Raw genomic sequence first — 57,505 nt, forward strand, 5'->3', positions numbered from 1 at the left:
GGAGAAGGAGATCGCCTCGGCGCTCAACGCCCTGACCAAGCAGGTCGTGCGCAAGCGCATCCTCACCGAGCAGGTTCGCATCGACGGTCGTGGGCTCAAGGACATCCGCCCGCTCTCCGCCGAGGTGAACGTCATCCCGCGCGTGCACGGCTCGGCCCTGTTCGAGCGCGGAGAGACCCAGATCCTCGGTGTCACCACGCTCAACATGCTCAAGCTCGAGCAGCAGATCGACTCGCTGTCGCCGGTGACGAGCAAGCGCTACATCCACCACTACAACTTCCCGCCCTACTCGACCGGTGAGACCGGCCGTGTCGGCAGCCCGAAGCGCCGCGAGATCGGCCACGGTGCGCTGGCCGAACGCGCCCTCGTCCCGGTCCTGCCCTCGCGCGAGGACTTCCCCTACGCGATCCGTGAGGTCTCCGAGGCACTCGGCTCCAACGGGTCGACCTCGATGGGCTCGGTGTGCGCCTCGACGCTGGCCATGCTCTCGGCCGGTGTGCCGCTGCGCGCCCCGGTCGCCGGCATCGCGATGGGCCTCGTCTCCGACGTCATCGAGACCGAGCAGGGCGAGCAGACCGCGTACGCGGCGCTGACCGACATCCTCGGCGCGGAGGACGCGTTCGGTGACATGGACTTCAAGGTCGCCGGAACCCGTGACTTCGTCACCGCGATCCAGCTCGACACCAAGCTCGACGGCATCCCCGCCTCGGTGCTCGCCGCCGCGCTCAAGCAGGCCCGCGAGGCCCGCATGGTCATCCTCGACGTCATCGAGGACGCCATCGACGCCCCGGCGGAGATGGCGCCGACGGCACCGCGCATCATCTCGGTGAATATCCCCGTCGACAAGATCGGTGAGGTCATCGGGCCCAAGGGCAAGATGATCAACCAGATCCAGGAGGACACGGGCGCCGACATCAGCATCGAGGACGACGGCACCGTCCTCATCGGCGCCACCGACGGTCAGGCCGCCGAGGCCGCACGCTCGATGATCAACGCGATCGCCAACCCGCAGGTCCCCGAGGTCGGCGAGCGCTACCTCGGCACGGTCGTGAAGACGATGAGCTTCGGCGCCTTCATCTCCCTGACCCCGGGCAAGGACGGTCTGCTCCACATCTCCGAGCTGCGCAAGCTCAACGACGGCAAGCGCGTCGAGGACGTCGAGGACGTCGTCGGTGTGGGCCAGAAGGTCCAGGTCGAGATCACGAAGATCGACGATCGCGGCAAGCTGTCGCTGGCTCCCGTCACCGAGGGTGACGACGAAGGGTCGGAGAACTGATCTCCGCACATTCGCACATCGGGGAGGGCAGCCGCATCGCGCGGTCTGTCCTCCCCGGTGGTTTGACGGTCACCAGCGAGCACATGCCGGGCCTGGCCTCCGAGACGATCGGGATCTGGGTCGCGGCCGGTTCCCGTGACGAGTCCGCGGAGACCGCCGGGTCCACCCACTTCCTCGAGCACATGCTCTTCAAAGGCACGACGTCGAGGGACGCGAAGTCCATCGCCGCCGCCTTCGACCGCACCGGCGGGGACTCCAACGCCATCACGGCCAAGGAGCTCACCTGCTACTACTCGCGGTGCCTCGTCACCGATCTGCCCTCGATCACGGCTCTGCTCATCGACATGGTCTCGAACTCGCTCCTCGACGAGGCCGAGTTCGAGCGCGAGCGCGGCGTCATCATCGAGGAGCTCGCGATGTCCGCCGACGACCCGGGTGACGTCCTCTTCGACGACTTCGACGCGCTCGTCTTCGGCGACCATCCGCTCGCCCGGCCGGTCGGAGCGACGAAGGACCAGATCCTTCTCCTCGAGCATCGGACGCTGCTCGATCACTACTCGTCGACGTACGTCCCGCCCCGTCTGGTGGTCGCCGCCGCCGGCGGCGCCGCCCACGACGAGGTCGTGCGCATGGTCGAGGAGGCGATGGCTGGAGCCTGGAACGATCGCGCCGGGGACGCCGCCCTCGCCGAGGCGGTCCCCGGCCCGTCCCTCGGAGCGCCGGACGCCCGGCTGATCCGCGAGGTGCCCACCTTCCACTCGGGGCGCTCGCACACCATCAGGGACACCGAGCAGCTCGGGATCCTGCTCGGCACCGAGGGCCTCGAGGAGGGGCATCCGGACCGGTTCGTCTACTCGGTCCTGCTCACCCTCCTCGGTGGCGGGATGTCCTCACGACTCTTCCAGAGCGTACGCGAGGAGCGCGGGCTCGCCTACGCCGTCAACTGCGTGGCCAGCCAGTTCACCGACTTCGGGACCTTCGGCGTCTACGCCGGCTGCGCCCCGGAGAACGGCCAGGCCGTCGTCGATCTGGTCCTCGAGCAGTGGGAGCGGCTCGCGCAGACACCGCCGAGCCGGAACGAGCTCGACGAGATCGTGTCCCAGCTGTCCGGGTCGATGGTGCTCGGGCTCGAGTCCTCGGCGACCCGGATGAACCGGCTCGCGCGCTCGGAGATCTTCGGGATCCCCCTCGAGGCCCCTGCCGATCTCATCGAGCGCATCAGATCCGTCAGCGCCGAGCAGGTGAGCACCATGGCCGGCGAGCTGCTCGCCGGGCCGAAGGCGATCGCGCTCGTCGGCCCGCCCACGAGCGTCGACCTGCCCTGACGGCTGCGGCCGCGCCTACAGCCGTCCCGAGGCGAGCACGCGGTGGAGGAACTGCTGCGTCCTCTCCTCCCTCGGATCGGTGAAGATCTGCTCGGGGATCCCGCGCTCGAGGATCTGCCCCTGGTGGAGGAAGCAGACCTGGGAGGCGACCTCCTTGGCGAACCCCATCTCATGGGTGGCGAGCAGCATCGTCATGCCCTCGGCCGCGAGCGCGCGGACGATCTCGAGCACATCCCCGACGAGCTCGGGGTCGAGCGCGGCGGTGATCTCGTCGAGGAGGAGCGCCTGCGGCTTCATCGCCATCGCGCGGACGATCGCGACACGCTGCTGCTGACCTCCCGAGAGGCTGTCCGGATGGGCCGTCGCCTTCGCCTCCATGCCCACCCGCCTGAGCAGGTCGATGGCCTCCGCCTCGGCGGCATCCTTGGCCACCCCGCCGACGAGCATGGGCGCCAGCGTGATGTTCTCGAGCACGCTCATGTGCGGGAACAGGTTGTAGGACTGGAAGACCATGCCGACGTTGCGGCGCAGCCGGTTGACGTCGACCCCGGCCCCGGTGATCGGATCGCCGTCGAGGACGATCTCCCCGGAGTCGATCGGCTCGAGGGCGTTGATGCACTTGAGCAGGGTCGACTTCCCGGAACCCGAGGCGCCGATGAGGCACACGACCTCGTGGGCCTCGACGTCGATGCTGATCCCGCGGAGGACGGGGGTGGACCCGTAGGACTTGTGGACGTCGTCGATCTCGAGGAACGGCATCAGAGGGCACCTGCTTTCATCTTGGCCGCGTCCCTGGCCATGAGCCTGTCGACGAACCGGGCCTGGGGGATGGTGGCGATGATGAAGACCACCGCGACGACGAGGACGGGGGAGAGGTTGAACACCGAGGAGGAGATGAGGCGCGCCTGCATGAACGAGTCGACGACGCCCATGATGCTGATGAGAGCCGTGTCCTTCTGCAGCCCGATGAAGTCGTTGAGCAGCGGCGGGACCATCCTCCGCGTCGCCTGCGGGACGATGACCTTCCGCAGCGTCTGGCCGTAGGACAGGCCGAGCGAGCGGGCGGCCGACCACTGCGAGGGGTGGATCGACTCGAGACCGGCGCGGTACACCTCGGCGACATAGCCGGTGTAGGTCAGGGCCAGGGCGATGATCGCGAGCATCGTCGGGCTCAGCTCGCTGACGATCGGGACCTTGGCGATGGTCAGCCCGAATCCGACGAGGTAGAGGACGATGATCGAGGGCACGGCGCGGAAGACATCGACGTAGATCGTCGCCAGCCACCGCAGCGGCCGGCCCGGGCGACCGGGCAGCATCCGCATGATCGCCACTCCGAGGCCGGCGACGAGGACGATGATCTCGGCCCCGACGGCGACCTGGACGTTGATCCAGAAGCCCTCGGCGACCTTCGACCAGGACTGGGCGATGAAGTCGGCGCGGAGGAAGGTCTTCGTCACCGCGGCGTCATTGGTCGTGACGAAGGTGAGCAGGGCTCCGACGATGAGGAACCCGGCCGAGAAGCCCAGCGAGGTGAGCGCGTCGTCGCGCCCGCTCGCGGCGCTCGCGCGCGCCCCGCGCAGGTCCGAGGCCGCCAGGGCCCGGGCGCGTCGGGCTCCCTGGCCCACCGACCTGGCCCACGGCAGCAGCGGATACGCCATCGTCAGGCCGATGAGCCCGATGATGATCGGCATCATCGCGGTCTTCTCGCGGTTGATGAGGTAGACCTGGTGGAGCCCCGTCCAGAACACTGCGGCGGTGAGCGCCCAGACGACGATCGCGAGGATGCTCAGGCCGACGATGCGCCGCGGCGGCGTCGGGGTGCCGGCTTTCGCCATGCGAGTCGAGAGTGACATCGGCGGACTCAGAACTCGGGGATGGTGTTGGGGTCGGTGCCGAACGCCTCGGCGAGCCAGGCCGCGGACAGGGCGTCGAAGGTGCCGTCGTCGTGCATCGCGCTGATCGCCTTGTCGAGCTCACCGCTGTTGGCCGCGCCCTGCGGGTAGATGGCCCCGTACTCCTCACCGGAGTCGTACTGCCCGACGACCTCCAGCGCGCCGCCGGACTGCTGGGCGAACCCGAGCACGATCGCCGTGTCCTGGAGAGCGGCGTCGATCTGACCCGATTGGACGGCGGTGATCATGCCCTCGGTGTCCTGGAACGTCCGCGCCTCCTGCTTCGGGGCGACCGTCTCGGGTACGAAGTCGACGGCGGTCGTCCCGACCTGGACGCCGAGCTGCCTGTCGGCGATGTTCTCGGGCGTCACCCCGCTGTCGGCCTGGGTGAGCACGCCGATCTTCGAGGAGTAGTAGGGCTCGGAGAAGTCGACGACCTTGTCGCGCTCCTCGGTGATCGAGACCTGCGCCAGCGCGATGTCGAAGTCCTTGACCTGCCCGGCGACGAGCCCGTCGAAGCTGACGTTCTTGACCGTGACGGACTCGAGCCCGGCCCGATGGGCGATGGTCGCGGCCATGCAGTACTCGTAGCCGCCGGTGATCTCCTCCGGGGAGATGCCCTTCCACCAGGCGGGGGAGGGCAGGTTGGTGGCGACCGTCAGCGTGCCGTCGGCGACGGGGTCGAGCGTGATCGAACCGGCCTCCCCGGTGACCTCGCATTCGCCGAAGGCCGATCCCGCGTCGCCCGAGGCGTCGGCGGACCCTGACGAACAGGCTGACAGGAACAGTGCGGAGACCGCGACGACGGCGATCATGGTGGTCGATGTGCGCATTTCCAACTCCAGATTTTTTTGAACGGCTGTTGAGTTAAGACTAAGTGATACATGTGATCCGGATCACTCGTCAACCGAAATGGGTAGAATCGTTATGCAATCGGCTGGCGTCGAGGCGGCGTCCCACGGCGGAAGGGCGAAGGGCATGAGCAGGAAGCAGGCGGCACTCCGCCGCGAGGAGATCCTCGCGGCCACGGTCGAGGAGATCGAGGCGAGCGGTCTGCGGACCCTGCGGGTCGCCGATGTCGCCGCGCGGTTGGGGCTGAGCCCGAGCCTCGTCATCTACCACTTCGCGACGAAGGAGGCGCTCGTCGCGGAGGCGTTCGCGCACGCGGGGGAGAGCGACCTCTCGCGCGCCCGGCGGATCGCGGCGAGCTCCCGGCCGGCGCGGGAGAAGCTCGACGAGGTGATCGCCTGGTACATGCCCGCCGGATCGACGCGCAGCTGGAAGATCTGGATCGACGGGTGGTCGGCGGGGCTGTTCGACACCGAGCTGAGGTCGACCTTCGCCGCCCTCGACCGGGAGTGGAAGGCGATCCTCGCCAGCCTCATCGAGGCGGGGAGGGACGCCGGCGAGTTCGCCGCGGGCACGGATTCCGCGCAGGCGATCGCGACCCGGACGCTCGCCTATCTCGACGGACTGGCGATCCAGGCGACGTTCCACCCCGAGGAGGTCTCCCGCGCGCTCATGGGGGAGTGGGCGCAGTCCTTCCTCGAGCGCGAACTGCTGCCGAGCCGCACTTGACTCACGGTGCAGTTCGGCCTCAGACTGGGTTTCAGACTTCTACTGAACAGCGATTCAGTTAACTTTCGGAGGCCCCATGTTCATGGACATCACCTGGCAGGACCCGATCACCGGCGCCCGCGGCTTCGTCGTCATCGACACGCTGGTGCGCGGAACGGCATCGGGAGGACTGCGCATGCGCGCCGGCTGCACGCTCGAGGAGGTGCGGGGGCTGGCCCAGGGCATGACCCGCAAGGAGGCGATCCACTATCGCCCCGGCCGCCGCTACATCCCTGTGGGCGGAGCCAAGGGCGGGATCGACTTCGATCCCCGCGCCGATGGCGCCGCCGAGGTGCTCGAGAGGTTCCTCGTCGCCGTCAACCCGATCATGCGCTCCTACTGGGCCCTCGGCGAGGACCTCGGAGTCCGCCAGGACACGATCGACGAGATCCTCGCCCGCCGCGGCCTCGGCAGCGGACTGACCGCCGTGGAGAAGCTCGTCGACGACCCGGCCGGCATGGACGCCAGGTCCCAGCGGGCCTTCACCACCGTCGTCGACGGGGTCGCCCAGGACGAGCTCGTCGGCGGACTCGGCGTGGCCACCTCGGTGTTCGCCGCCCTCGAGGCCGACGGCCGGGACCCGGCCGGAGCGACCGCGGCGATCCAGGGATTCGGTTCGATGGGTGGGGCCACCGCCCGCTTCCTCGCCGAGGCGGGGGTGCGGATCGTGGGCATCGCCGACGCCGACGGGTTCGTGTCGAACCCCGAGGGCCTCGACATCGAGGCGCTGTTGGCCACGCGCGACCCCTTCGGCGGGATCGATCGGTCCGCCCTGCGCCCCGAGGACCGGGTCGGGGACCGCGACGAGTGGCTCGACGCCGACGTCGACGTGCTCGTCCCGGCGGCCGTCAGCTACGCGATCACCCCGGCCGACTGCGGTCGGATCCGGGCCACCCACATCGTCGAGGCCGCGAACATGCCCGTGCTTCCCGAGGCCGAGGCCGCACTCGCCGCCCGCGGGGTCACCGTCATCCCCGACTTCCTCGCCAATTCGGCGACGAACGCCTGGTGGTGGTGGGTGACCTTCGGCGACGTCGACGGGACCTGGGAGGACAGCCGGGCGGTCATCGAGGAGACGCTCGGGGGGCTCACGCGTGACGTCCTCGCCGAGGCGCGGGCGTCCCGGATCACCCCTAGGGCCGCTGCCCAGGCGACGGTCGACGCCAACCTCGATCGGCTCCGGCTGATCACCGCCGACCCGACCGACGGCCCGGCTCCGGCCGCCGACAGCGCGGCCGGGACTCTCGACACCGTCGCCTCGGGTGCAAAGCGGTAGCACGGTGGACCAGTTCTTCGACCCCGGCAGCGTCGCCGTCCTCGGAGCCTCCAACGACCCGGCGAAGTGGGGCTTCTGGCTCGCCGCCGGTGCGCTCAAGGGGGCAGCGCGGCGCGAGGTCTTCCTCATCAACTCCCGCGCCGCCTCGATCCAGGGCGAGCCCACGTACGCCGGCCTCGGGGATCTGCCCACGACCCCGGAGCTGCTCGTCATCTCGATCCCCGGTCCGGCCGTCGCGGCCGTCGTCGACGAGGCGCTCGAGGCCGGGGTCCGCGCCTTCCTCATCATCAGCGCCCGGGTCCCGCATGCGGCCGACCTCGCCGCGCGCATCACCGCCGCCGGCGGCCGCCTCATCGGACCGTCGTCCCTGGGGCTCGTCGACTCGGGCACCGACCTGCTGCTCGCCTGGGGGCACTTCACGCCGGGGTCCCTGGCCGTCGTCACCCAGAGCGGGCAGCTGGGCACGGAGATCGCCACCCTCTCGGCGCGCAGCGGACTGGGGATCTCCCGGTTCGCCTCGATCGGCGGGCAGTCCGACGTGCGCGCCTCGGAGATCCTCGAGACCCTCGTCGACGACCCGGACACCTCCCAGGTCGTCCTCTACCTCGAGTCCTTCACCGGCGGTCCCGCCCTGGTCTCGGCGATGCAGAGGCTGCGCGCCGCGGGCAAGCCGACGATGATCCTCACGACCGGGATGTCGAGCGCGGGCCAGCGGCTCGCGAAGTCCCACACCGGGGCGCTCACCTCGGCGATCGACACGGTCGACGCCGCCTGCCGCGCGGCCGGGGCCCTGCGCCTGTCGACCCCGAGCGAAGTCGTCGAACTCGCCGGGTTCTTCGCCACCTCATGGCTGCCGCGGGGGCGGAGGATCGCGATCGTCTCCGACTCCGGGGGGCAGGGAGCCATCGCCGCGGACATGGCCGACCGCCACGGGCTTGACGTCGAGGTCCTCGAGGAGGCCACCCGCGCGCGGGTCGAGCACCATCTGCCCGAGGCCGGGCACATCGACAACCCGATCGACCTCGACGGGGCGGGGGAGTCCGACCTCGGGGTCTACGCCCGCGTCGTGCGGGAGCTGCTCGCCGATGACGCGATCGACGCCGTCGTGCTCAGCGGCTACTTCGGCTGCTACGGCGAGGACGTCCCCGGGCTCACCGAGGCCGAACTCGCCGAGGTCGACGAACTCGGCCGCCTCGTCGCCGAGGCGCGCAAGCCCCTCGTCGTCCACTCGATGAGCGCGGACTCGCGCGCGGTGGCCGCGCTGTGGGAGCACTCGATCCCCAGCTACCCCTCGATCGACGCCTCGATGCGGGTGCTCTCGCGGTCCGGGTTCTACGCCGCGCACTCCGGGCGCATCACCACCAGCCCCGACGAGACGGGACCGATCACCCCGTGGGGCACGGGCTACGCCGCGGCCCGCGAGACGATCATGGCCGCCGGGGTCCCCGTGCCCCGCGCCGTCACCGTCACCCGCAGCGAGGACCTCGCCGAGGTGCTCGACTCCTCGGATCTGACCCCGCCGTTCGTGCTCAAGGCGGGATGGCCGGCGCACAAGACCGAGGTCGGCGGCATCGCCCTGTCCCTGCCCGACCGCGGTGCGCTGGAAGCCGCGCACGCGGACATGGTCGCCCGCCTCGGCGAGGGGGAGTACATCGTCGAGGAGATGGACCGGCGCGACCACGTCGTCGAGATCCTCGTCGGCGGCCGGCGGGACGAGAACTTCGGCCCCATCGTCATGGTCGGCGCGGGCGGGACGGAGACCGAGCTCTACGGCGACACCTGGCTCGAGCTCGCCCCGGTCTCGCAGGCCGAGGCCCTCGAGATGCTCGCGCGGCTCAAGTGCTTCTCTCTGCTGACGGGATGGCGCGGGAGGCCGGCGGCCGATGTCGAGGCGCTCGCCGACGTCGTCGTCGCCGTGTCCCGGCTCATCGCCGCCGGCAACGACATCGACGAGATCGAGATCAACCCGGTCCGCGTCTCCCCGGCCGGGGCGATCGCCGTCGACGCCCTCGTCATCACGGGGGACAGGGTCGGGGACGCAGAGGGAGACGGCGCCGAGGGCGATCGCACCGGCGACGGCGCTGCCACCGGCGGCACTGGCGACACCGACGACACTGCCAAGGCAGTCAGCAGCGACAACGACGACACCCCCGGCGACGGAATCGCCGGGGACACCGAGGACGACGAGGAGTGAACGTGGAACAGAAGGAACTCACCGGGGGTGCGCACCTGGCGCGCGCCCTGCAGGCCGAAGGGATCACGCGCGTGTTCGGGATCCCGGGCACCCACAACCTCGAGATCTTCGCGCAGCTGACCGCGCACGGGATCGAGATCGTCTCGCCGCGCCATGAACAGGGCGCCGGCTACATGGCCGACGGCGCCGCCCGCGTCACCGGCGAGGTGCAGGTCGTCGTCACGACGACGGGCCCCGCCGTCTTCAACGCCCTCACCGCCCTGCTCCAGTCGTACACCGATTCGGTCCCGGTCCTGCTCGTCAGCCCCGGCATGCCCCTGCGCCACCCCGGTCGCGGCAACGGACTGCTCCACGAGGTCCGCAACCAGGCCGCCGCGATCGAAGCCGTGCTCGGCGACAGCCACCGGGTGACGACTCCCGGCGAGGTCGCGCTCGCCGTCGGGCAGGCGCTGTCGACGATGCGCTCGGGCCGGACCCGGCCCGCCCACATCGAGATCCCGCTCGACCTCATCGAGGCGACCGGACCCGGCACCCTCCATCCCGCGCTGACCCGGCCCGCGCCCGTGCCGGATGCGAACGCGATCAGCTCCGCCGCCGAGGCGCTCGCCCCCGCCCGTCGTCCGCTGCTCGTCGTCGGCGCCGGCGCCCACGGCTGCGGCGAGGCCATCGAGGAGCTGTCCTCCGTGCTCGGCGCCGGGATCATCGTGTCGTCGAACGCCAAGGGCGTCATCGACGAGAGCCACCCGAACAGCCTCGGCGCGATCGGATTCCTGCCCGAGCTTCCCGACCTCCTCGCCGCGGCCGACGCGATCGTCGCCGTCGCCACCGAGCTCGCCCCCAGCGACTTCTGGCCCGAACCTCTCGTCCTGCCCGAGACTATCGTGCGCATCGACATCGATGAGGTCCAGATGCTCACGAACGCCCACGTCAGCCACCCGATCCTCGCGAACGCGGCCGATGCGACCGCGGCCCTGGCCGACCGGCTGCGCGCCGTCCTCGACGAGTCCGACGAGCGTCCGTCCCCCGACTGGGTGCGCGGATGGCAGGAGACGATCGGGGCGGCCACGGCGCGCGAGGGCGGACCCTGGGCCGAGCTGAGCGCAGCGCTGAACACGTTCACCGCCCGTGACGAGTCGCCGGTCGTCATCGCCGCGGACTCGACGATGTGCTGCTACTACGGCGTCCAGACCGGGTGGGCCGCGCGCCGAGGCGACCGCTTCCTCTACCCGGCCGGCGCGGGCACGCTCGGCTTCGGACTGCCCGCCGGCATCGGCGCGAAGCTCGCCGCACCGAGGTCCCGGGTCATCGCGATCGAGGGCGACGGAGGGTCGATGTTCACGATCCCCGAACTCGCCGCCGCCGTCCAGGCGCAGGTCCCGCTGACGCTGATCATCGTCGACAACGGCGGCTACGGCGAGATCCGCAACGAGATGGCCGACCGCGGCGACACTCCCTCGGGGGTGGCGCTGACCGGACCGGACTTCCCGGCCCTCGCCCGGGCCATGGGCGCCCGCGGTCTCCACGTCGAGGGAGCCGAGGAACTCGTCGACGCCCTCATCGACGCCGAGGCGCACGCCGGTCCCACCCTCATCCACATCACCGAGGACTCCCGCGCGGCGACCGACATGCTCGCCGCTGTCTGAGGCCCCACCCACGACCACCCCGTTCACCGCTGAGCGACGAGAAGAAGGAACACTCATGAGCTACACACCGTGGCCCCTGTCCGACGAACAGGACGCCATCCTCGACCTGTGCCGCACGTTCGCCGCCGAGAAGATCCGCCCCGCCGGTCGCCTCGTCGACGAGGCGGACACCGAATCACCGGTCGACCTCTTCGCCGCGGCGGCGAAGGTGGGGATCACGGACTTCATGATCCCCGAGGAGTACGGCGGAGGCGGATTCACCGACGTCTTCACCCAGTGCCTCGTCCAGGAGCAGCTGTGCCACGGCGATCCCGGGATCGGGAACTTCCTGTGCTCGAACGGCTTCTTCGCCGATCCGATCCTCGCCCTGGGCAGCGCCGAGCAGAAGGAGCAGTGGCTGCGGCCGCTGACCGGGACCACGCCGAGGTTCACCGCGCTCGCCACGACGGAGCCGGGATCGGGATCGGACTCGGCATCGATCATCACCCGCGCCGAGAAGGTCGAGGGCGGATACCGGCTGAACGGGCAGAAGGCGTGGATCTCCAACGCCGGGCTCGCCGACTTCTACGTCGTCTTCGCGAAGACCGACACCTCGCAGCGCTCGCGCGGGGTCAGCGCCTTCCTGCTCGAGAAGGGCACGGAGGGGATGGAGTTCGGGGCGCCGATGAAGAAGATGGGCCAGCGCGCGATCGTCTGCCGCGAGGTCTTCTTCACCGACGCCTTCGTCCCCGAGGCGAACCGCCTCGGCGGGGAGGGCGAGGGCTTCTACGGGCTGATGCGGACCTTCGACATCTCCCGCGTCGTCCTCGGCGCCGCGGCCCTCGGGACCGCGCGGGCCGCCTACGAGTACGCCCGCGACTACGCGCGGGAGAGGACCCAGTTCGGGAAGACGATCATCGAACACCAGGCCGTCGCCTTCCGGCTCGCGGACATGTCCGCCCGCATCGACGCGGCGTGGCTGCAGGTGCTCAACACGGCCCGGATGATCGACGCCGGGGACGCGGTGCCCCGGGAGCGGGTGACCGCCTCGGCGGCCATGGCGAAGCTGAACGCCTCCGAGACGGCGATGTTCTGCACGTGGGCGGCCGTGCAGACCCTCGGCGGGTGGGGCTACTCGCGGGAGCACCCGGTCGAGCAGTGGATGCGCGACGCCAAGCTCGAGGAGATCGAGGAGGGCACCTCGGACATCATGCGCCTGCTCATCTCCCGCAACCTGCCCTGAGCAGGCGCTGCCGAGCGAATCGGCGGCGCTCCCGACGACTCATGTGACCAGGGCAGATGCCGGCGTCTCGTGATCTGCGTCATCCGCCGTCATCTGGAATACCCCGGCCCGGGACCGTGTTGTCCGGGATGAGGCCCTGTTATAGGGTCGAAACGAAGCCACCGCAACGGTGGGGATCGAATCACTTCAGGAGGAATCCCATGGCTGAGCAGTACACTTTGCCGGAACTGCCCTACGACTACTCCGCGCTCGAGCCGCACATCTCGGCTCGCATCATGGAGCTGCACCACGACAAGCACCACGCCACCTACGTCAAGGGTGCCAACACCGCGATCGAGCAGCTCGCGGAGGCTCGTGAGAGCGGGAACCTGGCCGTCGTGCCGAAGCTGACGCGCGACCTCGCGTTCAACCTCGGCGGACACGTCAACCACTCGATCTTCTGGAACAACATGTCCCCGGACGGTGGGGACAAGCCCGTCGGCGAGCTTGCCGCCGCGATCGACGACCAGTTCGGCTCGTTCGACAAGTTCCGCGAGCACTTCACCACCGCCGCGACGACGATCCAGGGCTCCGGCTGGGCCGTCCTCGTCTACGACCAGCTCGGCGGCAACCTGTTCATCGAACAGCTCAAGGACCAGCAGTCGGACATCCAGCTCGGCGGCACCCCGATCCTCCAGCTCGACATGTGGGAGCACGCTTTCTACCTCGACTACCAGAACGTCAAGCCCGACTACGTCAAGGCCTGGTGGAACATCGTCAACTGGGCCGACGCCGGCGCCCGCTTCGACCGCGCGGTCTCCCAGACCAAGGGACTCCTGCTCGGCTGATCCAGCCCGACCGAGCACCCCGGCTCACGCAGCCCGACGGCGGCCCGGATACCTCACCCGAGGTATCCGGGCCGCCGTTGCGTGCGCCCGGGGTGCGGGCGACGAGAGCACGGACCGAGGGTCGGTAGACTGGCCCGGCGACCAATCGAGCAAGGAGAGCACATGGACCGGATTCGGGCAGCAGTCATCGGCGCGCAGGGGCGCATGGGTTCACAGGCCGTGACGGCCATCGAGGAGGCCGAGGGCATCGACCTCGTCGCCGCCCTGGGCCGCGGTGACTCGCTGGAGAGCCTGCTCGAGGCCGGCATCGACGTCGCCGTCGAGCTCACCGTCCCCGCCTCCACCGAGGACAACGTCCGCTTCCTCGTCGAGCACGACATCGACACCGTCGTCGGCACCACCGGCTGGGACTCCGCGAGGCTCGAGCGACTGTCCGCCCTCCTCGGCGAGCACCCGGACACCGGCGTCCTCATCGCCCCGAACTTCTCCATCGGCGCCGTTCTCGCAATGCACTTCGCCGAGGTGGCCGCGCAGTACTTCGACTCCGCCGAGGTGGTCGAGATCCACCATCCCCGCAAGCTCGACGCCCCCTCCGGCACCGCGGTCCACACCGCGCAGCGCATCGCCGCCGCCCGGAACGCCGCGGGCCTGCCCCCGGTCCCGGACGCGACCGAACTCGACGAGCACGGCGCCCGCGGAGCAGTCATCGACGGCATCCACGTCCACGCGATCCGCCAGCAGGGCATGACCGCCTCCGAGGAGATCCACTTCGGCTCCGCCTCGGAGGCCCTGACGATCCGCACCGACTCGTTCTCCACCGCGGCCTTCATGCCGGGGATCATCACCTCGGTGCGGGCGATCGGAGATCGCTCGGGGCTCATCCACGGCCTCGAGAATCTGCTCGACCTGCGATGAACAAGGCCAAGATCGGGGCGATCGTCGTCTCGGCGCTGCTCGTCTTCTACTTCGTCCTCATGGGGCAGCGGGCGCTCATCCTCCTGCGCGAGCCCGAGCTCGTGCCCCGGCTCATGGGCATCGCCCTCGTCGTGCTGCCCCTCGTCGGCGCCTGGGCGCTGGTCATGGAAATCGTGTTCGGGGCGCGGATGGAGAAGCTCGCCCGGATCCTCGACGCCGAGGGCGGTCTGCCCGTCGACGACCTTCCCCGCACCCCCGGCGGTCGGATCGTCCAGACGGCCGCCGACGAGGCGTTCGGCCGCTACCAGCAGGAGGCCGAGGCCGCACCCGAGGACTGGCGCTCCTGGTTCCGGCTCTCGTGCGCCTACGACGCGAGCGGGGACCGGAAACGGGCGCGGGCGACGATGCGCAAGGCCATCGGCATGCACCGCGCGACCCGCTGACCGGACCGTTCCGGTTCGGGCGGCTCCGGGAAGCTCCCAGCGGGTCCGGGAAGCTCCCGGCGGGTCCGGGAGGCTCACGCCTCCGGCTTCGTCTCCACCTCGGGCTTCGGTGCCCACGCGCGGATGAGCACCGAGATTCCCGACTCGAGCGGACCATGGCTGCTCACGGTGAGCTTCCAGACGATCGCGAGCACCGCGAACCCGAGAGCGTGCAGGGCGTACTCCGCGGTCTCCCGCATCAGCAGCGACCCGATGGCCGGATTCTGGCCGATGAGCGGATGAGTGAGCTCGATGAGGACGACGTGGGCGCTGTAGACGGTCAGCGGCATCGACCCGGGCGCGCTCACCGGGGCGAGCACCCATGCGCTGCGACCGAGCAGACCGGCGAGCATCTGGCACGCGGCGATCGTCACCACCGAGGTCCCGGACGTGAACAGCAGATCGAACGGGGTGCCCGAATGCGGTCCCGCGATCGCCAGCCACCACCAGGACGTCGTCGCGGTCACCCCGAAGCTGCCCGTGTGCAGGGCCGCGCCGAGATCGATGCCCTGACGCTGGGCGTCCTCGACGAGGATCGCCTCGCCGCCGGCCGGGCCGAGCAGGAGCCACGACGCCCCGGTGCCGACGAGGATCATCGCCCCTCCGGCGGCGATGAGGGCGGGCAGGTGGCGGGAGATGTCGAGCTTCGCGCATGCCATGCCGAGGAGGATGTACGACAGCCACTGGAGGATGGGGTAGTAGCCGGTGAGCACGAGATCCGTGAGCATCGCCGGCGGGGTCGCGAGGTCGAACCACGACATCGGCAGGTAGCTCGGCGTCAACTCGAACTCGCTGCGCACGAGCATCGACACGACGGGGCCGAGCCCCATCCAGGTGAGCGCGATCGCGAACAGCGCTCCGGCGCGCAGGCGCAGGAAGAGCATCGCGATGGCGAACATCACCCCGTAGTTGACGAGGATGACGGCGAGGAGGCTCGACACCGTCCCCAGGCACAGGCCGATTGCCGTGATCGCGGCCGCTCGGATGAGGACGCTCCCGGCGACATCGCGCAGTCCCGCGCCCGGCCGGTCGAGCCGCGACCTGGTCGAGAGGACGAGGGAGCAGCCGGCGAGCACCGCGAAGAGCGCCGAGGCCTTGCCGGAGAACTCGGAAGCCCACGTCGGCATGCCCGCCGGATCCGTCATCGAGATGATGTGGGTGATCATCATCGCGAACAGGGCGAGGCCGCGGGCGGCGTCGAGGCCGATGAGCCGCCCGGGTGGGCTGAGCCGATCGAGGACCGTCGCCGAGGTGGGACCGGAGTCGGAGCGCATGCCCCGATTCTCACATGTCCGGGCGGTCGTCCGGGTGGGTATCTTAGAAGCATGACGTTCAATCCCGATGCCGACATCAGCGGCAACACGACCAGCCGGCGCGGGCGCACGATCGGCATCGCCGGGGGCGGCGTCGGTGTCGTCGGTCTCCTCGTCTTCCTCGTCGGACCGCTGCTCGGCATCGACGTCACCGGACTCGTCGGCGATGGGATGCTCGAGGGCGGAGACAGCGGTCAGTCTTCCGGAGAGTCCTCGCTCCTCGAATGCGACACGGGTGAGGACGCCAACAGGTCCGTCGACTGCCGGATGGCGGGCGCCCAGGTGGTCCTCGACGACTACTGGACGCAGCACGTCGAGGGCTACCGGCCACCGCAGATGACCATCGTCGACGGACAGACCTCGACCGGGTGCGGCACGGCCTCCAATGCCGTCGGGCCCTTCTACTGCCCCGCCGACCAGGGCGTCTACATCGACCCGGCCTTCTTCGACCTCATGCGCGAGCGATTCGGCGCCTCGGCCGGAGAGCTCGCCCAGCTCTACATCGTCGGCCACGAATGGGGCCATCACATCCAGAACATCACCGGCACGATGGACGAGCACCCGAACAACGGCACCGGCCCGGACAGCAACGGAGTCCGGATGGAGCTCCAGGCCGACTGCTACGCCGGGGCCTGGCTCGGCGAGGTGACCACCCTGACCGACGACAACGGCGTCCCCTACCTCGAGGCCCCCACCGAGGTGCAGCTGAGCGACGCGCTCAACGCGGCGTTCGTCGTCGGCGACGACCACATCCAATCGCAGTCGGGATTCGTCAACCCGGAGAGCTTCACCCACGGGACGAGCGAGCAGCGGCAGAAGTGGTTCACCCAGGGGTATGAGACAGGGCTGGGATCCTGCGACTCGTTCGCCGTCCGCGGCGGCGAACTGTGAGGGAGTGACGCGCGGGGCCGGCGACCGGTCCGCCGGTTCCCCTGTTTCCAATATCGTGATATGAATAACGGGTCAGGCTCCACCTCCACGGATCAAGGACGATCGTGTCTCAACTGTTCCCGCACCTGTTCGAACCGATCACTCTCGGCTCGACCACCATCCGCAACCGCATCGTGTCCTCCGGTCACGACACCGTCCTCGACGACCACGGAACCATCGGCGACGACCTCGTCGCCTATCACGAGGCCCGGGCCAGGGGCGGCTGCGGGCTCATCGTCCTCCAGGTCTCCGGGGTCCACGAGACCGCCCGCTACACCAGCCACGTCCTCATGGCCACCGACGACTCGTCCATGCCCGGGTACCGGGCCGTCGCCGAAGCGGTCCACCGGCACGGGGCCACGGTCTTCGCCCAGCTCTTCCATCCCGGTCGTGAGGTGATGGACGGCGAGCGCGGCATGGCCCCGCGGGCGGTCGCGCCGAGCGACGAGCCGCAGGAGCGCTTCAAGGTCGTCCCCGAGGCGCTGAGCACCGAGGTCGTCAGGGAGATCATCGCCGGCTACGCGAGCGCCGCGGCCCGCATCGCCGCGACCGGCATCGACGGCGTCGAGATCGTCGCCAGCCACGGCTACCTGCCCATCCAGTTCTTCAACCCCCGGGTCAACACCCGCACCGATGAGTACGGCGGCAGTCCGGAGAACCGGCGCCGCTTCCTCACCGAGGTGGTCACCGGTGTCCGCGCCGCCGTCGGCCCCGACGTCGTCGTCGGGATCCGGCTCTCGGGCGAGGAGAAGACGGAGGAGGGGCTCGTCGCCGCCGAGGTGCTCGACCTCATCAGCCACCTCGACGAGCTCGAGAGCCTCGACTACTTCTCGATCACCGCCGGCGACTCCTCGACCCTGCAGGGCGCGGTCCACATCGTGCCCTCGATGCAGATCGAACCCGCCTACGCCGCGAACCTCTCCGCGCAGGTGAAGAAGGTCACCGACACACCCGTCATGGTCGCCGGCCGGATCAACCAGCCGCACGAGGCGGAGCTCGCGATCGCCGAGGGCCGCACCGATATGGCGGTCATGACCCGGGCGATGATCTGCGACCCCGACATGCCGGCCAAGGCCGGACGCGACGCCGTCGACGAGATCCGGGCGTGCATCGGCTGCAACCAGGCGTGCATCGGGCACTTCCAGATGGGGGTGGGGATCTCGTGCATCCAGTTCCCGGAGTCCGGCCGCGAGCTCACCTTCCTGCCCCGACCGCGCGTGCGCACCCGGCGCCGGGTCCTCGTCATCGGGGGAGGACCCGGCGGGCTCAAGGCCGCCGCCGTCGCCGCCGAGCAGGGCGACGACGTCGTGCTCTGCGAGGCGACCCCCCGCCTCGGCGGGACCGTGCTCCTGGCCGAGAAGCTGCCCTACCGGTCCGAGTTCGGGGGAGCGGCGACGAACCTGTCCGCCGAGGCCGAGCGCGCCGGCGTCGACATCCGCACCTCGACGCCCGTGACCCAGGAGGTCCTCGACCGGCTCGCCCCGGACCATGTCATCGTCGCGACCGGCGCGGAGGAGAGGATGCCGCAGCTCGAGATCGCCGACGACGCGCTCGTCATCGGCGCCCGCCACTACCTGAGCACGGAGCCCGCGCTGCCGAAGGGCCGGGTGCTCGTCACCGACTGGAAGGGCGACTGGGTCGGCCTGGGGATCGCCCTGCGCCTGGCCGAGAGGAAGGTGCCGGTGACGCTCGCGACCGCCGCGAACTTCGCCGGAGCCGGGATGCAGCAGTACACCCGCACCCTGCTCGTCTCGCAGGCGCTGCGGGTCGGGGTCGAGTTCGTCAACGACGCCCGGCTCGTCGGCGTCGACTCCGACACCGGCTACCTGCAGTCGACGCTGTGCGAGATCGTCCACGAGGTGCCCGGGGTCGTCGCGACGATCGTCTCGGCCGCCCCCCGCTCGAGCGTGCCCGACCTCGACTTCGGTTCGGCGAGCGTGCGGCGCATCGGCGATGCGCTCACCCCGCGAACCGTCGAGGAGGCCGTGTACGAAGGGCTGACCGCCGCGACCGCCCTCGCGACCACGGCATGAGTCCCCGACCCCAGCTGCCGCCCGAGGAGATCGCGGCACGCAGGGCCGCGATCCTCGCCTCGGCCATCGATCGGATCGCCGAGAGCGGTCTCGAGTCCGTGCGGATCAAGGATGTCGCCGCCGGCGCCGAGGTGTCCGTCGGGTCCGTCCAGTACTACTTCGCCACGCGTGAGGACCTGCTCGTCGCGGCCCTCTCGGCGCACAGCCGCAGCGTCGTCGAGGCCATCGCGGCGCTCGCCCACGCGCAGGGGAGCGCGTGGGAGCGGCTGCGCGAGACCTTCCGCGCGGTGCCTGCCGTCGGATCCCATGAGCGGCGATCCGTCATCTGGGTCGAGCTCGTCGTCGCCGCCCGCCGCAGCGCCTACCTGCGCACGACCGTCGCCGAGGTGTTCGCCCACTGGCGCGATCACCTCACCGGGCTCATCGTCGCCGGCATCGACGACGGCAGCCTCACCCCGAGGCTGAACGTCGAGACCATCGTCGACACGCTCATCGCCCAGATCGACGGCTTCGACCTCGCGCTCGCCTCGGGGCGGGTCGACCTCGACCCCGGCCGCGTCGCCGCCTCCCTCGAGGCGACCGCCGCCGCCCTCCTCGGCGTGCGGGCGCACTAGATCACGCCGTCGCGCCCCCTTCGGCAATGGTTCGTGCAACGAGCAACGTTTGCACGGGCAGCCGATTGCACGAACCTGTGCGTCAGTTCCACCAGGTCGTGCTGGTCACGCGAAGTCGTGACCGACCGGCAGGTCTCGCCGCGGCGATCGGACGCTTCAGAGACGGGCGATGGTCTGGACGTCCTCGCGGAACTCGCGCACCGTCTCCTCCGAGACCGTCGCGCGGGTCGCCCGCAGCGCCTCCATGTAGTTCTCCGTCGTCAGCGCCTCGGAACGGGAATCGATCGAGACGTGGTCCTTGACCAGGGCCCGGGCCAGGGCCTCCTGGGAGGCGCGACGGGCGGCGTACTCGATGTCGGCGGGTGTGAGACCGGCGCTCGCCTCCGCCAGCTGGTCGAGGTCGATCCCGTCGATCATCTGATCGGGGACGTAGCGCGTCCAGATCGCCTTGCGCGCGGTCTCGTCGGGCAGGCCGATCGGGATGACGTAGTCGAAGCGGCCGTGGCGGAGGAACGCCGCGTCGAGGGCGCGGACGAAGTTCGTCGCGCAGATGAGCAGCCGCCCCTCCCGGTCCCGGAACTCCGCGACCTGCTTGAGCAGCTCGTTCGTCACCCCCTGGGTCGGCGACGGCGGCTCGCCGCCGCGCTTCGAGGCGATCTCCTCGACCTCGTCGATGAAGACCACGGCGTGCTCGAGCTCGCCGATCTGCTCGAACGAGGTCCGCAGCCCGGCCGCGACCCCGCCCGGCTCGCCGGAGAGCCGGGACGGGAACAGCTCGACGAACGGCCAGTCGAGGCGGGAGGCGACCGCCTTCGCGAACGTCGTCTTGCCGGTGCCGGGCGGACCGAACAGCATGACGGCGCGGGGCGGCACGACGCCGAAGTGATCGGCGAGGTCGGGTTCGGACAGGGGCACGACGAGGCGCTCCTCGAGCATGTCCTTCTCCTCCTGCATCCCGCTCACCGCATCCCACAGGTGGCGGGGGAGGATGCGCCCGCCGACCGCCTTGAGGAGGTCGAGCTCACGGCGCTGCACCGGCATCTGCCGCTCGAGGTACCGCAGGTGGGAACGGACCTCGAAGCCGTTGTTCTCCAGCCCCGAGAACGCCGAGGAGTGCTCGGGGACGATCATCGACAGTTTCCCCAGGCCCAGCGGCATGAGCCGCCGCTCGAGCGCATCGAGGAGAGCCGCCTCGGCGTGCTCATCGCGCTCACCTGCGCCGGTCGACCCCCGCCCGTTCGATCCGTGCGCGGCGTCGAGGACGTGGAAGAAGACGATCCAACCCTGGGCGTGCGCGGCACGGCCGACGGCGGCGCCGACCACCTCGTCGTCCCTGACCGCGACGACCGCATGGTCGACCTGGCAGGAGGCGATGACCTCCGGCAGGGAGTAGACGGGGGCGGTCGGGGTGGCCATCGCGGCCTCCCACAGGCGGATGACCCCGTCGAGGTCGTCGTCGTGGAAGTCACGGACACGGGTGCGGCTCATCTCATGGGCTCCTTGCGGCGGTCGCGGGAACGGTGCTGCCGACCACCCTATGTGACCTGCATCTCAACCCGCCATTCCGGGTCGGCGGATGACGGCTCGCCGCCGAGCCCTCCCTCTGTCACGACGAGAACGCGTCGGCGGTATCCTTGGGATATGGCGATTCTCGGGGACAGTGCAGCGACTGCTGCCATTGATGCATTCGGTACCGTCGGCACGGCGATGGTGACGCCGTTCAAGGACGACGACAGCATCGACTACCAGGCCGTCGAGAAGGTCGCCACCCACCTCGTCGATCTCGGCAACGACATGCTCGTCGTCTCCGGCACCACCGGGGAGTCGCCCACCACCACCGATGACGAGAAGATCGAGCTCCTCCGCGTCGTCCGCGGCGTCGTCGGGGACCGCGCGAAGATCATCGCCGGCACCGGCAACAACGTCACCTCCCACACCGTCGAGCTCAGCCGCCGGTCCGCCGAGGCGGGCGCCGACGGGATCCTCGTCGTCACCCCGTACTACTCGAAGCCGACCCAGCCGGCGATCGCCGCGCACATGCGTGCGGCCGCCGACTCCGTCGACCTGCCCGTCATGCTCTACGACATCCCGGGCCGATCGGGTGTGCCGATCGCCACGGAGACGCTCATCGAGCTCGCCGAGCACCCGAACATCCTCGCCGTCAAGGACGCGAAGGGCGACCTCTTCGCCACCTCGCGGGTGATGAGCGAATCCTCCCTCGCCTACTACTCGGGCGAGGATGCGCTCAACCTTCCCCTGCTGTCGATCGGCGCCCTCGGCGTCGTCTCGGTCGCCGGCCATGTCTGCTCCGACAGACTCGCACTCATGGTCAAGGCGGTCTTCGACAACGATCTCACCACCGCGCGCGCACTCAGCATGGAAGTCGCCGGAGTCGTCGACGCGCTCATGAACCATATGCCGGGAGTGATCTCGGCGAAGGCCGCTCTGCAGGCCCAAGGTGTACTTGAAAATCGCGGCACCCGCATGCCGCTGCTCCCGGCAGACGAGGAGCAGATGGCGTTCGTGTCCGCCCAATTGACCAGGAGTGGTTACCTCAGTGAATAACTCATTGACCCAAGAGCTTTCCCTGCCCCCGACGATGGACCCCGAAGCGGTCCGCATCGTCGCCCTCGGCGGCCTCGGCGAAGTCGGCCGCAACATGACCGTGTTCGAGTATCACGGCAAGATCCTCATCGTCGACTGCGGCGTCCTCTTCCCCGAGGAGGACCAGCCGGGCGTCGACCTCATCCTCCCCGACTTCTCCTACCTCGACGACCGCCTCGACGACATCGTCGGCCTCGTCCTCACCCACGGCCACGAGGACCACATCGGCGCCGTTCCCTACCTGCTGCGCCGCAAGGGCGACATCCCCATCCTCGGCTCCAAGCTGACGATCGCCCTCATCGAGGCGAAGCTCAAGGAGCACCGGATCCGGCCGATCACCCGCGTGGTCAAGGAAGACGACCTCGATCAGCTCGGTCCCTTCGATCTCGAGTTCGTCGCCGTCAACCACTCGATTCCCGACGCCCTGGCCGTCTTCATCCGCACCGGTGCCGGCAACATCCTCCACACCGGCGACTTCAAGATGGACCAGCTGCCCCTCGACGGGCGGATCACGGACCTGCGCGCCTTCGCGCGCCTCGGCGAGGAGGGGGTGGATCTGTTCATGACCGATTCCACCAACGCCGAGGTCCCCGGGTTCACCGCCCTGGAGAAGGACATCGGCCCGGTGCTGGAGAACCTGTTCGGCCACGCCGAGCGCCGCGTCATCGTCGCCTCCTTCTCCTCGCACGTCCACCGCGTCCAGCAGGTCCTCAACGCCGCCGACGCCCATGGGCGCAAGGTCGCCCTCGTCGGCCGGTCGATGGTGCGCAACATGAAGATCGCCGCCGACCTCGGATTCCTCGAGGTGCCCCGCGGCGCCCTCATCGACATCAAGGACGTCGACCAGTACCCCGACGACCAGGTCGTGCTCATGTGCACCGGATCGCAGGGTGAGCCGATGGCCGCGCTGTCCCGGATGGCCAACCGCTCCCACCGCGTCGAGGTGGGCGACGGCGACACCGTCATCCTCGCCTCCTCCCTCATCCCCGGCAACGAGAACTCCGTGTTCAAGGTCATCAACGGCCTGATGAAGCTCGGCGCCAAGGTGATCTCGAAGGCCGATGCGAAGGTCCACGTCTCCGGTCACGCCTCCGGCGGGGAGCTCCTCTACTGCTACAACATCGTCAAGCCGCGCGGCGTCATGCCCGTCCACGGCGAATGGCGGCACCTGCTCGCCAACGCTCGGCACGCCGAGTCGACGGGCGTCGACCCCGAGAACATCGTCCTCGCCGACGACGGCTGGGTCGTCGATCTCAAGGACGGCCACGCCGAGGTGGTCGGCGCCGTCGACTGCAACTACGTCTTCGTCGACGGCTCCTCGGTCGGGGAGATCACCGAAGCCGATCTCAAGGACCGCCTCGTGCTCTCCGGTGAGGGGTTCGTGACGATCTTCATGGCCGTCAACAGCCAGTCGAAGTCGCTCATCGCCGGGCCCGAGATCCACGCCCGCGGCGTCGCCGAGTCCGATCACGTCTTCGACGCGATCGTGCCCAAGGTGACCACCGCCGTCGAGGACGCCCTGCGCGACGGCACCACGGATCAGTACCAGCTGCAGCAGGTCGTGCGCCGCACCGTGGGCCGGTGGGTGTCGTCGAAGCTGCGCCGCAAGCCGATGATCGTCCCCATGGTCGTCATGGTCTGAGTCGGGAGACCGAAGCATGACCAGGATCAGCGGCACCGACTTCGGGACCGCCGCGTCCGAGTACCAACGAGGCCGACCGGGCTACCCCGCCCGGTCGGCCTCGTGGCTGCGCGGGGACGCCGAGGCGATCGCCGACATCGGGGCCGGCACCGGGAAGCTCACGCAGGCCCTCCTCGGCGGTGTCGCGGGGAGCGATGGTGCGGCCGGGACTCCGCGGATCACCGCCATCGACCCCGACGAGCGGATGCTCGCCGCGCTGTCCTCCCTCCTGCCCGAGGTCGACACCCGGCAGGGGACCGGCGAATCGTTGCCGCTCGAGGACGCGAGCGTCGACCTCGTCGCCTACGGCCAGTCCTGGCACTGGGTTGACCCGCAGCGCGCCTGCGCGGAGGCCGCTCGGGTACTGCGGCCCTCCGGATCGCTGGGACTGATCTGGAACATCCGCGACGAATCCGTCGACTGGGTCGCCGAGCTCACCGGCATCATCACCGCGAGCACCGCCGAGGAGTACGTCTCGAGGCTGCTGGCGAGCGGGCCGGGATCACCGGACTCCGTCGGCAATCCGCTGACCGGGGACTTCGAGCCGCCGGAGGTCCATCGCGAGGAATGGTCGCGGACGATCACGGTCGACCAGCTCGTCGACATGGTCGCCTCCCGCAGCCACACGATCTCCCTGCCGGCCGCTGACCGCACGGCGATGCTCGAGGAGGTCAGGCGCCTCGGCGAACGGGTGCGCGGCGCGAGCGACACCCTCGACCTGCCCTACGTCACCTACGCCTTCCGCGCCGTGCCCCGTCGTTGACGCGTCGGACCGGGCCCGCCGCAGCAGACCAGAGCTTCACACGAGATCGTCCTCGGCCGCGCGCTTCCGCGGCACAGGCGCCAGCTCCTTACCGGGCGAGCGGCGGATGAGGATGACGGCGACGAGGAGCCCGACGAGGACCGTGGTGAGGACGACGGTGCCGGCATTGACGCCGAGTCCGTTGATGCCGATGAATGCGAGCGCTCCGGCGCTGAGGGAGTAGACGAGCATCGGCACGGAGGTGCGCCGGATGATCTCGCCCTCGCGACCGACGAGGCCCACCGTCGCCGAGGCGGCCACGACGTTGTGCACGGCCACCATGTTCCCGGCCGCCCCGCCGACGGCCTGGGCGGCGACGACGGTCTCGGGACCGGGCGCGCCGATGGCCACCCCGGTCGAGAACTGGAACTGGGAGAACATGATGTTCGAGACCGTGTTCGACCCGGCGACGAACGCCCCGAGGGCGCCGATGAACGGGGCGAACAGGGGCCAGGCGTCGCCCACGGAACTCGCGGCCGCCTCGGCGAGGGTGACCGGCATCGAATCGAGGCCGGCGTTGTTGTAGTCGGCACCCGAGTTGATGAACACGCGCACGAGCGGCAGCGAGCACAGCAGCGCGACCGCGGCACCGGCGATCTGCCCGCCGGCGAGCGTCCACGAGGACGCGATCTGACCCCCGGTCATCCGGTGGATGAGGTAGGTGAGCCCGCACGCGAGGACGAAGATCGCGCCCGGGGACCACAGCAGGTCCATGTTCTGGCTGATCGGGGTCCCGAAGATCCCCTCGACCTTGATGACCGCGGGGCCGTTGAGGAACTCCTTGAGCGGCGGGGTGTTGCGGGTGACGAGGAGCAGGATGACGACGATGAGGTAGGGTGACCAGGCGCGGAAGAGCGACATGCGCTTCTGCAGCGCGGCGGCTTCGTCGGCGGGGTCGACGGTGCCCATCCAGTACGTCGGCCAGTTCTCACGAGGCGCGAAGTCCCAGGTCTGCTTCGGCATGAGGAAGCCCATCCGGCTCGTCGTGACGACGATGGCCAGGCCGATGAGCCCGCCGAGGAGGGACGGGAACTCGGGACCGAGGAGGTTCGCGACGAGGAGGTAGGGCACGATCATCGCGAGCGCCGAGTAGATCGCGAACGGGGCGATGGCGAGGCCGTCGGTGAAGCGCCGGCGCTGACCGAAGAACCCGGTCATCATGCACGAGAGCAGCAGCGGGATGAGGATGCCGCAGATCGCGTGGATGAGCGCGACCTGTGTCGCGGTGTGGGCGACGAACTCGCTCTGGCCCAGGCCGAGCTCGGCGGCTCGGGCGGCGACGTCGCTCGACATGCTGCCGTCCTCCTGCGCAAGACCCGTGCCGATGCCGACGACCATCGGGGTGCCGACGGCGCCGAAGCTCACCGGCGTCGACTGGATGATGAGGCCGGCGAGCACCGCGGCGATCGCGGGGAATCCGAGGGCGAGCATGAGCGGGGCGACGACGGCGGCGGGCGTGCCGAAGCCGGCCGCACCCTCGATGAAGGAGCCGAACAGCCAGGCGATGATGATGACCTGGACCCGGCGGTCGGGGGAGATCGAGACGAAGCCGGCGCGGATCGTCTGGATCGCGCCGCTGCGGGTGACCGTGGCGAGCAGGAGCAGGGCACCGAAGACGATCCACAGCAGACCGATCGCCACGAGCAGGCCCTGGACGATCGAGGCGCCGATGGTGATCCATTCGATCTGCCAGGCGAGGTTGGCGACGAGGGCCGCGGCGATGAGCCCGACCGGCATCGCGTACTTGGCCGGCCAGCGGAATCCGATGAGGAGGACTCCCGCGAGGAGGATGGGGGTGAGGGCGAGGAGAGCGGCGAGTGCGAGGTTGTCCATCGTGCGTCCGATCTGCGGCAGCACTGCCGCGGTCTCGAGCAGTTCCCGCGGCGCTGATCGAGGGGGATCGGGTGGGGCGCCGAGGCGTCACTGCGAACGTGGTCCTTGTCGTCATCGTTCACTGGTCCGGCAGGATCCGTCAAGAGCAGTCTCAGGATTCGCCGGCAGGGCGTCGCCGGTAATCAGCCCCGACACGGACCCGCGAACCCCGGCGGATCCACCTGCCCATGGCGCGCCGAAACCTGCGGATTTGCTGGGCTCGGACCGGGTCTCCACATAGGATTGGGACCATGGCGACCAGAACGACTTCCCCCGCTTCTGGCACCGGCAAACGTCAAGCGCGCAAGACTGCTGGCCAGACCGGTCAAGCGGGGGCTGAGAACCCCGGGACAAACGTTGTCACCGGAGCATGGAGGGGAGTGGCCCACATGGCCGGGAACCGCGCGCGGAAGATCCTCAGCGACGAACCCACCGACAGTCCGACGAAGCGGGACGGCACCGCCTTCCTCCTCATCGGGCTCTCGATCGTCATCGCGGCGTTCGAGTGGTGGAACATCCCCGGAGCGATGAGCGACGGCGTGCGGGCCGTCATCGAGGGCACCTTCGGCCGGGTGGCCCTGGCCCTGCCGGTCGTCTTCATCGGCTACGCGATCCGCCTCTTCCTCCGCGGCGACGACAACCGCGGCAACAACCGGATCCTCATCGGCATCATCCTCCTCCTGCTCGCGGCCTCCGGGCTCGCCCACATCGCGGCCGGCAACCCCGGCTTCGTCAACTCGCGCGAGGCGATGGCCAACGGCGGCGGGGCCCTGGGCTTCGTCGTGTCCTCCCCGCTCGTCGTCGCCACGACCGTCTACGTCGCGGTGCCGCTGCTCGTGCTGCTCGGGCTCTTCTCCCTCCTCGTCATCACCGCGACCCCGGTCCGGGCGATCCCCGAACGCCTCACCGCCCTCTACCTCCGCCTGACCGGAGGAGCCCGGGAGGAGCGCAGCCCGCAGACCGACGAGGACCAGACGACGACGGACCTCGTCGCCGACAACACCCACACCTCGAGCCTCAAACCGGTCATGGGCGCCAAACGGCGCTCCCGGAAGAAGAAGACCGAGCTGCCGGAGCTCGACGAGCCGCGCGGCGAGGACGACGACATCGCGGACAAGGCCTACGACAAGGCCTACATCCACGAGAACGAGGTCAGCGACGAAGAGGCCGACACCACGGTCATCGAGTCCCCGCAGTTCAAGCCGGGGGAGCGGCGCCCCACGAAAGCCGAGCGGGAGACCGCGGCGCTGAAGAAGATCATCGGGATGTCCGAGGACGCGCCGACCGTCGCGCACAGGGCCAAGCCGGCCGACGCCTCGGCGCCGGTGCCCGCGACGAACACCCCTGCGCCGCCGCCCACCGAGCAGCTGCCCGAACGCGTCGAGCAGCTCACCCTCGCCGGCGACGTCACCTACACCCTGCCCAACTCCGACTACCTGCAGCCGGGACCCCCGGCCAAGGAGCGCTCCGAGGCCAACGACCGGGTCGTCGAGGCCCTGCGCGACGTCCTCGACCAGTTCAAGATCGACGCCCAGGTCACCGGCTTCTCCCGCGGCCCGACGGTGACCCGGTACGAGGTCGAGCTCGGCGCCGGCACGAAGGTCGAGAAGGTCACGGCTCTGAGCAAGAACATCTCCTACGCGGTGGCCAGCGCCGACGTCCGGATCCTCTCGCCGATCCCCGGCAAGAAGGCGATCGGCATCGAGATCCCGAACTCCGACCGCGAGAACGTCTCCCTCGGCGACGTGCTCCGCTCGAAGGCCGCCCGCAAGACCGACCACCCGATGGTCATGGGCGTGGGCAAGGACGTCGAGGGCGGATTCGTCGTCGCCGACCTCTCGAAGATGCCCCACCTGCTCGTCGCCGGTGCCACCGGCGCCGGCAAGTCGAGCTTCGTCAACTCGATGATCACCTCGATCATGATGCGCGCGACCCCCGACGAGGTCCGCATGATCCTCGTCGACCCCAAGCGCGTGGAGCTGACGATCTACGAGGGCATCCCGCACCTCATCACCCCGATCATCACGAACCCCAAGAAGGCCGCCGAGGCGCTCGAATGGGTCGTGCGCGAGATGGACGCCCGCTACGACGACCTCGCGAACTTCGGGTTCAAGCACATCAAGGAGTTCAACAAGGCCGTCCGCGAGGGCCGGGTCCAGGTGCCGCCCGGCTCCGAGCGCAACCTCCAGCCCTACCCGTACCTCCTCGTCGTCGTCGACGAGCTCGCCGACCTCATGATGGTCGCCCCCCGCGACGTCGAGGCCTCGATCCAGCGCATCACGCAGCTGGCCCGTGCCGCCGGCATCCACCTCGTGCTCGCCACCCAGCGCCCCAGCGTCGACGTCGTCACCGGCCTCATCAAGGCCAATGTGCCGTCCCGACTGGCGTTCGCGACCTCGTCGCTCGCCGACTCCCGCGTCGTGCTCGACCAGCCCGGCGCGGAGAAGCTCATCGGCCAGGGTGACGCCCTGTTCCTGCCGATGGGCGCGGCCAAGCCGATGCGCGTCCAGGGCGCCTGGGTCAACGAATCCGAGATCGAGAAGGTCGTCGAGCACGTCAAGGGCCAGCTGCAGCCGAACTACCGCGACGACGTCGCCGTCGAGGCGCCGAAGAAGCAGATCGACGAGGAGATCGGCGACGACCTCGACCTGCTCCTCCAGGCCGCGGAGCTCGTCGTCACGACTCAGTTCGGGTCGACGTCGATGCTCCAGCGCAAGCTGCGCGTCGGCTTCGCGAAGGCCGGCCGCCTCATGGACCTGATGGAATCCCGCGGCATCGTCGGTCCCTCCGAGGGATCGAAGGCCCGTGACGTGCTCGTGCGTCCCGAGGACCTGCCGGCCACCCTCGCCGTCATCAAGGGCGAGACCCCGCCCCCGGGTGGGGGAGACGACGCCGAGGCGGGCCAGGGCACCGCATCGGCCGCCGGCGACTATGACGAGGAGTTCGACGACGACGAGGGCGGCTCCGCTGCCGCCGGCGGTTCCGCGAGCGGGTACGGCGGCTCCGGCTACGGCTCGCGCGTCACCCACGCCGAGGACCTCAGCGTCGGCGACATCGACCCGGACACGGGACTCGAGGTCGTCGAGGCCAGCGGCGAGGACGCCTGGGAGCTCACTGGCCACTGACCCCGGCAACGGGCCCTGACTCGTGCACTGGCGTGCACGCACCCTGCGCGCAGCGGATGAGGAGCCGATCGTCTCACGAGACGGTCGGCTCCTTCCGTCGTCGGCACGGACGACGGGGCATCACACGACGCACTCCGATAGGGTTGAGGCGTGATAGATCGCCCCGAGTCCCGCCCCGCACCGAGTCCCTGGAACATCGCCAACGCACTGACGGTGCTGCGGATCCTCCTCGTTCCCGTCTTCCTTGTCCTCCTCCTCGCCGACGGGGGCGATGACGCCACCCTGAGGTGGTGGGCACTGGCCGTGTTCGTCCTCGCGATGATCACGGACAAGATCGACGGCGACCTCGCCCGCAAGTACGACCTCATCACCGACTTCGGGAAGATCGCCGACCCGATCGCCGACAAGTCGCTCATGGCCGCCGCCCTCATCGGACTCGCCCTCATCAACGAGCTGCCCTGGTGGGTCCCCGTCATCATCCTCGTCCGCGAACTCGGCATCACCGTCCTCCGGTTCTTCATGATCCGGATCGCCGTCATGCCGGCCTCCCGCGGCGGGAAGATCAAGACCGTCCTCCAGACCGCCGCGATCAGCCTCTTCCTCCTGCTCGCGCCCCTGGCCACCCTCGTCCCCGCCTCCGTGACGTTCGTCCTCATCGTCCTCGCCTGGGTGATCATGACCGCGGCCATCGTCGTCACCATCGTCACCGGCATCGACTACTGCCTGCAGGCGGCGAAGCTCGCCAAGGGCGCCGGCCGCGACGACTCCGCCGGAGGACCGGGTGCGCCCCGGGCCTGAGACGAGGGCCGCGCAGATGACGGGCACCCCCGCCGAGGTGACCGGCGCGGATGCCGCGGACCTGGCCTCCCGCACCCGCGAGCTCCTCGCCACGTGCACGGGGCTGGGACTGTCGCTCGCCTCGGCGGAGTCGCTGACCGGCGGTCGTTTCGTCGCCTCCCTCATCGACGTGCCCGGCGCCTCGGCCGTCGTCCGCGGCGGCCTGGTCACCTACGCGACCGACCTCAAGGCGAGCCTCGCCGGAGTCGACGCCGACCACCTCGAGGAGACCGGCCCGATCGACCCCGTCGTCGCCGCCCAGATGGCCGCGGGAGCCGCGCGCACGTGCGTGGCGGACATCGGGATCTCCTGCACGGGAGTGGCGGGCCCGGATCCGCAGGACGGCAAGGACGTCGGACTCGTCTTCACCGCGATCGCCTTCGGATCCCAGGCGAAGGTCAGCGAACACCGCTTCAGCGGCGACCGCGACGCGATCCGGACGCAGACCGTCGAGGCGATGATCACCTCCCTCGCGACGTTCGTCACGCGGCTGGCACACGGGCCCGCCGACGCGGAATAAGCGCCACCCGCCGGTGGTTGTCATCAGTGATGACGACAGGACCACGAACCGCCGGTTTCTCTGAATGGACTGGCAATACCATCAGCCCATCCGACGAGGTTGGCGCACCGACTGCGGCGGCCTGTAAAGTTGACAGCATCAGACGACCGCCGAGCGTGAACTGAGGAAGGGGCGCACCATGTTACTGAGAGTCGAAATCGGCGACGCACTGCGCTCCGCCCGACGCCGCCAGGGTCGCACGCTCCGCGATGTCTCGACGGGCGCCAGCGTCTCGCTGGGGTACCTCAGCGAGATCGAACGCGGACAGAAGGAAGCCTCGTCGGAGCTGCTGTCGGCGATCTGCGACGCCCTCGATCTGCCGCTGTCGTCCCTGCTCAGCGAAGTCTCCGATCGCTTCGCCCTCGACGAGGGCGTGAAGATCCCGGACACCATCCCGCAGGAGCTCTCCGACAAGATCCTGGGACGGCCCGGTGGCTACGGCATTCCGCGACTGGCCGCCAAACCCTGATGCGTCACACCCTCTACTGGGTCCTGATGAATGAGGAGTTCGGCGAGGCGAGAGCCGCATCCCTGCACTCCGACCTGGCACTGAGCACCCTGGGCTCGCGCACCGCCGAACAGGCGTTCGAAGCGGGGTTCGATCCGCGCGACATCTGGATCGCCGTGTGCGAGGCGATGGGCGTGCCCGAATCCCGTCGACTCGGCCGCGAGAAGCCGCGCTCCCGACCGTTCTGAGATCCGCCGGTGCCGACACGCCGCACCATATATAGAACACGTGTTCCCATGTGCGCTATGCTGGTGGCAATCACGGGACCTGTGATGACGAGTGGCCGGTTTTCCACAGGGGGCGAGCGTCCTCTGTTGTCATGTCAGTGCCATCTCCTAGCCTTGGTCTCACATGAAGAACGAACGTTGAGGAGACGTCATGGCACGCACACCCAAGAACCTCCAGATCCCGACCGGCAACGACCGGTCGAAGGCGCTCGAGGCCGCCCTCGGCCAGATCGATCGCAACTACGGCAAGGGTGCGATCATGCGCCTCGGCGACGGGGTCCGCGAACCCATCGAGGCGATCCCCACCGGGTCGATCGCCCTCGACATCGCCCTGGGCATCGGCGGTCTGCCGCGCGGTCGCGTGGTGGAGATCTACGGTCCGGAGTCCTCGGGCAAGACGACCGTCGCCCTCCACGCCGTGGCGAACGCGCAGAAGGCCGGCGGCATCGCCGGATTCATCGATGCCGAGCACGCGCTCGACCCCGAGTACGCGAAGAAGCTCGGCGTCGACACCGACCAGCTGCTCGTCTCGCAGCCCGACACCGGTGAGCAGGCGCTCGAGATCGCCGACATGCTCATCCGCTCCGGCGCCCTCGACGTCATTGTCATCGACTCCGTCGCCGCTCTCGTGCCCAAGGCCGAGATCGAGGGCGAGATGGGCGACAGCCACGTGGGCCTCCAGGCCCGGCTGATGTCCCAGGCGCTGCGCAAGATCACCGGTGCCCTCGCCCAGTCGAAGACGACGGCGATCTTCATCAACCAGCTGCGTGAGAAGGTCGGGGTGTTCTTCGGATCCCCGGAGACGACCTCGGGCGGCAAGGCGCTGAAGTTCTACGCCTCGGTGCGCATCGACGTCCGCCGCATCGAGACCCTCAAGGAGGGTCAGGACGCGGTCGGCAACCGGACCCGCGCCAAGATCGTCAAGAACAAGGTCGCTCCGCCGTTCAAGCAGGCCGAGTTCGACATCCTCTACGGGCACGGCATCTCCCGCGAGGGCAGCCTCATCGACATGGGTGTCGACAACGGCATCATCCGCAAGTCCGGCTCCTGGTTCACCTACGACGGGGACCAGCTGGGTCAGGGCAAGGAGAACGTCCGCAACTTCCTCCGCGACAACCCCGGCCTGGCCGAGGAGATCGAGCTGAAGATCAAGCACAAGCTGGGCCTGATCAAGGTCGCCGAGGAGGAGACCGCCGAAGCGGATGCATCCGATGACGTCGAGATCTCCTGAGTCGGACTCCCACACCCCTCCCGGGCCGCCCGCCCGCGGCGGTTCGGGAAGGCCGGGTGAGGGCTCGTCCGCGGCGGCGGACGAACCCGCGCTGCCGCAGATGGAACAGCCGGCCGGGCAGGAGGAGCAGCTGGCCGCGCTGCGCTCGGCGATCGGGGAGATCGACCGCCGGCATGCCGAGGGTGAATCGTTCTTCGCACCAGGCGACGACGGCGACGTCGCCGCAGGCGGTCTCGCCTCGGGCGGCGGGTCGTCCCTCGTCGCCGAATCCGACCGCACCCGCGGCACCGACGATGATGGAGACTCCGACGTCGCCGCAGGCGAGGACGGCGCTCTCGTCGCGGACGAGCCGATCGACGTCGACGCCGCCTACGCGAAGGCGAAGAAGACCGCGATGAACATGCTTGCGATGCGCGACCATTCGAGCTCCGAGCTGCGCGAGAAGCTCGAGAAGCGAGACATCCCGCCGGCTGTCATCGACGAGCTCATCGCCAAGCTCCGACGATCCGATCTCCTCGACGACGCGGAGTTCGCCCAACGCTACGTGCGCGCCCATCGCGAGCGTCGCAAGCTCTCCCGCGGCGCTCTCCGACGTGAGCTGACGAAGAAGGGCATCGAACCCGAGATCATCGCCGACGTCGTCGAGGACGTCGAGGGGGAGGAGGAGCTCGCCCGACAGGTCGCCGAGAAGAAGGCCGCCTCCTCACGTGGGCTCGACCACGAGGTGCGCCAGCGGCGGATCCTCGGCATGCTCGCCCGCCGCGGCTTCTCCTCCGCTGTCTGCCTCAAGGTCACCCGCGACGTGCTCGCCGAGGACGAGTGAGCACGAACGGCTAGAATGGTCGGGCCATGACTGAACTCATCGACTCTCCCCGCACCGGCTCTCCGCGCAGCTACGAAGTGAAGACCTACGGCTGCCAGATGAACGTGCACGACTCCGAGCGGCTCTCGGGGCTCCTCGACGACGCCGGCTACATCCGCGCGGACACCGACTCCCAGGCCGATGTCGTCGTCTTCAACACCTGCGCCGTGCGGGAGAACGCCGACAACCGCCTCTACGGCAACCTCGGGCGACTCGCCAAGGTCAAGGAGAGCCACCCCGACCTGCAGATCGCCGTCGGCGGGTGCATGGCGCAGAAGGACCGTGACACGATCGTCAGGAAGGCCCCCTGGGTCGATGTGGTCTTCGGCACCCACAACATGGGTTCGCTGCCCGCCCTGCTCGAACGCGCCCGCCACAACCAGGAGGCGCAGGTCGAGATCCTCGAGAGCCTCGAGGTCTTCCCCTCCACCCTGCCGAGCAGGCGCGAGTCCCAGCATTCCGGCTGGGTGTCGATCTCCGTCGGATGCAACAACACGTGCACGTTCTGCATCGTGCCCAGTCTGCGCGGCAAGGAGAAGGACCGCCGACCCGGCGACATCCTCGCCGAGGTCGAAGCACTCGTCGCCGACGGTGTCGTCGAAGTCACCCTGCTTGGGCAGAACGTCAACTCCTACGGGGCGGAGTTCCGCGACAAGGGGGCGTTCGCGAAGCTGCTGCGCGCCGTCGGCAGTGTCGAGGGAATCGAACGGGTGCGCTTCACCAGCCCCCACCCGGCCGCATTCTCCGACGACGTCATCGACGCGATGGCCGAGACCCCCACCGTCATGCCGCAGCTGCACATGCCCCTGCAGTCCGGCTCGGACACCATCCTCAAGTCGATGCGCCGCTCGTATCGGACCAGCCGGTACATGCGCATCCTCGACAGCGTGCGCGACCGCATTCCCCACGCCGCGATCACGACCGACATCATCGTCGGCTTCCCCGGGGAGACGGAGGAGGACTTCCAGGGCACCATGGACATCGTCCGCCGCGCCCGCTTCTCCCAGGCATTCACCTTCCAGTACTCGATTCGCCCGGGCACCCCGGCCGCGACGATGCCCGACCAGATCCCCAAGGAGATCGTCCAGGAGCGCTTCGAGCGCCTCATCGCCCTCCAGGACGAGATCGCCTGGGAGGAGAACCGGGCGCAGATCGGCCGCGAGGTCGAGGTCCTCGCCACGACCCTGCCGGGCGGGGACTCGCCGAGGCTGAGCGGACGCGCCGCCGACAACCGGCTCGTCCATGTCGCGATCCCCGACGGTGCTCCCGCTCCGCGGCCCGGCGACTTCGTCACCGCCACCGTCACCGACGCCAAGCCCTACTTCCTCCTCGCCGACTCGGGATACGGCGTGCGCCGCTCCCGGGCAGGCGACGCCTACGACCGTGCGCAGGCGGACAGCTGCGGAACCCCCGCCCCGGGACAGACGCCGGGAGCGACGAACCTCGGCATGCCGACGATCCGCCCGCGCGGTTGAGATGGCCCGGTTCGCGCTGATCCCGGCCTCACCCGTGCTGCTCGACGGCGTCGACCGGCTCGAGACCCCGCGTCTCGCCGGTCTGCGGGCCTCCATCGAAGACGTGCTCCGCACCAGCCCCCGCTGGTCACTGCCGGTCGCGGACCTGCCGCCGCTGGCCGGTCTCGGGGGATACGGGATCGACCGCGGCATCGACACCCGATCCGGTGAGCTGCTCGTCGGCGACGACTGGATCGAGGCAGTCGGCGACCTCGGCGATGACGAACGCGCCGCCGCCGAATCGGCGCATCCGGGGATCGGCATCACGCTGCTCCACGCCCACGCGGCGGGGGTGAGCGTGGGCGCACTCGCGGACTCCGGCGACCTCATCATCCCCCTCGACCTCTCGGCGGCAGCCGGGGAGGACTCGCCGCTGGCGCCGGTGCCGGGGGCGACCGCCTTCGACGCGGCCGTCATCGAGGCCCTGGGAGCAGCCGACGTCCCAGCGCTGCTCGACCTCATCGCTGGCGCCGCCGACGTCCACGCGGACCTGACACTGCTCCACGCCGCCCTCAACCACCTCGGCGAGCGTCCGGACAGGGTGTTCGACCTCGAGAAGATCGTCTTCGACGAGGACGTCCACGACGTCCGGTCACTGTGCGGAACGGGACGCTGCTGACGTGGCAGAGCCCATCATCGTCGTCGTCGGGGCCACCGCCACCGGGAAGTCCGAACTCGCCCTCGATCTCGCCGAGCACCTCGGCGGGGAGATCATCAACACCGATTCCATGCAGTTCTACCGGGGCATGGACATCGGCACGGCGAAGCTGCCACTCGCAGAGCGACGGGGGATCGACCACCACCTCATCGACATCCTCGACGTCACCGAGGAGGCGAACGTCCAGGCCTTCCAGGCCCAGGCACGGGCGACGATCGCCGAGGTGCGCTCCCGCGGCCATCGTCCGATCCTCGTCGGCGGCTCGGGACTCTATGTCCGCGCGGCGATCGACCACATGGGCTTCCCCGGCACCGATGCCACCGTGCGGGCGCGCATCGAGGCCGAGGTGGCCGCCGACCGGTGGGAGCGGCACCGGCACCTGATGAGCGTCGACCCCGTGGCAGGGGCGAAGATCACCCCCAACGACGTCCGGCGGATCGTCCGGGCGCTCGAGGTCATCGAACTGACCGGGCAGCCGTTCAGCGCCCAGCTGCCCGACTACCAGGAGGTCGAGCCGACGATCCAGATCGGCCTGCACGTCGACCGCCAGGTCCTGCACCCGCGGATCGCCGAACGCGTTCACACGATGTGGGAGCAGGGCTGGGTCGCCGAGGTCGTCGACCTCCTCGAGCGCGGACTGGCGCAGGGGAAGACCGCGTCGCGGGCCATCGGCTACGCCCAGATCCAGGCCCACCTGGCCGGGAGGATGGACCGCTCCGAGGCGCAGGAGGAGACGATCGTGCGCACCCGGCAGTTCGCCCGGCGCCAGGACACATGGTTCCGCCGCGATCCGCGCATCCACTGGATCGACGCCACCGCCGGGGACGCGGCGGCCAACCGCGACCGTGCCCTGGCCCTGCTCGACGAGCACGCAGGGCGAACCGACGGACGTTGACGCGACGGCCATGGTCGGTCGGGACCGACGGGCGCTGACACGAGGCCCCGGAGCCGACCGATAGGATGGGCACCATGGATTCCCCCTTCGCCGACATCGCAGGCACACCCTTCTACAAGGGCCACGGCACCGAGAACGACTTCGTGCTCCTCGCCGACGACGACGGCCGCCTGAGCCTGCGCCCGGACACGATCGCGGTCCTCGCCGACCGGCGGACCGGCCTCGGCGGTGACGGCGTCATCCGCATCGTCCGGTCGCAGGTCAGCGGAATCCCCGGCGCGGACGAGCAGGCCCGCGACGGCGCCGAATGGTTCATGGACTACTACAACCACGACGGCAGCGTCTCCGAGATGTGCGGCAACGGGGTGCGCGTGTTCGCCCACACCCTCCTCGAGACCGGGCGTGTGTCCGCCGACGCCACGGAGATCCGGATCGCGACCCGCGACGGGATCAAGACCGTGCGCCGCGTCGACAACCCCGCCGGCACCGCCGACTCCTGGTACCGGATCGACATGGGATCCTGGTCGCTCGACGACGAGCCCGTTCTCGTCACCACCTCCGGCATCGATGTCGCCCGGCCCGGGCTGAGCGTCGAGACCGGCAACCCGCACACCGTCGTGGCACTCGCGGAGTTCTCGGAGCTCGACGCGGCCGATCTGCGCGACGCCCCGGTCCTCGAACCCGTGCCGGCGAACGGCTCGAACGTCGAGTACATCGTCATGGAACCCGCCCGCAGCGACATCTCCGGGGGAGAGGGCGCACTGAGGATGCGCGTGTTCGAACGCGGCGTCGGCGAGACCCGATCCTGCGGGACCGGCGCCTGCGCGGCCGCGATCGCCGCCCACCACTGGGCCGGCGCCGACTCACCCGTGCAGTGGCGCGTCGACGTTCCCGGCGGGCAGCTGCGCATCGGCGTCACCGTCGCCGAGGCGGAGAACCGCGGCACCGTGACCCTGGCCGGCCCCGCGGTCATCGTCGCCACCGGCGCGATCGGCTGACCGGAGCGACCACAGCAGGCCGACCACGGCGGGCTGATCGGCCCGATCGCCACCGGCCGACCGAACCCCACCGGCCGACCGCCTCGGCGCTCTCAGTCCGGGGTGCTCTCAGTCCCCGGTGCCGCGATGGATCGTGAGCACGCGGAAGCCCTTCGACGACCCCGTCCGGGTCACCGCGAAACCGTCGCCGAGCATCTCGGCGAGCCAGCGCTGGAGCGAATCCGCGCCGAGGTTCTTCGACACGACGAGATCGGCGCGGCCCCCGGGCGCCAGGCGCGGGATCCACGTGGACAGGAGCCCGTGGAGGATCTCCTTGCCGACGCGGATGGGCGGATTCGACCGGATCGCCGTGAACTCGAGGTCGGCGGGGATGTCCTCGGCCCGCACGGTCCGAATGCAGCCGAGCCCCAGCCTCCGCGCGTTCTCGGCCGTCGACTCGAGCGATCGGGAATTGACGTCGAGCGCCCACACCTCGACGTCCACCTCGGCGTCCTTGGCCCGCAGGGCGGCGTCGAGGGCGATCGGCCCCCATCCGCACCCGAGATCGAGGAGGGCACCGGGCTCCGGGGCGGGCAGGTGGCGCAGCAGCACCGAGGTTCCCAGGTCGAGCCGGGTGGGGGAGAACGTCCCGGCCGCGGTGCGGACGGTGACCTCACGCCCGCCGAGTTCAAGAGTCAGCTCGCGCAGCTTCGCGTCACTGCTCGGCGATTCGGTGAAATAGTGCTCTGACACCGTTACAGTGTAGTGGCCTGTGGGATAATCGATGGACATCCGAACACGCACCACCGGCCCCGGGCGCAGACCGCCCGCCGCCGCAACGAACAAAGGAATGAATGACGCCCACTGACAAAGAGCGCCGGGACGCGATGCTCGACCGTGTGCTCTCGCGAGGCGCTCAGGCGCTCGGCAACCACGAACCCGACGCCGACGAGGAATCGCAGTTCGACCTCGCGGAACGCGCGGCGCTCAAGCGCGTCGCCGGACTCTCGACCGAGCTCGAGGACATCACCGAGGTCGAATACCGCCAGATCCGCCTCGAGCGGGTCGTCCTCGCCGGCCTGTGGAACACGACCCTGGCCGAGGCCGAGAACTCCATCCGCGAGCTCGCCGCCCTGGCCGAGACCGCCGGCTCGATGGTCCTCGACGCCGTCATCCAGCGCCGGGAGAAGCCGGACCCGGGCACGTACCTCGGCCGCGGCAAGGCAGCCGAGCTCGCCGAGATCGTCGCCGCCGTCGGGGCCGATACCGTCATCGTCGACTCCGAGCTCGCGCCCAGCCAGCGACGCGGCCTCGAGGACGTCATCAAGGTCAAGGTCGTCGACCGCGTCGCCCTCATCCTCGACATCTTCGCCCAGCACGCGAAGTCCCGGGAGGGCAAGGCCCAGGTCGAACTCGCCCAGCTCGAGTACCTCCTGCCGCGACTGCGCGGCTGGGGTGAGTCGCTGTCCCGGCAGGCCGGCGGCCGCGTCGCCGGCGGTGCCGGGATCGGCTCGCGCGGACCCGGTGAGACGAAGATCGAACTCGACCGCCGCCGCATCCGCGCCCGGATGGCGAAGCTGCGCCGGGAGATCGCGGCGATGGCCCCGGCCCGGGAGACGAAGCGGAAGAACCGCACCCGCAACCACATCCCCTCGGTCGCGATCGTCGGGTACACGAACGCCGGGAAGTCCTCCCTGCTCAACCGGCTCACCGACGCCGAGGTGATGGTGCAGAACGCGCTGTTCGCGACCCTCGACCCCACGGTGCGGCAGTCGCAGACCGCCGAGGGGATCACGTTCACGTACACCGATACCGTCGGGTTCGTCCGCAACCTCCCGCACCAGCTCGTCGAGGCGTTCCGCTCGACGCTCGAGGAGGCCGCCGACTCCGATCTGCTCCTCCACGTCGTCGACGCCTCCCACCCCGACCCGCACGGGCAGATCCGAGCGGTCAGGGACGTCCTCAAGGACGTCGAGACCGCGGACATCCCCGAGCTGCTCGTCTTCAACAAGTCCGACATCGCCGACGAGACCGTCGTCACCGGCCTGCGGGCCGAGTACCCGAACGCACGGTTCGTCTCCGCGGCCACCGGCGAGGGCCTCGACGGACTTGTCGAGACGATCGAGTCGATGCTGCCCTCGCCGAACGTCGAGGTCTCGGTCCTCATCCCGTACGAGCGCGGCGACCTCGTGTCGAAGATCTACGCTCTGGGCTCCGTCGACCGTGAGGAGCACACGGCGGGCGGGACCGCGCTGCACGCGAAGGTGCCCCAGGACCTGGCGGCCGAGCTCGACGACTTCCGACGTCCGGACATGGTCATCGGCGAGTGAGCTCCGTCGACCAACTGCTCGAGACCGCCGTTGCGGCCATCGGCGGGTCGACCCGGCAGGGCCAGGCCGACATGGCCCAGGCCGTCGGGTCGGCCCTCGACAACGGCGTCCACCTCCTCGTCCAGGCCGGCACCGGCACGGGCAAGTCCCTGGCCTACCTCGTCCCCGCGGCCGAGTTCGCCAGCCGCACCGGGAGCACGGTCATCGTCTCCACGGCGACCCTGGCGCTGCAGACCCAGATCATCCACCGCGACCTGCCGCGCCTGTTCAAGGCCGTGAAGAAGGACCTCGACCCGCTGCCCCGGGCCGCCCTGCTCAAGGGCCGTCGCAACTATGTGTGCAAGCACAAGCTCGCCGGCGGATACCCCGACGAGGGGGAGGGGATGCTCTTCGACCTCGGCGCCGATGCCGCCGCGGGCCGTGCACCCTCCGAGCGCAGCGGACTGGCCGAGGAGATCCAGCGGATTCGCAGCTGGGAGAGGATCACCGAGACCGGTGACCGCGACGACCTCATGCCCGGCGTCAGCGATCGAGCCTGGGCCCAGGTCTCCGTCAACGCCTTCGACTGCCTCGGCTCGAACTGCCCGCTCTACACCGAGTGCTTCGCCGAGCTCGCCCGCAATGCCGCCGCCGAGGCGGACATCGTCGTGACCAATCATGCGCTGCTCGCCATCGACGCCTTCGGGGAGAACACGGTCCTGCCCGAACACGACGTCATCATCATCGACGAGGCCCACGAGCTCAAGGACCGGGTGACCAGCGCCCTGTCCGGTCAGCTGAACGCGACGATGCTCCAGGCCGCGACGAGCTCCGTGCGCAAGCACACCACGGTCCAGGACGGGGACGTCGCCCTCCTCGACACCGCGACGGCCGCCCTCGAGCGGGCGATGAGCGGCATCGGTGAGGGGCTCATCACGGTGATGAGCGAACCCCTCGCTCTCGCTCTCGCCCAGGTCCGCGACTCCGCCCGGCAGATCATCAATGACATCGGCGGCAAGAGCGAGGACGCCGACGCCGGCCGCCAGATGGCCAAGGCCCGGTGCCAGGAGATCTTCGAACTCGCCGAGCGGTTCTCCGACCCGGGGAAGAACGACGTCGTCTGGCTCAGCCGCAGCACCTTCCGGGAGAAGGAGACGACGACCCTCGTCGTCGCCCCGCTGAGCGTGGCCGGAACGATGCGCTCGGGGATCTTCGAGGACTCGACCGTCGTCGCCACCTCGGCGACCCTCGCCCTGGGTGGCAACTTCGACGCCGTCGCCGCCTCCCTCGGACTCTACGGGCCCGATGCGCCGAGGTGGGACTCCCTCGACGTCGGATCCCCCTTCGACTACGGAAAGCAGGGCATCCTCTACGTCGCCGCGCACCTGCCCAAACCGGGCCGCAGCGGGCTGAGCGAGATGGCACTCGCGGAGCTCGAGGAACTCGTCGAGGCCTCGAACGGGGGAGCGCTGGGCCTGTTCTCCTCCCGCGCGGCCGCGAACGCCGCCGCCGAGCACCTGCGGACCCGGCTGCGCATGCCGATCCTCCTCCAGGGCGACGACGGCCTGCCGGCACTCGTCTCCCAGTTCGCCGCCGATGACACGGCCTGCCTGTTCGGCACGATGTCGCTGTGGCAGGGAGTCGACGTGCCCGGACGGACGAACCGACTGGTCATCATCGACCGCCTGCCCTTCCCCCGTCCCGACGACCCGCTCACGCAGGCGCGGTCGCGGGACGCCGACCGTCGCGGCGTCAACGGGTTCATGGCCGTCAGCGCCACCCATGCCGCGCTCCGATTGGCGCAGGGCGCGGGACGGCTCATCCGCTCGACCTCCGATCGCGGGGTCGTCGCGGTGCTCGACTCCCGGCTGCGCTCGGCCCGCTACTCCGGATACCTCGTCAACTCGATGCCGGACATGTGGCCGACGACGGATTCGGCCGTGGTGAAGAAGAGCCTCGAACGGCTCGCCCGCACACCCGAGTGAGGGCGAGCCGCTCGAGGCTCGGAGGACTTGGCACCGGACGACTGCCTCGGCGCCGGTGAGCCGGGTCAGAGGCGGCGGATCACCGCGACGACCAGCCCCATGATCTGGGCGTAGGTGCCGTCGATCGGGTCGTAGTCCTTGTTCTGCGGCAGCAGCCACTGCTGACCGGCCTTGCGCTTGAGGGTCTTCACCGTCGCCTCGCCGTCGAGGAGGGCGGCGACGATCTGCCCGTTGTCGGCCGTGTGCTGCTTGCGCACGACCACCCAGTCGTCGTGGCAGATGGCCGCCTCGATCATCGAATCGCCGACGACCTTGAGCAGGAACATCTCCCCGGAGCCGACGACCTGGGTCGGCAGCGAGAAGACGTCGTCGATCTCCTGCTCGGCGAGGATCGGGCCGCCCGCGGCGATCCGGCCGACGACGGGCACCTGCACCGTGTTGTTCGCGAGCTCCTCGTACTTCGCCCGCTCGGCCTCTTCCTCCTCGAAGGGGTTGACGATCTCGATCGCGCGGGGACGCTTGGGGTCACGACGGACATAGCCGAGGCGCTCGAGCTGGGAGAGCTGGTGGGCGACGCTCGAGAGCGAGGCCAGGCCCGCGGCCTTGCCGATCTCGCGCATGCTCGGTGGATAGCCGTTGGCGACGACCGCCCGTTCGATGGTCTCGAGGACCAGTCGTTGCCGCGGCGTCAGGCGGTAGTCGCCCTCGCCGGTCGAGCCCTCCGGGATCGCGACGTCCTCGTCCTCGCTGCGGGCGGCGGCGACTTCGCTGGCAACATCCTCGTTGCGCGGCCGGCCTCTGCCCCTCTTGCCCTGAACCATTGCTTCCCCTTCGTTCTATTTCCCCTGCGCTCCGAGCCGTCCGCCCGCTCTCGCGAGATGTCGTGTCAGTGCCGCCTGGGATGGTTCTGTCAGACCAATCAACAACGGTGGTTCCCTCTCATTGTCGCATAGATGTTCGAGACGGACTGGACATTTGTTCGAATGGCATGTTGAATAGAACAGACGTTCTACCTTTTGCGGGTGGAATCGTACGAATGAAAGAGGTAATGCGATGTCTGCACAAGCCCAGTCGGCACCGGCCCTGGAACTGCACCTCACTGCGCGCGGACGCCGGGCGCTTCGCCTGCTCCGGACGCTCGTCCTCACCCTGATCATCCTCGGCGGTGCGCTCTTCGTCGCCACCCGCTCTCCGATGGCCGAAGCCGTGCCCGAGTCCGAACCGATCGGCATCGAGGCCGACGCGGTCGTCGTCGGCGAAGGGGAGTCCCTGTGGGAGGTCGCCGTCGGGCTCGACCTCGACCGCGACACCCGTGACGTCGTCGCCGACATCGTCGAGATCAACCACCTGTCCTCTCCCGTGGTCCACCCCGGGCAGACCCTGGATGTGCCGCGACGCTAGACTTGACGGGTGGGAAACATCGAAACTCTGCCCGTGCGCTCGGATCTCGTCGGCCTCAAGCCCTACGGTGCTCCGCACCTCAACGTCCCGGTGCAGCTCAACGTCAACGAGAACGCGTACCCGATCCCGGAGATCGTCGTCGAGTCGATGCGCCGGGCCGCGGACCTGCAGCTGAGCGGGCTCAACCGCTACCCGGACCGGGAGTTCGACGACCTCCGCGGCCACCTCGTCACCTACCTCGCCGGCGTCAACGACCGGGCGGGCACCTCGGTGACCCTGAGCCCGGACATGATCTGGGCCGGGAACGGATCGAACGAGGTCCTCTCCCACATCGTCCAGGCCTTCGGCGGTCCCGGCCGCACGGCCCTCGGCTTCACCCCCAGCTACTCGATGCACCCGCTCATCACGACGGGCACCGGTGCCGCCTGGCAGGCCGCGGCCCGGGATGAGGACTTCGACCTCAGTGCGGAGTTCGTCGCCGCCGAGGTGGCCCGGGTCGATCCCGACATCGTCTTCCTCTGCACGCCGAACAACCCGACGGGAACCTCCATCGGCCTCGACGTCGTCGATGCCGCCTACGACAACTGCTCGGGCATCGTCATCGTCGACGAGGCCTACGCCGAGTTCTCCCGCCCCGCGAAGCCCTCGGCGATGACCCTCCTCGAGGGCCGTCCCCGCCTCGTCGTGTCCCGGACGATGAGCAAGGCCTTCGCGTGCGCCGGGCTGCGCCTGGGCTATGCGATTGCGGCGCCCGAGCTCATCGACGCGCTGCGGCTCGTGCGCCTGCCCTACCACCTCTCGGCCGTCACCCAGGCGCTGGCCTGCGCGGCCCTCGAGCACTCCGCTGTGCTCCTCGACAACGTCGACCGGCTCATCGACTCCCGCAACCGCATCGCCGAGCACCTGGCCCGCGTCGGCTTCCGCGTCTACCCCAGCGACTCCAACTTCGTCCTCTTCGGCGACGTCGCCTCCCCACCGCAGCTGTGGCAGGACCTGCTCGATCGCGGCATCCTCATCCGCGACATCGGCATCCCGCACCACGCGCGGGTGAATGCCGGTACCGAGGAGGAGACGACCGTGTTCCTGCGGGCGATCGACGAGATCCTCGCCGCGAATCCCGGCACCCTGCTGACCGAAGCGTGAACGCATGAGAACCTCGCAGACCGATCCGGGCGACAATGGTGGGCAGTTTGCGCACAGCACCCATGACGAAAGGCAATCCATGAGGCAGGCCCAGCGATCACGAGAGACCTCCGAGTCCTCGGTCTCCGTCTCCGTCGACCTCGACGGCACGGGGACGTCGGAGATCTCGACGAGCGTGCCGTTCTTCGACCACATGCTCACGGCCCTGTCGAAGCACTCGCTCATCGACATGGAGATCCGCGCCGAGGGCGACACCCACATCGACGTCCACCACACCGTGGAGGACACCTCGATCGTCCTCGGTCAGGCACTCGGCGAGGCGCTCGGGGACAAAGCGGGCATCCGCCGCTACGGATCCGCCGCGGTGCCGCTCGATGAGGCCCTGGCCAGCTGCGTCGTCGACGTCTCCGGCCGCCCCTACTTCGTCCACGTCGGCGAGCCCGAGGGTCAGCAGTACCACCTCATCGGCGGCCACTTCACCGGATCGATGACCTCGCATTCGCTCGAGTCGCTGGCCTTCCACGCCGGCCTCACCGTCCACCTCGACCTGGTGCGCGGTCGCGACCCCCACCACATCGTCGAAGCCCAGTTCAAGGCCTTCGCCCGGGCGCTGCGCGAAGCCGTCGAGTTCGACGCCCGCAGCAGCTCCGTGCCGAGCACCAAGGGAGTTCTGTGAGCACCACCGTCGTCGTCACCCCGTTCGGAGTCCCCGAGCAGCTCGCCGCCGCCTGCGTGCTCTCGAACATCCGGGGCACGATCGTGCCGATCGGAGACTTCTCCGGCATCGTCCTCGCCGACACCGATGTGCAGGCGGGGAACGAGGCGGCCGCCGCGATCTCGAAGCTCGCAGGCAAGCACGAGGTCCTCCTCCTCGTGCGCAGCGAGGAGCAGATCGATGCCGGTCACTACCGCAAGGGCACCCGTGAGTCCGATGTGCCGGCGGGACTGGCGCTGAAGAACCTGCCCGACGTCCTCGAGAAGCTCCTCCTCGAGATCGTGTCCGCCGAGGACGTCGAGGGCAGCATCCCCACCTCGTCGATGACCAAGCTCCAGGCGAGCGCCCAGACGATGACCCCGGGCCGGGCGGCACTCGCCCGCACGGCCCTGCTGTGGATCGTCGTCGCCCTGCTCGCCGGGATCGTCACCGCCTTCGGAATCACCGTCGGGATGGGCGGCAACACCGTCGCCTGGGTCGTCGCCGTGTTCGGCGCCGTCGTCCTCGGGTTCTCGCTTTGGCGCATCCGCCATGTGCTGACGAAGGGAGTCACACGATGAAGCGCATCGCCGTCCTCGACTACGGGGCCGGGAACATCCGCTCCGCCGTCCGCGCGGCCGAGGCCGCCGGCGCCGAGGTGAGCCTGACGTCCGACCCCGACGTCATCGACTCGGCCGACGGCCTCCTCGTCCCCGGCGTCGGGGCGTACTCCGCCGTCATGTCCGGGCTCGAGAGGGTCGGCGCCGTCGACATCATCCGCAGCTGGCACGACCAGCAGCGGCCCCTGCTCGGCATCTGCGTCGGACTCCAGGTCTTCTTCTCCGAGGGGGACGAGCACGGGGTGCGCACCGCGGGCATCGGCCTGTGGACGGGGGCCGTCACCGCACTCAAGGCGCCCGTCGTCCCGCACATGGGATGGTCACACGTCTCCGCTCCCGCCGAGTCGCGGATGTTCGCCGGGATCGAGGATGAGATGTTCTACTTCGTCCACTCCTATGCCGCCACCGCCGCTCCGGAGAACACGCTCGTGACCACCGCGACCCACGGTGGGACGTTCGTCGCCGCGGTCGAGGACCGCACCACCTGGGCGGCTCAGTTCCACCCGGAGAAGTCGGCGGCCGCGGGCGCCGGTCTCCTGCGCAACTGGGTGAACTCCGCCACCGGGAGCTGATCTGCCGCCAGCGCCAATCCGGCCGACCTCCGATCCGGCCGACCGCCGGGCACCGGTCGCCCGCTGCCGATCCGGCCGAACGCCGGGTACCGACAGTCCGGTACACAACCGGTCACCGACTTCTCCGACCGCCAACCCCACGCGGCGTCCGACCGCCGCAAGAAAGGTCATCATGACTGACACCCCGAATTCCGACCGACTCGTCCTCCTGCCCGCCGTCGACGTCGCCGACGGCAAAGCCGTCCGCCTCGTCCAGGGCGAGGCCGGCACCGAGACCGATTACGGCTCGCCCATCGACGCCGCCCACGACTTCGAGTCCCGCGGTGCCGAATGGATCCACCTCGTCGACCTCGATGCGGCGTTCGGACGCGGCTCCAACTCTGAGCTGCTCAATCAGGTCGTCAAGGCCGTCGGGATCAAGGTCGAGCTCTCGGGCGGGATCCGCGACACCGAGAGCCTCGAACGGGCGCTCGACACCGGTGCCGAGCGTGTCAACATCGGCACCGCGGCGCTCGAGAACCCTGACTGGACGGCGGAGATGATCTCCCGCTTCGGCGACCAGGTCGCCATCGGCCTCGACGTGCGCGGCACGACGCTGGCCGCCCGCGGCTGGACCCAGGACGGGGGAGACCTCTACGAGGTCCTCGCCGCCCTCGAAGCCGCCGGCTGCGCCCGTTACGTCGTCACCGACGTGCGCAAGGACGGCACCCTCCAGGGCCCCAACCTCGAACTCCTGCGGTCGCTGGCCGAGAAGACCGACAAGCCGATCGTCGCCTCGGGCGGGGTCTCGAGCCTCGAGGATCTGAGGAACCTGCGCGAGCTCGTTCCCCTCGGCGTCGACTCCGCGATCGTCGGCAAGGCCCTCTACGCCGGCAAGTTCACCCTGGAAGAGGCCCTCGACGTCGCCGGACGCTGAGCGTGTCCACCGATTCCGCCGGCCGGCCCTGGGCCGGACGCGAACTCAAGCCCAACCCGTTCTCCGGTGACACCGGGCTCGGCGACGAGGGGCTGCTCACCGCCCTGCAGGAGGTGCAGGCCTCTCCGCTCGACCCCGAGCGGCACCGGCAGGTCCTCGCGGCACTGGCCGGGGTGCGCCTCTACGCGCCGATCGTGCCCATCGCCGTCGACCACGAGGTCGGCGAGCACGGGCACATGGTCGACAACTCCTCGGAGATGGCGATGGTCCGACTCCAGGCCGAGGACGGACGTGAGTGCACTCCCGGGTTCTGCTCGATCCCGCCGCTGACCCGGTGGCACGACTCGGCGCGGCCGGTGCCGATCGAGGCCGAACGTCTCGTGCTCGGGGCGATCGAAGCCGGTTCCCAGCTCGTCGTCCTCGACCCCGGAGCCGCCCACTCCTTCCTCCTGCGCCGGCCCGCCCTCTTCGCCTTCGCCCAGGGACAGGACTGGACCCCGTCCTGGGCCGACGCCGAGGTGGGCCGCCGCCTCGCGGAGATCGGCCAGTCGTTCCCGTGGCTGGCCTCGGTGCAGGTGAGCCCGGGCAGTGGCAGCGTCCACATCGGGGGAGCGGAACTCGGGATCAGCCTCGGCGTGAAGTCCGAGGTCAGCGCCGCCGAGGTGCAACGCTTCCAGCAGGCTCTTGCCGCGGATCCGGAGCTCGTCGAGAAGATCGACTCCCTGGCGATCCGGATCCAGCCCACTTCCTGAGTCGACGGCGTCATCAGGGCGCCGTGACGCTCGCAGTGCTCGGTTGCAGTGTCGGGCACTCTCCGTCGCGATCCAGCTCCAGCGCAGCCCGTGATCGGGACGGAGTGGACCGGGGCCTGCTAGGGAGTTCCACTCAACGGGACCTGACCGCGTCGCTCGTGACCTGGCAGCCGGTGGCCGTTAGCCTGAACGCATGAACGAACTGCGAGACCTGAGCCAACCACTGGCCCCGGACGACAGCTACCTCGATCACATCGAACGCGAGACCGAAGCACGGGCCGCCACAGCAGCAGGATGGGAATCCGAATTCACCGGCGCGCCGGATTCCTCGTCCCGGGCGCTGGCTGAGAACATCGACGAACTCTCCGATGACCTCGTCGGACTGCTCCACACCATTCATGGTCTGGCCGAGACCGCGTTCGAGGAACACGCGTCTGCCGCGGCGATCGCCGACCTCGTCGCCTCCCACGGAACCACCGTCGAGCGAGGGGTCTACGGACTCGACACCGCGGTCTGGGCGACGACCGGGGCGGGGAACGGACGCACGATCGCCATCCTCGCCGAGTACGACGCCCTGCCCGGGATCGGACACGGCTGCGGGCACAACCTCATCGCCGCCTGCGCGGTCGGCGCCTTCCTGTCACTGGCGGCGCTGCACCGAGCGAACCCTGACGCCGTGCCCGGCACTGTCGTCCTCCTCGGCACCCCGGCCGAGGAAGGGCACTCGGGCAAGGAGCTGATGGCTCGTGAAGGCGCCTTCGACGGAATCGACGCCGCCATCATGGTCCACGGGTACGGCTACGACTGCGCCGACCAGGTGTGGCTCGGCCGTCGGCTGCTCGACGTGACGTTCAAGGGAGTGCCCGCTCACGCCTCGGCGCAGCCATTCATGGGAAAGAACGCACTCGACGCGGCCGCTCTCTTCTACCAAGGCCTCGGGCTTCTGAGGCAGCAGATGCCGCCGATCTCCAGGCTGCACGCCGTCGTCTCCGAAGGCGGGACCCGGCCGTCGATCATCTCGGAACTCGCGCAGGTCAAATGCTACGTGCGCTCGAAGTACCCCGAGACGCTCAAAGAGCTCTCGGCTCGCGTCGAGGACGTCGCGAAAGGTGCGGCACTGATGACCGGCACGGGGGTCGACATCCGCTGGGACGAACACGCACCGTCCCTGCCGGTGCGCGGCAATGACGCGCTGACCAAACGCTGGGCCCTCCACGAAGAGAAGCGCGGCAGGCATCCGGTGCCGGCGGGAGTGCTGGACGAATCCATCGCCGCATCCACCGATTTCGGCAATGTGTCCTACCGCATCCCCGGCATCCACCCGCTGCTGAAGACAGCGGATTCCGAAGTCGCCCTGCACACTCGCGAGTTCGCGGCCGCCGCAGCCTCCGACGATGCCGAGGCCGCGACCCGGGATGGTGCCTATGGTCTCGCGTGCACGGCGCTGGACTTCCTCGTCGACGATGCTCTCGCCGCCGAGGTGGTCGCCGAGTTCCAGCGTGCAGGCGGTGCCATCGACGTACCCAACTACTTCAACTGAGCCCCACTCGAGCTGTCGGTGCATGACCGGTGCCGATGGCGAACCAACTATCGACACAACGAGGTATCGAGGAGAACACGATGTCAACGACGACACAGGGCAGGATCAGCCGGGGGCAGAGGATCCTCGACGCGATCGAACGGGTCGGGAACAAGCTCCCCGAACCGTTCACGCTGTTCCTCGGACTGTTCATCATCACCGGTCTCATCTCGACGGCGATGGCCATGGCCGGAGTCTCGGTGGCCATTCCCGGTGCGGATGAGACCGTGACGATCAAGGGCCTGTTCACCGGCGAGGGTCTGTCGTGGCTGACGACGACGATGGGCGACAACTACATCGGGTTCCCGCCCTTGGCCACGGTGCTTCCCATCCTGCTCGCCGTCGGTGTCGCCGAGAAGTCCGGGATGCTCGCCGCTGCGGTGCGGATCGCGTTCGGATCCAGCCCCCGCTGGCTGCTGCCCTATGCCGTCGGGTTCGTCGGCGTCGTCGGGTCGATCATGGCCGACTCCGCGTTCATCATCATCCCGCCCCTGGCCGCTCTCGTCTTCAAGGCCGCGGGCCGGCATCCGATGGCCGGTCTCATCGGCGGATTCGCCGCCACTGGCGCCGGCTACTCGACCTCGGTGGTGCCGACGAGCCTCGACGCGCTCTTCGCCGGCATCACCACCTCGGTGATGGAGACCCTGCCGGGCACCGAGTACTCCGCGGTCAACCCGGTGTCGAACTACTTCTTCAACATCGTCGCCTCGATCGTCCTGTCGGTCATCGCCGGGTTCATCATCGACAAACTCATCGAACCGAACATGGTCCGCAAGGGAATCTCCCGCGACACGGTGGGCAGCGGGCTCAGCCCGGAGTACCGGGCCGCCGATTCCCCGTTCGCGAACAATGCGCCCGAAGGTGAGGTTGTCGATGGCGATCGCATCGGCACCGGCGCCGAGGCGGGGGAGCGGGACAGCGATGCGCGGAGCACCGGAGGGGCCACAGGAGCCGGATCCGCCTCAGGTGACGGCGACGCGTCTGCCGCCGGGGACGCGCCGATGAAAGCGCACCTCGAGCCGGAGGAGAAGAAGGGTCTGCTCTGGGCCGTGGTCTCGGGGCTGCTGCTCACCGCGCTGATCCTCTTCGCCGTCCTCATCCCGACCTCCCCATGGCGCAATGAGGACGGAGGGTTCCTGCCGAAGTCGCCGCTGCTGTCGTCGATCGTCTTCATCGTGTTCGCGTACTTCATCACGATGGGAATCGTCTACGGCATCAAGGTCCGCACGATCAAGTCGATGAACGACGTCGTGCGGATGATGGGGGAGTCGATCGTCGACATGATGTCGTTCCTCATCCTCGCGTTCATCCTCGGCCAGTTCATCGCCCTGTTCAACTGGACGGGGATCGGCTCGTGGATCGCCGTCACCGGTGCCGCCAGCCTCGAGGCGATCAACCTCACCGGGTTCCCGGCGATCATCGGGTTCATGCTGCTCGCGAGCATCCTCAACCTGTTCATCGTGTCAGGCTCGTCGATGTGGACGCTCATGGCCGCCGTGTTCGTGCCGATGTTCGCTCTCCTCGGCTACGAGCCCGCGTTCGTCCAGGCCGCCTTCCGCGTCGGCGACTCGGCCACGCAGGTCATCACGCCGCTCAACCCGTACATGATCGTCCTCCTCGGACTGGTCCGCCGTTATGAGCCCGACGCGGGTCTCGGCACGGTGATCTCGCGGATGTTCCCGTTCGTCATCCCGTTCTGGCTCGCCTGGGCCGCCCTGCTCGCGGTCTGGTACTTCCTCGACCTGCCGCTGGGCCCCGGGAACGGGATCTTCCTCGGGTGATAGTGGGGTGGTGGAAGTGAGGCGCTTGTTCTCATCGCCCGATCCAGCGAGGCGGCACTTACAGTCACCGGTCCGAACGGGATTCACCGGTCCAGCGCGAGTAGTCCATCACCGCTCCCAGGTGATCGAGCTTGTTCGGGTTCACGACCGAGTAGATTCCATGGATACCCTCCGGGCCCGCGTCAAGTGCGAGCACCGCAATGATCCCGCCGCCGATGCTGTCATCGGCGCTGACGACGACACCCGGACCCAGGTTGACGGAACACGGCTCAAGCGAGGTGGGGAAGGCCCGTTTTCTGAATCCTGTGAGCAGACGTGACACCGCTTTGCGACCGTGCACCGGCTGGGAGATCGCCATCCCCGGCGGCACCTGCCCGCCGCCGTCTCCCATGAAGACCACGTCCTCGGTGAGCAGGTCGACGAAATCATCGACGGCTCCGTTCTCGCAGGCGGCGATGAACCGTTCGACGAGTTGAGTCTGCTGCTGAGACCGCGGTCGGAATCGTGGGCGACCGGACGCGATCCGATGTCGGGCTCTCGACACCAGCTTCCGAGTCGTCGGCTCAGTGCGGCCGAGGATCTCGGCAGTCTCCGAGTACGAGTAGCCGAGCACCTCATAGAGTACGAGCGCGGCTCGCTCGCTTGGACTCAGACGTTCGAGCATGACGAGAAAGGCGAACGAGAGTTCATCAGCCAACTCAGCGTGGTCGGCTGCCTCGTCTCCGGTTCGAGGGGTCAGGATCGGTTCCGGCAGCCACTCCCCGACATAGCGTTCGCGTTGCGCACGCGCCGAACGGAAACGGTCGATACCGAGTCGTGCAGCGACGGTGCTGACGAAGGCCTCCGGTTCTCGGACATGGCCGGCGGCTATCAACCGAGCCATGGACTCCTGTGCGATATCCTCGGCATCACTGACAGTGCCCACCATCCGGTAGGCCACTCCAAAAGCGCGGCCGCGGCATCTTCGCAGCTCCTCGTTGTCAAGGGCAGTCACGAACCAGTCCTCCGGGGGCCGACAGACTCACGACCGGAAAGCGGATGTGTGGGTCGGCGGACGAGGTACGGTCCGGGGTGCCGAAACAGCCAGCGGGCACCGTTCAGCGTCATGTCCTTGTACGCAATGGCGGGGCGTCCGGTGAGGACCGCGTTCTTCGGCCTCCCTCGGGCATCCAGGAACTGCACCACCCCGTTCTGACGTCCCAGGCTCAGACACTCGTGCACGTAGCGGAACCGAAAAGGTCGAACCGAGCGTCCGGTCAGCTCTGCGGCGATCGCATCCGCTGCGGCGGGTCCCGTGAAGCCACCCGTCCGGCATCCCATCGCCAACGACAATCCCCACGGCCCCGGCACTGCTGCCGCGTCACCGATCACCCACACCTGGTGATGGGAGATCGACCGCAGGGTCTCGTCCACGAGCGCACGTCCCCGACCGTCGGCGGCCAATCCCATGGACGCGATCAGAGGAGACGGCCGGAAACCGCCGGCCCAGTGACAGAGGTCCGCGTGCAGCGCCTCGCCGGTGGTCAACCGAACCTCATCGGCTGTCACTTCGGCGACGCGACCCTTGACTTGGAGGACGCCGAGCTGGTCCAGAATCCTGTCGAGATACCGTCGACCGCGTGGAGCAAGGGAACCGCCCACCTCGCCGGCACTGACCAAAGTCACGGTGATTCCTGGCCACTGCTCGGCAGTTTCGGTCGCGATCTCCACGCCGGTCAGGCCGCCGCCACAGACGACTACTTCGCCCCGTGTGCGTGCCAGTTCCTTCATCCGGATGGAAACCGCCTCCGCCGCCGAACGATCGTCGAGCAGCACCGCGTGCTCGGCGACGCCGTCGACGGCAGTGGAACTCGTTTCGCTGCCCAGCGCCACCACGAGAGTGTCGAAGGCGAGCGAAGCTCCCTGGACAAGATCGACGGTACTGTTGTGCCAATCGACTCCGACTACGTTACCCAGACGAAGGTTCACTCCGTGCGGCCGCAGATGATCGGCCAGGGTGAACCGGGGGACGGGCTGACCAGTGGCCACCTGATGCAGCCGCGGTCGTTCGATGAACTCCGGTTCCCGGGTCACAACCGTGACCGTGTAATCCCGAGGAGGGAGCTGACGTGCTAGGCGCTGAGCCGCTGTGAGGCCGGAGTAACCGGCTCCGAGCACAAGAATCTGATGTGTGTGAGTCTTCATGCCAATCATGACGAATCCCCCCACGCTTTTGTGACCTTGTGGTTCTCAACAGCCCTCCCAGAGAATGATGTCGTGCTCTGGGAGGCCACGTCACGCTTCGCCGCTCGAATCGAACGCCCAGTGACAGGGACACCGGTGCAATGCGGGATCCACAACTCCACGAATCCCTCGAGCGGAGGTCGACGTCCAGAGACTTATTCGTTCAGCGCACCGGCCCGGTGAACTTCTCTCCCGGACCCTGACCCGGTGCATCCGGAATCGCCGAGGCTTCACGGAACGCGAGCTGCAGGCTGCGCAGTCCATCGCGCAGGGGACGGGCATGGTGGTCGCCGATGACGGTGGCGGCACCGGTGACCAGCCCGGCGAGTGCGGTGATGAGCTTGCGGGCCTCGTCGAGGTCCGTGAAGTCAGCCGCGGGCGTCTCAGGGGTGTCCTCGGCCAGGCCGCACTTGACCGCTGCGGCGGACATGAGGTGAACGGCGGTCGAGGTGATGACCTCGACGGCGGGAACTTCGGCGATGTCGCGGGTGACGTCGGCGACAGCGGAAGTCTCGGCGGAACCGGCGTCGGAAGAGGCTCCGGCAGGAGCGGACTCGTGAGAATTCATGCTCCAAGCTTGACATATCATCGAGGCTCAGCCGGCAGTCGCCCGGCAGGATCTGCATCACTCCGGACCACCGATGGAAGGACCCGAATGCCGCCCAGAGACGAGCATGTTATCGAAGTCCTGCGCGACGGCGGCGTCCACGAGGCAACCGTGTCGTGGTGGTACGGCGACGCCCAGTGGACAGTGCGCCTCGAATCCCGGGGCATCAGAGCCTTCGAACCCGTCGAAAACCGCGCCGACGACGCGTTCGAAGCACTGTGCCTGGTCCGCGACCAACTTGAATCACTCGGATGGCGCCTCGGCATCGCCGGTGCGCAGATCGATGTCTGGCCCAGCGGCATGGCTCGCGATCAGGGCGGAGGACTGCGGGCCTACCGCATGACCGAGGATCGGGTCGAAGGGATGGTGGACACGTTCGCCCCTGTCGACCCTGCCTCGGTGGTCACCGTCGATGAACAGCGGGCCGAAGCCGACCGCCTGTACGCGGAGATCCAGCGTCGAGGCGCAGACGGCCGCAGCGCAGCAGGCTGACGGTCCGCGCACTGCGGCCAGAGCCGCCCGCTGACGCGCGATCGGGCCTCGATGTGCGTGGGCTCCGGAACCGTAGTACAATTGATTGTGGTGCGAAGCGGAGTCTGACTCCCACCTTGATCGTGAGAAGCGATCGGGTCCAATGATCTGCTGACTGACAGCTTGGAGTGCGAACTCGAGAAGGAAGCAGCGGGTCGAGGTGTATTCACTTGAACCCGCAGTGGTTGTGTGTGCAGGCTCCCTTGGCATTCGTGTCAGTGGGAGCCTTTTTCATTGCCACGACACCATTTGAGCGAAAAAGGAGTGAACACATCAGCGAGACGCGCATCAATGACCGGATTCGGGTTCCCGAGGTCCGGTTGGTCGGACCCAACGGTGAACAAGTCGGTATCGTTGCCATTCGCAAGGCACTCGACCTTGCCCGCGAAGCAGACCTCGACCTCGTCGAAGTCGCCCCGCAGGCAAAGCCTCCCGTGGCGAAACTCATGGACTACGGGAAGTTCAAGTACGAATCCGCTCAGAAGGCCAGGGAAGCCCGGAAGAATCAGGCGAACACCGCTCTGAAGGAGATCCGCTTCCGTCTCAAGATCGATGAGCACGACTACGAGACGAAGAAGGGTCACGTCACCCGCTTCCTGTCCGCCGGAGACAAGGTCAAAGTGATGATCATGTTCCGCGGCCGTGAACAGTCTCGACCTGAGATGGGCATCAAGCTGCTGAATCGCCTGGCCGAAGATGTGTCCGAGCTGGGCACTGTCGAGTCCTCACCCAGGGTCGACGGCCGCAACATGGTGATGGTCATCGCCCCTCATAAGTCAAAGTCCGACGCCAAGGCGGAGGCCCGCAAGGCTGCGAATGAAGCCAAGGGTCGCACCGCCGAAGTGAAGTCTCGACGCGATCGCGCTGCTGCGGAGAAGAACGCACCAACCGACGCGTGAGAAGTGTGTACCAAGTCGTTGGAGCCTGAACGGCTCCGACTCGTGAAGTAGTTGACGATGGACCTCCATCGCCAACGAATTGCAAAGGAGAACGGCACCATGCCGAAGCAGAAGACGAACAGCAGCGCCAAGAAGCGCATGCGCGTGACTGGCAGTGGAAAGATCATGCGTGAAGGCGTGAACAACCAGCACAAGTTTGAGCACAAGTCCTCGGCTCAGAAGCGTCGCGTCGGTGCCGACCAGGTCATCACCGGTGGAGATCGCAAAGTGGCCCGCAAGCTTCTGGGCAAGCTCAAGGGAAGGTGAGACCCTCTCGGGTCTCCATCCCGGAGCCTGTCATCGACAGGGCTCCCCACGCTTGAAGCCAGACACCGGCACCGCCGGTGGAACTATTTTTCGAAGGAGTAACACGTGGCACGTGTGAAGAGGGCGGTCAACGCTCACAAGAAGCGCCGGGTCATCCTTGACCGGGCAAGCGGCTACCGGGGACAGCGTTCGCGTCTGTACCGCAAGGCCAAGGAACAGGTCATCCATTCGCTCGTCTACAGCTACCGCGATCGTCGCGCCCGCAAGGGTGACTTCCGCCGTCTGTGGATCCAGCGCATCAACGCCGGCGCGCGCGCCAACGGCATGACGTACAACCGCTTCATCCAGGGTCTCAAGGCCGCTGGCATCGAGGTCGACCGTCGCATGCTCGCCGAGCTCGCAGTGAATGACGCTCCTACGTTCGCGCACCTCGTCAAGGTCGCCAAGGAAGCTCTTCCTGCTGACGTCAACGCAGCCAAGACCGAAGCTGCCTGAAACTCCTGAGCCCTGATCCGGGCTCCGTGCCGCAGCACCGCGAGAGCGTGTGCCGGCCACCACGAACGGTCCCGAGCCCGCAGAGGTTCGGGACCGTTCGCTGTGCCTGACCGAGTCAGATCCTTCCGCCAGCACTCCAACCGATCGAGAACGTGGGCCATGAAACTTCCAGACGTCATCACCTCCCCGCAGTCGAAGCGGATCAAATCCGCCCTCCGGCTGCTGCGCCGCAATCACCGCAAGACCACCGGCCAGTTCCTCGTCGAAGGCCCGCAGGCCGTGCGTGAGGCGCTCGAGCGGCATGTGGAGCTCGGTCTGCAGCCGCAGAATCGCATCGTCACTGACGTCGTCGGGTCGGTGGGGGAGCGCAATGGTGCCGTTCTCGAGCTCTTCATCACCGAGGAGGCCTCCGAGCGCCATCCCGAGTTCGTAGAGACCGTCAGGGCCCAGCGAATCCGCTGGAACATCGTCGCCGAGGATGTGCTCACCGAACTCGCCACCACCGTCAACTCCCAGGGCGTCGTCGCCGTCTGCGCTCAGCTCGACGTCGAGCTCACCTCAGTGATGACGAAGGACGCCCAGCTCATCGTCGTCCTGTCCCAGGTCCGCGACCCCGGCAACGCCGGCACGATCATCCGCCTGGCCGACGCCGCCGGCGCTAACGCCGTGGTTCTCACGTCCTCGAGTGTCGACGTCTACAACGACAAGACCGTCCGCTCGACGGCTGGTTCCCTGTTCCACGTCCCCGTCGTCACCGGGGTCGGCCTCGCCGAGGTGACCG

The 57,505-nt window shown here is 68.9% G+C and carries 54 protein-coding genes (2 of these 54 only partly in view); 43 read left to right on the forward strand and 11 right to left on the reverse strand.

The window, feature by feature from the left end; translation table 11 throughout:
• A protein-coding gene (locus DFO65_RS02100; RefSeq protein ID WP_113902741.1) for a polyribonucleotide nucleotidyltransferase crosses the window boundary here: on the forward strand, nt 1–1,276 show its 3' portion. It extends 935 nt beyond the left edge of the window; only the last 1,276 of its 2,211 coding nucleotides appear in the window; its start codon lies off the left edge, out of view; its stop codon occupies nt 1,274–1,276.
• A gap of 83 nt (nt 1,277–1,359) precedes the next feature.
• Nucleotides 1,360–2,601 (forward strand): M16 family metallopeptidase, encoded by a 1,242-nt coding sequence (locus tag DFO65_RS02105; RefSeq protein WP_113902742.1) that lies wholly within the window; start codon nt 1,360–1,362, stop codon nt 2,599–2,601.
• 15 nt (nt 2,602–2,616) lie between these two features.
• Here the strand turns inward: DFO65_RS02105 and DFO65_RS02110 are convergent, their stop codons facing one another.
• From DFO65_RS02110 to DFO65_RS02120, 3 genes are read right to left on the reverse strand one after another with little or no spacing between them, the layout of a single operon-like run.
• Nucleotides 2,617–3,360, reverse strand: a complete 744-nt coding sequence (locus DFO65_RS02110; protein ID WP_113902743.1) for an amino acid ABC transporter ATP-binding protein — start codon at nt 3,358–3,360, stop codon at nt 2,617–2,619.
• A complete protein-coding gene (locus DFO65_RS02115; protein ID WP_220151213.1) occupies nt 3,360–4,436 on the reverse strand; it encodes an amino acid ABC transporter permease in 1,077 nt (358 codons plus the stop codon). Before DFO65_RS02115 ends, DFO65_RS02110 begins: the two co-directional genes overlap by 1 nt.
• Before the next feature lie 26 nt (nt 4,437–4,462).
• Nucleotides 4,463–5,326, reverse strand: a complete 864-nt coding sequence (locus DFO65_RS02120) for an ABC transporter substrate-binding protein (protein ID WP_220151212.1) — start codon at nt 5,324–5,326, stop codon at nt 4,463–4,465.
• Between the two features lie 145 nt (nt 5,327–5,471).
• Between DFO65_RS02120 and DFO65_RS02125 the strand changes: the two genes are divergently transcribed.
• From DFO65_RS02125 to DFO65_RS02160, 8 genes are all read left to right on the forward strand, one after another.
• A complete protein-coding gene (locus tag DFO65_RS02125) occupies nt 5,472–6,071 on the forward strand; it encodes a TetR/AcrR family transcriptional regulator (RefSeq protein WP_113902744.1) in 600 nt (199 codons plus the stop codon).
• Between the two features lie 76 nt (nt 6,072–6,147).
• Nucleotides 6,148–7,386 (forward strand): Glu/Leu/Phe/Val dehydrogenase dimerization domain-containing protein, encoded by a 1,239-nt coding sequence (locus tag DFO65_RS02130; RefSeq protein WP_113902745.1) that lies wholly within the window; start codon nt 6,148–6,150, stop codon nt 7,384–7,386.
• A gap of 4 nt (nt 7,387–7,390) precedes the next feature.
• Nucleotides 7,391–9,580, forward strand: a complete 2,190-nt coding sequence (locus tag DFO65_RS02135) for an acetate--CoA ligase family protein (RefSeq protein WP_113902746.1) — start codon at nt 7,391–7,393, stop codon at nt 9,578–9,580.
• A 2-nt stretch (nt 9,581–9,582) separates the two neighbouring features.
• Nucleotides 9,583–11,223: a thiamine pyrophosphate-binding protein gene (locus tag DFO65_RS02140; RefSeq protein WP_245940423.1), complete on the forward strand. Its 1,641-nt coding sequence runs from the start codon at nt 9,583–9,585 to the stop codon at nt 11,221–11,223.
• A gap of 55 nt (nt 11,224–11,278) precedes the next feature.
• Nucleotides 11,279–12,445 carry an acyl-CoA dehydrogenase family protein gene (locus DFO65_RS02145; RefSeq protein ID WP_113902748.1) on the forward strand — a complete coding sequence of 389 codons (1,167 nt, stop codon included), beginning with the start codon at nt 11,279–11,281 and terminating at the stop codon, nt 12,443–12,445.
• A 200-nt stretch (nt 12,446–12,645) separates the two neighbouring features.
• Nucleotides 12,646–13,272: a superoxide dismutase gene (locus tag DFO65_RS02150; RefSeq protein ID WP_113902749.1), complete on the forward strand. Its 627-nt coding sequence runs from the start codon at nt 12,646–12,648 to the stop codon at nt 13,270–13,272.
• Between the two features lie 162 nt (nt 13,273–13,434).
• Nucleotides 13,435–14,187: a 4-hydroxy-tetrahydrodipicolinate reductase gene (dapB, locus tag DFO65_RS02155; RefSeq protein WP_113902750.1), complete on the forward strand. Its 753-nt coding sequence runs from the start codon at nt 13,435–13,437 to the stop codon at nt 14,185–14,187.
• Nucleotides 14,184–14,630, forward strand: a complete 447-nt coding sequence (locus tag DFO65_RS02160; protein WP_113902751.1) for a tetratricopeptide repeat protein — start codon at nt 14,184–14,186, stop codon at nt 14,628–14,630. Before dapB ends, DFO65_RS02160 begins: the two co-directional genes overlap by 4 nt.
• Before the next feature lie 74 nt (nt 14,631–14,704).
• Here DFO65_RS02160 and DFO65_RS02165 read toward each other — a convergent pair whose 3' ends face one another.
• Nucleotides 14,705–15,943 (reverse strand): heparan-alpha-glucosaminide N-acetyltransferase domain-containing protein, encoded by a 1,239-nt coding sequence (locus DFO65_RS02165; RefSeq protein WP_113902752.1) that lies wholly within the window; start codon nt 15,941–15,943, stop codon nt 14,705–14,707.
• 51 nt (nt 15,944–15,994) lie between these two features.
• On the opposite strand from DFO65_RS02165, the gene ypfJ reads away from it, so the two are divergent.
• From ypfJ to DFO65_RS02180, 3 genes are all read left to right on the forward strand, one after another.
• Nucleotides 15,995–16,873 carry a KPN_02809 family neutral zinc metallopeptidase gene (ypfJ, locus tag DFO65_RS02170; RefSeq protein WP_113902753.1) on the forward strand — a complete coding sequence of 293 codons (879 nt, stop codon included), beginning with the start codon at nt 15,995–15,997 and terminating at the stop codon, nt 16,871–16,873.
• 104 nt (nt 16,874–16,977) lie between these two features.
• Complete coding sequence (locus DFO65_RS02175) at nt 16,978–18,945, forward strand: oxidoreductase (protein WP_113902754.1); 1,968 nt, start codon at nt 16,978–16,980, stop codon at nt 18,943–18,945.
• Nucleotides 18,942–19,559 (forward strand): TetR/AcrR family transcriptional regulator, encoded by a 618-nt coding sequence (locus DFO65_RS02180; protein WP_113902755.1) that lies wholly within the window; start codon nt 18,942–18,944, stop codon nt 19,557–19,559. Before DFO65_RS02175 ends, DFO65_RS02180 begins: the two co-directional genes overlap by 4 nt.
• 156 nt (nt 19,560–19,715) lie before the next feature.
• On the opposite strand, the gene DFO65_RS02185 is transcribed toward DFO65_RS02180, so the two are convergent.
• Nucleotides 19,716–21,047 (reverse strand): ATP-binding protein, encoded by a 1,332-nt coding sequence (locus DFO65_RS02185; protein WP_113902756.1) that lies wholly within the window; start codon nt 21,045–21,047, stop codon nt 19,716–19,718.
• A 153-nt stretch (nt 21,048–21,200) separates the two neighbouring features.
• Here DFO65_RS02185 and dapA point away from each other — a divergent pair, with 153 nt between their 5' ends.
• From dapA to DFO65_RS02200, 3 genes are read left to right on the forward strand one after another with little or no spacing between them, the layout of a single operon-like run.
• A complete protein-coding gene (gene dapA, locus DFO65_RS02190; RefSeq protein ID WP_113902757.1) occupies nt 21,201–22,124 on the forward strand; it encodes a 4-hydroxy-tetrahydrodipicolinate synthase in 924 nt (307 codons plus the stop codon).
• A gap of 34 nt (nt 22,125–22,158) precedes the next feature.
• A complete protein-coding gene (locus DFO65_RS02195; protein WP_113902758.1) occupies nt 22,159–23,805 on the forward strand; it encodes a ribonuclease J in 1,647 nt (548 codons plus the stop codon).
• 16 nt (nt 23,806–23,821) lie between these two features.
• Complete coding sequence (locus DFO65_RS02200) at nt 23,822–24,607, forward strand: class I SAM-dependent methyltransferase (RefSeq protein ID WP_113902759.1); 786 nt, start codon at nt 23,822–23,824, stop codon at nt 24,605–24,607.
• Nucleotides 24,608–24,643: 36 nt separating this feature from the next.
• Here the strand turns inward: DFO65_RS02200 and DFO65_RS02205 are convergent, their stop codons facing one another.
• Entirely contained in the window at nt 24,644–26,479 is a 1,836-nt protein-coding gene (locus DFO65_RS02205) for an L-lactate permease (protein ID WP_113902875.1), read from the reverse strand.
• Between the two features lie 428 nt (nt 26,480–26,907).
• Between DFO65_RS02205 and DFO65_RS02210 the strand changes: the two genes are divergently transcribed.
• From DFO65_RS02210 to dapF, 11 genes are all read left to right on the forward strand, one after another.
• Nucleotides 26,908–29,643, forward strand: coding sequence for a DNA translocase FtsK 4TM domain-containing protein (locus DFO65_RS02210; RefSeq protein WP_113902760.1), 2,736 nt, complete (start codon nt 26,908–26,910; stop codon nt 29,641–29,643).
• A 150-nt stretch (nt 29,644–29,793) separates the two neighbouring features.
• Nucleotides 29,794–30,441 (forward strand): CDP-diacylglycerol--glycerol-3-phosphate 3-phosphatidyltransferase, encoded by a 648-nt coding sequence (pgsA, locus tag DFO65_RS02215; RefSeq protein WP_113902761.1) that lies wholly within the window; start codon nt 29,794–29,796, stop codon nt 30,439–30,441.
• Between the two features lie 16 nt (nt 30,442–30,457).
• Nucleotides 30,458–31,000 carry a CinA family protein gene (locus tag DFO65_RS02220; protein WP_113902876.1) on the forward strand — a complete coding sequence of 181 codons (543 nt, stop codon included), beginning with the start codon at nt 30,458–30,460 and terminating at the stop codon, nt 30,998–31,000.
• A gap of 178 nt (nt 31,001–31,178) precedes the next feature.
• A complete protein-coding gene (locus tag DFO65_RS02225) occupies nt 31,179–31,508 on the forward strand; it encodes a helix-turn-helix domain-containing protein (protein WP_113902762.1) in 330 nt (109 codons plus the stop codon).
• Nucleotides 31,508–31,735, forward strand: coding sequence for a DUF3046 domain-containing protein (locus tag DFO65_RS02230; protein WP_113902763.1), 228 nt, complete (start codon nt 31,508–31,510; stop codon nt 31,733–31,735). The genes DFO65_RS02225 and DFO65_RS02230 overlap by 1 nt, the downstream gene beginning before the upstream one ends.
• A gap of 190 nt (nt 31,736–31,925) precedes the next feature.
• Nucleotides 31,926–33,005 carry a recombinase RecA gene (recA, locus tag DFO65_RS02235; protein WP_181778569.1) on the forward strand — a complete coding sequence of 360 codons (1,080 nt, stop codon included), beginning with the start codon at nt 31,926–31,928 and terminating at the stop codon, nt 33,003–33,005.
• Nucleotides 32,986–33,828 (forward strand): regulatory protein RecX, encoded by an 843-nt coding sequence (locus DFO65_RS02240; RefSeq protein WP_245940425.1) that lies wholly within the window; start codon nt 32,986–32,988, stop codon nt 33,826–33,828. The genes recA and DFO65_RS02240 overlap by 20 nt, the downstream gene beginning before the upstream one ends.
• 26 nt (nt 33,829–33,854) lie before the next feature.
• Complete coding sequence (gene miaB / locus DFO65_RS02245) at nt 33,855–35,342, forward strand: tRNA (N6-isopentenyl adenosine(37)-C2)-methylthiotransferase MiaB (RefSeq protein WP_113902765.1); 1,488 nt, start codon at nt 33,855–33,857, stop codon at nt 35,340–35,342.
• A 1-nt stretch (nt 35,343) separates the two neighbouring features.
• A complete protein-coding gene (locus DFO65_RS02250; protein ID WP_113902766.1) occupies nt 35,344–36,000 on the forward strand; it encodes a class III extradiol ring-cleavage dioxygenase family protein in 657 nt (218 codons plus the stop codon).
• 1 nt (nt 36,001) lies between these two features.
• Nucleotides 36,002–36,934 (forward strand): tRNA (adenosine(37)-N6)-dimethylallyltransferase MiaA, encoded by a 933-nt coding sequence (miaA, locus tag DFO65_RS02255; RefSeq protein WP_113902767.1) that lies wholly within the window; start codon nt 36,002–36,004, stop codon nt 36,932–36,934.
• Nucleotides 36,935–37,008: 74 nt separating this feature from the next.
• Complete coding sequence (dapF, locus tag DFO65_RS02260; RefSeq protein WP_113902768.1) at nt 37,009–37,932, forward strand: diaminopimelate epimerase; 924 nt, start codon at nt 37,009–37,011, stop codon at nt 37,930–37,932.
• A gap of 108 nt (nt 37,933–38,040) precedes the next feature.
• Here the strand turns inward: dapF and DFO65_RS02265 are convergent, their stop codons facing one another.
• Nucleotides 38,041–38,664: a class I SAM-dependent methyltransferase gene (locus DFO65_RS02265; RefSeq protein ID WP_113902769.1), complete on the reverse strand. Its 624-nt coding sequence runs from the start codon at nt 38,662–38,664 to the stop codon at nt 38,041–38,043.
• 101 nt (nt 38,665–38,765) lie between these two features.
• On the opposite strand from DFO65_RS02265, the gene hflX reads away from it, so the two are divergent.
• On the forward strand, nt 38,766–40,241 hold the full coding sequence (gene hflX, locus DFO65_RS02270) for a GTPase HflX (protein ID WP_113902770.1): 1,476 nt from the start codon (nt 38,766–38,768) through the stop codon (nt 40,239–40,241).
• Complete coding sequence (locus DFO65_RS02275; RefSeq protein WP_113902771.1) at nt 40,238–42,205, forward strand: ATP-dependent DNA helicase; 1,968 nt, start codon at nt 40,238–40,240, stop codon at nt 42,203–42,205. Before hflX ends, DFO65_RS02275 begins: the two co-directional genes overlap by 4 nt.
• 65 nt (nt 42,206–42,270) lie before the next feature.
• Here the strand turns inward: DFO65_RS02275 and lexA are convergent, their stop codons facing one another.
• Nucleotides 42,271–43,026, reverse strand: a complete 756-nt coding sequence (gene lexA / locus DFO65_RS02280) for a transcriptional repressor LexA (protein WP_113902772.1) — start codon at nt 43,024–43,026, stop codon at nt 42,271–42,273.
• Between the two features lie 232 nt (nt 43,027–43,258).
• On the opposite strand from lexA, the gene DFO65_RS02285 reads away from it, so the two are divergent.
• The 9 genes from DFO65_RS02285 (at nt 43,259) to DFO65_RS02325 (ending at nt 51,663) form a co-directional block, all read left to right on the forward strand.
• On the forward strand, nt 43,259–43,606 hold the full coding sequence (locus DFO65_RS02285) for a LysM peptidoglycan-binding domain-containing protein (protein ID WP_113902773.1): 348 nt from the start codon (nt 43,259–43,261) through the stop codon (nt 43,604–43,606).
• 9 nt (nt 43,607–43,615) lie between these two features.
• The gene (locus DFO65_RS02290; protein ID WP_113902774.1) at nt 43,616–44,749 is read left to right on the forward strand and encodes a histidinol-phosphate transaminase; all 1,134 of its coding nucleotides are present in this window, start codon (nt 43,616–43,618) and stop codon (nt 44,747–44,749) included.
• Between the two features lie 79 nt (nt 44,750–44,828).
• Nucleotides 44,829–45,425 carry an imidazoleglycerol-phosphate dehydratase HisB gene (hisB, locus tag DFO65_RS02295; RefSeq protein WP_113902775.1) on the forward strand — a complete coding sequence of 199 codons (597 nt, stop codon included), beginning with the start codon at nt 44,829–44,831 and terminating at the stop codon, nt 45,423–45,425.
• Nucleotides 45,422–46,024, forward strand: a complete 603-nt coding sequence (locus DFO65_RS02300; protein ID WP_113902776.1) for a hypothetical protein — start codon at nt 45,422–45,424, stop codon at nt 46,022–46,024. The genes hisB and DFO65_RS02300 overlap by 4 nt, the downstream gene beginning before the upstream one ends.
• Nucleotides 46,021–46,635 (forward strand): imidazole glycerol phosphate synthase subunit HisH, encoded by a 615-nt coding sequence (gene hisH / locus DFO65_RS02305; RefSeq protein ID WP_113902777.1) that lies wholly within the window; start codon nt 46,021–46,023, stop codon nt 46,633–46,635. Before DFO65_RS02300 ends, hisH begins: the two co-directional genes overlap by 4 nt.
• 172 nt (nt 46,636–46,807) lie before the next feature.
• Nucleotides 46,808–47,551, forward strand: a complete 744-nt coding sequence (gene priA, locus DFO65_RS02310) for a bifunctional 1-(5-phosphoribosyl)-5-((5-phosphoribosylamino)methylideneamino)imidazole-4-carboxamide isomerase/phosphoribosylanthranilate isomerase PriA (protein ID WP_113902778.1) — start codon at nt 46,808–46,810, stop codon at nt 47,549–47,551.
• A gap of 2 nt (nt 47,552–47,553) precedes the next feature.
• A complete protein-coding gene (locus DFO65_RS02315) occupies nt 47,554–48,303 on the forward strand; it encodes an SseB family protein (RefSeq protein WP_113902779.1) in 750 nt (249 codons plus the stop codon).
• Nucleotides 48,304–48,496: 193 nt separating this feature from the next.
• Entirely contained in the window at nt 48,497–49,843 is a 1,347-nt protein-coding gene (locus DFO65_RS02320) for a M20 family metallopeptidase (protein ID WP_113902780.1), read from the forward strand.
• An 80-nt stretch (nt 49,844–49,923) separates the two neighbouring features.
• On the forward strand, nt 49,924–51,663 hold the full coding sequence (locus DFO65_RS02325) for an AbgT family transporter (protein WP_113902781.1): 1,740 nt from the start codon (nt 49,924–49,926) through the stop codon (nt 51,661–51,663).
• Nucleotides 51,664–51,727: 64 nt separating this feature from the next.
• On the opposite strand, the gene DFO65_RS02330 is transcribed toward DFO65_RS02325, so the two are convergent.
• From DFO65_RS02330 to DFO65_RS02340, 3 genes are all read right to left on the reverse strand, one after another.
• Nucleotides 51,728–52,657 carry a sigma-70 family RNA polymerase sigma factor gene (locus DFO65_RS02330; RefSeq protein ID WP_147233205.1) on the reverse strand — a complete coding sequence of 310 codons (930 nt, stop codon included), beginning with the start codon at nt 52,655–52,657 and terminating at the stop codon, nt 51,728–51,730.
• The gene (locus DFO65_RS02335) at nt 52,654–53,856 is read right to left on the reverse strand and encodes an NAD(P)/FAD-dependent oxidoreductase (protein WP_113938671.1); all 1,203 of its coding nucleotides are present in this window, start codon (nt 53,854–53,856) and stop codon (nt 52,654–52,656) included. The genes DFO65_RS02330 and DFO65_RS02335 overlap by 4 nt, the downstream gene beginning before the upstream one ends.
• A gap of 193 nt (nt 53,857–54,049) precedes the next feature.
• The gene (locus DFO65_RS02340) at nt 54,050–54,454 is read right to left on the reverse strand and encodes a DUF1844 domain-containing protein (RefSeq protein ID WP_113902784.1); all 405 of its coding nucleotides are present in this window, start codon (nt 54,452–54,454) and stop codon (nt 54,050–54,052) included.
• An 87-nt stretch (nt 54,455–54,541) separates the two neighbouring features.
• Here DFO65_RS02340 and DFO65_RS02345 point away from each other — a divergent pair, with 87 nt between their 5' ends.
• The 5 genes from DFO65_RS02345 to DFO65_RS02365 form a co-directional block, all read left to right on the forward strand.
• Nucleotides 54,542–54,985, forward strand: a complete 444-nt coding sequence (locus DFO65_RS02345) for a hypothetical protein (RefSeq protein WP_113902785.1) — start codon at nt 54,542–54,544, stop codon at nt 54,983–54,985.
• A 209-nt stretch (nt 54,986–55,194) separates the two neighbouring features.
• Nucleotides 55,195–55,923, forward strand: a complete 729-nt coding sequence (gene infC / locus DFO65_RS02350) for a translation initiation factor IF-3 (protein ID WP_245940426.1) — start codon at nt 55,195–55,197, stop codon at nt 55,921–55,923.
• Between the two features lie 99 nt (nt 55,924–56,022).
• Nucleotides 56,023–56,229, forward strand: a complete 207-nt coding sequence (gene rpmI, locus DFO65_RS02355) for a 50S ribosomal protein L35 (protein ID WP_113902786.1) — start codon at nt 56,023–56,025, stop codon at nt 56,227–56,229.
• 105 nt (nt 56,230–56,334) lie between these two features.
• The gene (gene rplT, locus DFO65_RS02360) at nt 56,335–56,724 is read left to right on the forward strand and encodes a 50S ribosomal protein L20 (RefSeq protein WP_113902787.1); all 390 of its coding nucleotides are present in this window, start codon (nt 56,335–56,337) and stop codon (nt 56,722–56,724) included.
• Between the two features lie 159 nt (nt 56,725–56,883).
• Nucleotides 56,884–57,505: the 5' portion of a TrmH family RNA methyltransferase gene (locus DFO65_RS02365; RefSeq protein ID WP_113902788.1), read on the forward strand. 269 nt of this gene lie beyond the right edge of the window; 622 of the gene's 891 nt are visible here — the first part of the coding sequence; it begins with the start codon at nt 56,884–56,886; its stop codon lies beyond the right edge, outside the window.

This window comes from Brevibacterium sanguinis (assembly GCF_003315415.1).
Taxonomy (GTDB): domain Bacteria; phylum Actinomycetota; class Actinomycetes; order Actinomycetales; family Brevibacteriaceae; genus Brevibacterium; species Brevibacterium celere_A.

Bases quoted from the DNA above. Each gene is read 5' to 3' on its own strand.
- DFO65_RS02105 (WP_113902742.1), top strand. From the start codon at position 1,360: ATGCCGGGCCTGGCCTCCGAGACGATCGGGATCTGGGTCGCGGCCGGT.
- DFO65_RS02110 (WP_113902743.1), bottom strand. From the start codon at position 3,360: ATGCCGTTCCTCGAGATCGACGACGTCCACAAGTCCTACGGGTCCACC.
- DFO65_RS02115 (WP_220151213.1), bottom strand. From the start codon at position 4,436: ATGGCGAAAGCCGGCACCCCGACGCCGCCGCGGCGCATCGTCGGCCTG.
- DFO65_RS02120 (WP_220151212.1), bottom strand. From the start codon at position 5,326: ATGCGCACATCGACCACCATGATCGCCGTCGTCGCGGTCTCCGCACTG.
- DFO65_RS02125 (WP_113902744.1), top strand. From the start codon at position 5,472: ATGAGCAGGAAGCAGGCGGCACTCCGCCGCGAGGAGATCCTCGCGGCC.
- DFO65_RS02130 (WP_113902745.1), top strand. From the start codon at position 6,148: ATGTTCATGGACATCACCTGGCAGGACCCGATCACCGGCGCCCGCGGC.
- DFO65_RS02145 (WP_113902748.1), top strand. From the start codon at position 11,279: ATGAGCTACACACCGTGGCCCCTGTCCGACGAACAGGACGCCATCCTC.
- DFO65_RS02150 (WP_113902749.1), top strand. From the start codon at position 12,646: ATGGCTGAGCAGTACACTTTGCCGGAACTGCCCTACGACTACTCCGCG.
- dapB (WP_113902750.1), top strand. From the start codon at position 13,435: ATGGACCGGATTCGGGCAGCAGTCATCGGCGCGCAGGGGCGCATGGGT.
- DFO65_RS02160 (WP_113902751.1), top strand. From the start codon at position 14,184: ATGAACAAGGCCAAGATCGGGGCGATCGTCGTCTCGGCGCTGCTCGTC.
- DFO65_RS02165 (WP_113902752.1), bottom strand. From the start codon at position 15,943: ATGCGCTCCGACTCCGGTCCCACCTCGGCGACGGTCCTCGATCGGCTC.
- ypfJ (WP_113902753.1), top strand. From the start codon at position 15,995: ATGACGTTCAATCCCGATGCCGACATCAGCGGCAACACGACCAGCCGG.
- DFO65_RS02180 (WP_113902755.1), top strand. From the start codon at position 18,942: ATGAGTCCCCGACCCCAGCTGCCGCCCGAGGAGATCGCGGCACGCAGG.
- DFO65_RS02185 (WP_113902756.1), bottom strand. From the start codon at position 21,047: ATGAGCCGCACCCGTGTCCGTGACTTCCACGACGACGACCTCGACGGG.
- dapA (WP_113902757.1), top strand. From the start codon at position 21,201: ATGGCGATTCTCGGGGACAGTGCAGCGACTGCTGCCATTGATGCATTC.
- DFO65_RS02195 (WP_113902758.1), top strand. From the start codon at position 22,159: ATGGACCCCGAAGCGGTCCGCATCGTCGCCCTCGGCGGCCTCGGCGAA.
- DFO65_RS02200 (WP_113902759.1), top strand. From the start codon at position 23,822: ATGACCAGGATCAGCGGCACCGACTTCGGGACCGCCGCGTCCGAGTAC.
- DFO65_RS02205 (WP_113902875.1), bottom strand. From the start codon at position 26,479: ATGGACAACCTCGCACTCGCCGCTCTCCTCGCCCTCACCCCCATCCTC.
- DFO65_RS02210 (WP_113902760.1), top strand. From the start codon at position 26,908: ATGGCCGGGAACCGCGCGCGGAAGATCCTCAGCGACGAACCCACCGAC.
- DFO65_RS02220 (WP_113902876.1), top strand. From the start codon at position 30,458: ATGACGGGCACCCCCGCCGAGGTGACCGGCGCGGATGCCGCGGACCTG.
- DFO65_RS02225 (WP_113902762.1), top strand. From the start codon at position 31,179: ATGTTACTGAGAGTCGAAATCGGCGACGCACTGCGCTCCGCCCGACGC.
- DFO65_RS02230 (WP_113902763.1), top strand. From the start codon at position 31,508: ATGCGTCACACCCTCTACTGGGTCCTGATGAATGAGGAGTTCGGCGAG.
- recA (WP_181778569.1), top strand. From the start codon at position 31,926: ATGGCACGCACACCCAAGAACCTCCAGATCCCGACCGGCAACGACCGG.
- DFO65_RS02240 (WP_245940425.1), top strand. From the start codon at position 32,986: ATGACGTCGAGATCTCCTGAGTCGGACTCCCACACCCCTCCCGGGCCG.
- miaB (WP_113902765.1), top strand. From the start codon at position 33,855: ATGACTGAACTCATCGACTCTCCCCGCACCGGCTCTCCGCGCAGCTAC.
- DFO65_RS02250 (WP_113902766.1), top strand. From the start codon at position 35,344: ATGGCCCGGTTCGCGCTGATCCCGGCCTCACCCGTGCTGCTCGACGGC.
- dapF (WP_113902768.1), top strand. From the start codon at position 37,009: ATGGATTCCCCCTTCGCCGACATCGCAGGCACACCCTTCTACAAGGGC.
- hflX (WP_113902770.1), top strand. From the start codon at position 38,766: ATGACGCCCACTGACAAAGAGCGCCGGGACGCGATGCTCGACCGTGTG.
- lexA (WP_113902772.1), bottom strand. From the start codon at position 43,026: ATGGTTCAGGGCAAGAGGGGCAGAGGCCGGCCGCGCAACGAGGATGTT.
- DFO65_RS02285 (WP_113902773.1), top strand. From the start codon at position 43,259: ATGTCTGCACAAGCCCAGTCGGCACCGGCCCTGGAACTGCACCTCACT.
- hisB (WP_113902775.1), top strand. From the start codon at position 44,829: ATGAGGCAGGCCCAGCGATCACGAGAGACCTCCGAGTCCTCGGTCTCC.
- hisH (WP_113902777.1), top strand. From the start codon at position 46,021: ATGAAGCGCATCGCCGTCCTCGACTACGGGGCCGGGAACATCCGCTCC.
- priA (WP_113902778.1), top strand. From the start codon at position 46,808: ATGACTGACACCCCGAATTCCGACCGACTCGTCCTCCTGCCCGCCGTC.
- DFO65_RS02320 (WP_113902780.1), top strand. From the start codon at position 48,497: ATGAACGAACTGCGAGACCTGAGCCAACCACTGGCCCCGGACGACAGC.
- DFO65_RS02325 (WP_113902781.1), top strand. From the start codon at position 49,924: ATGTCAACGACGACACAGGGCAGGATCAGCCGGGGGCAGAGGATCCTC.
- DFO65_RS02335 (WP_113938671.1), bottom strand. From the start codon at position 53,856: ATGATTGGCATGAAGACTCACACACATCAGATTCTTGTGCTCGGAGCC.
- DFO65_RS02340 (WP_113902784.1), bottom strand. From the start codon at position 54,454: ATGAATTCTCACGAGTCCGCTCCTGCCGGAGCCTCTTCCGACGCCGGT.
- DFO65_RS02345 (WP_113902785.1), top strand. From the start codon at position 54,542: ATGCCGCCCAGAGACGAGCATGTTATCGAAGTCCTGCGCGACGGCGGC.
- rpmI (WP_113902786.1), top strand. From the start codon at position 56,023: ATGCCGAAGCAGAAGACGAACAGCAGCGCCAAGAAGCGCATGCGCGTG.